General features: G+C 52.5%; 59 protein-coding genes, 3 tRNA genes, 1 pseudogene and 2 riboswitches. Of the genes and pseudogenes, 21 read left to right on the forward strand and 42 right to left on the reverse strand.

The genetic code is table 11. The features are described from left to right. Positions 1-172: 172 nt before the first annotated feature. From KJB30_RS15765 to KJB30_RS15830, 14 genes are all read right to left on the reverse strand, one after another. Entirely contained in the window at positions 173-550 is a 378-nt protein-coding gene (locus tag KJB30_RS15765; RefSeq protein WP_214301109.1) for a VOC family protein, read from the reverse strand. 152 nt (positions 551-702) lie between these two features. Next, positions 703-1,188 carry a cysteine hydrolase family protein gene (locus KJB30_RS15770; protein WP_214301239.1) on the reverse strand — a complete coding sequence of 162 codons (486 nt, stop codon included), beginning with the start codon at positions 1,186-1,188 and terminating at the stop codon, positions 703-705. Further along, a complete protein-coding gene (locus KJB30_RS15775) occupies positions 1,073-1,330 on the reverse strand; it encodes a hypothetical protein (RefSeq protein WP_214301111.1) in 258 nt (85 codons plus the stop codon). Before KJB30_RS15775 ends, KJB30_RS15770 begins: the two co-directional genes overlap by 116 nt. Positions 1,331-1,443: 113 nt before the next feature. After that, entirely contained in the window at positions 1,444-2,277 is an 834-nt protein-coding gene (locus KJB30_RS15780) for an MBL fold metallo-hydrolase (RefSeq protein ID WP_214301113.1), read from the reverse strand. A gap of 492 nt (positions 2,278-2,769) precedes the next feature. After that, the gene (locus tag KJB30_RS15785) at positions 2,770-3,162 is read right to left on the reverse strand and encodes a GxxExxY protein (RefSeq protein ID WP_214301115.1); all 393 of its coding nucleotides are present in this window, start codon (positions 3,160-3,162) and stop codon (positions 2,770-2,772) included. Positions 3,163-3,381: 219 nt separating this feature from the next. Next, positions 3,382-4,614 (reverse strand): LL-diaminopimelate aminotransferase, encoded by a 1,233-nt coding sequence (locus tag KJB30_RS15790; RefSeq protein ID WP_214301117.1) that lies wholly within the window; start codon positions 4,612-4,614, stop codon positions 3,382-3,384. Between the two features lie 40 nt (positions 4,615-4,654). Further along, positions 4,655-5,461 carry a MetQ/NlpA family ABC transporter substrate-binding protein gene (locus KJB30_RS15795; protein ID WP_367619002.1) on the reverse strand — a complete coding sequence of 269 codons (807 nt, stop codon included), beginning with the start codon at positions 5,459-5,461 and terminating at the stop codon, positions 4,655-4,657. A gap of 20 nt (positions 5,462-5,481) precedes the next feature. Then, entirely contained in the window at positions 5,482-6,144 is a 663-nt protein-coding gene (locus KJB30_RS15800) for a methionine ABC transporter permease (protein WP_246545745.1), read from the reverse strand. Then, positions 6,131-7,321, reverse strand: coding sequence for a methionine ABC transporter ATP-binding protein (locus KJB30_RS18300; protein WP_496198538.1), 1,191 nt, complete (start codon positions 7,319-7,321; stop codon positions 6,131-6,133). The genes KJB30_RS15800 and KJB30_RS18300 overlap by 14 nt, the downstream gene beginning before the upstream one ends. 107 nt (positions 7,322-7,428) lie before the next feature. Continuing rightward, a complete protein-coding gene (gene dapB, locus KJB30_RS15810) occupies positions 7,429-8,232 on the reverse strand; it encodes a 4-hydroxy-tetrahydrodipicolinate reductase (RefSeq protein ID WP_214301119.1) in 804 nt (267 codons plus the stop codon). A 169-nt stretch (positions 8,233-8,401) separates the two neighbouring features. Next, complete coding sequence (gene dapA / locus KJB30_RS15815) at positions 8,402-9,274, reverse strand: 4-hydroxy-tetrahydrodipicolinate synthase (protein ID WP_214301121.1); 873 nt, start codon at positions 9,272-9,274, stop codon at positions 8,402-8,404. A 36-nt stretch (positions 9,275-9,310) separates the two neighbouring features. Next, the gene (locus KJB30_RS15820; RefSeq protein ID WP_214301123.1) at positions 9,311-9,754 is read right to left on the reverse strand and encodes a CAP domain-containing protein; all 444 of its coding nucleotides are present in this window, start codon (positions 9,752-9,754) and stop codon (positions 9,311-9,313) included. Next, positions 9,738-10,991 (reverse strand): diaminopimelate decarboxylase, encoded by a 1,254-nt coding sequence (gene lysA, locus KJB30_RS15825; protein WP_214301124.1) that lies wholly within the window; start codon positions 10,989-10,991, stop codon positions 9,738-9,740. The genes KJB30_RS15820 and lysA overlap by 17 nt, the downstream gene beginning before the upstream one ends. Positions 10,992-11,179: 188 nt before the next feature. Continuing rightward, on the reverse strand, positions 11,180-12,208 hold the full coding sequence (locus KJB30_RS15830; RefSeq protein WP_214301126.1) for an LOG family protein: 1,029 nt from the start codon (positions 12,206-12,208) through the stop codon (positions 11,180-11,182). A gap of 211 nt (positions 12,209-12,419) precedes the next feature. Here KJB30_RS15830 and KJB30_RS15835 point away from each other — a divergent pair, with 211 nt between their 5' ends. Both KJB30_RS15835 and KJB30_RS15840 read left to right on the forward strand, forming a co-directional pair. Continuing rightward, entirely contained in the window at positions 12,420-14,006 is a 1,587-nt protein-coding gene (locus KJB30_RS15835) for a peptidylprolyl isomerase (RefSeq protein ID WP_214301127.1), read from the forward strand. A 69-nt stretch (positions 14,007-14,075) separates the two neighbouring features. Further along, the gene (locus KJB30_RS15840) at positions 14,076-14,966 is read left to right on the forward strand and encodes a phosphoribosylaminoimidazolesuccinocarboxamide synthase (RefSeq protein ID WP_214301129.1); all 891 of its coding nucleotides are present in this window, start codon (positions 14,076-14,078) and stop codon (positions 14,964-14,966) included. Positions 14,967-15,163: 197 nt separating this feature from the next. Here the strand turns inward: KJB30_RS15840 and KJB30_RS18115 are convergent, their stop codons facing one another. The 7 genes and pseudogenes from KJB30_RS18115 to KJB30_RS15870 all read right to left on the reverse strand — a co-directional run bounded on the left by KJB30_RS18115 (position 15,164) and on the right by KJB30_RS15870 (position 18,161). Then, positions 15,164-15,595, reverse strand: coding sequence for an SseB family protein (locus tag KJB30_RS18115; protein ID WP_246545749.1), 432 nt, complete (start codon positions 15,593-15,595; stop codon positions 15,164-15,166). A 30-nt stretch (positions 15,596-15,625) separates the two neighbouring features. Continuing rightward, positions 15,626-15,898 (reverse strand): annotated as a pseudogene (locus KJB30_RS18120) (peptidylprolyl isomerase); the annotation flags it as partial. A gap of 172 nt (positions 15,899-16,070) precedes the next feature. Further along, the gene (locus KJB30_RS15850; RefSeq protein WP_214301140.1) at positions 16,071-17,000 is read right to left on the reverse strand and encodes a hypothetical protein; all 930 of its coding nucleotides are present in this window, start codon (positions 16,998-17,000) and stop codon (positions 16,071-16,073) included. Between the two features lie 122 nt (positions 17,001-17,122). Continuing rightward, complete coding sequence (locus KJB30_RS15855; RefSeq protein ID WP_214301141.1) at positions 17,123-17,737, reverse strand: DUF502 domain-containing protein; 615 nt, start codon at positions 17,735-17,737, stop codon at positions 17,123-17,125. Positions 17,738-17,812: 75 nt separating this feature from the next. Next, positions 17,813-17,889 (reverse strand) — tRNA-Glu (locus tag KJB30_RS15860). Between the two features lie 117 nt (positions 17,890-18,006). Further along, positions 18,007-18,084: transfer RNA gene (locus KJB30_RS15865), tRNA-Glu, on the reverse strand. Between the two features lies 1 nt (position 18,085). Further along, positions 18,086-18,161 (reverse strand) — tRNA-Lys (locus KJB30_RS15870). Between the two features lie 229 nt (positions 18,162-18,390). Between KJB30_RS15870 and KJB30_RS15875 the strand changes: the two genes are divergently transcribed. Continuing rightward, a complete protein-coding gene (locus KJB30_RS15875) occupies positions 18,391-19,533 on the forward strand; it encodes a DUF362 domain-containing protein (RefSeq protein WP_214301142.1) in 1,143 nt (380 codons plus the stop codon). On the opposite strand, the gene KJB30_RS15880 is transcribed toward KJB30_RS15875, so the two are convergent. Both KJB30_RS15880 and gltX read right to left on the reverse strand, forming a co-directional pair. After that, a complete protein-coding gene (locus KJB30_RS15880) occupies positions 19,530-19,967 on the reverse strand; it encodes a TraR/DksA family transcriptional regulator (RefSeq protein ID WP_214301146.1) in 438 nt (145 codons plus the stop codon). The genes KJB30_RS15875 and KJB30_RS15880 overlap by 4 nt on opposite strands. 167 nt (positions 19,968-20,134) lie before the next feature. Beyond that, positions 20,135-21,544 (reverse strand): glutamate--tRNA ligase, encoded by a 1,410-nt coding sequence (gene gltX, locus KJB30_RS15885; RefSeq protein WP_214301148.1) that lies wholly within the window; start codon positions 21,542-21,544, stop codon positions 20,135-20,137. Positions 21,545-22,005: 461 nt separating this feature from the next. Between gltX and KJB30_RS15890 the strand changes: the two genes are divergently transcribed. After that, complete coding sequence (locus KJB30_RS15890) at positions 22,006-22,479, forward strand: GGDEF domain-containing protein (protein ID WP_437179742.1); 474 nt, start codon at positions 22,006-22,008, stop codon at positions 22,477-22,479. A gap of 6 nt (positions 22,480-22,485) precedes the next feature. On the opposite strand, the gene mnmL is transcribed toward KJB30_RS15890, so the two are convergent. From mnmL to thiS, 4 genes are all read right to left on the reverse strand, one after another. Further along, positions 22,486-23,436 carry a tRNA modification radical SAM protein MnmL/YtqA gene (mnmL, locus tag KJB30_RS15895; protein ID WP_214301152.1) on the reverse strand — a complete coding sequence of 317 codons (951 nt, stop codon included), beginning with the start codon at positions 23,434-23,436 and terminating at the stop codon, positions 22,486-22,488. Continuing rightward, a complete protein-coding gene (gene thiE / locus KJB30_RS15900; protein WP_214301154.1) occupies positions 23,433-24,062 on the reverse strand; it encodes a thiamine phosphate synthase in 630 nt (209 codons plus the stop codon). Before thiE ends, mnmL begins: the two co-directional genes overlap by 4 nt. A 6-nt stretch (positions 24,063-24,068) precedes the next feature. Beyond that, positions 24,069-24,851: a thiazole synthase gene (locus KJB30_RS15905; RefSeq protein ID WP_214301157.1), complete on the reverse strand. Its 783-nt coding sequence runs from the start codon at positions 24,849-24,851 to the stop codon at positions 24,069-24,071. Positions 24,852-24,921: 70 nt separating this feature from the next. After that, entirely contained in the window at positions 24,922-25,122 is a 201-nt protein-coding gene (gene thiS / locus KJB30_RS15910; RefSeq protein WP_214301159.1) for a sulfur carrier protein ThiS, read from the reverse strand. Positions 25,123-25,165: 43 nt separating this feature from the next. Then, positions 25,166-25,267: riboswitch (TPP riboswitch) on the reverse strand. A gap of 163 nt (positions 25,268-25,430) precedes the next feature. Here thiS and KJB30_RS15915 point away from each other — a divergent pair. From KJB30_RS15915 to KJB30_RS15935, 5 genes are all read left to right on the forward strand, one after another. Beyond that, positions 25,431-25,763 (forward strand): PilZ domain-containing protein, encoded by a 333-nt coding sequence (locus tag KJB30_RS15915; protein ID WP_214301161.1) that lies wholly within the window; start codon positions 25,431-25,433, stop codon positions 25,761-25,763. A 25-nt stretch (positions 25,764-25,788) separates the two neighbouring features. Continuing rightward, entirely contained in the window at positions 25,789-26,880 is a 1,092-nt protein-coding gene (locus KJB30_RS15920; RefSeq protein ID WP_214301163.1) for an AAA family ATPase, read from the forward strand. A 100-nt stretch (positions 26,881-26,980) separates the two neighbouring features. Beyond that, a complete protein-coding gene (locus KJB30_RS18540) occupies positions 26,981-27,298 on the forward strand; it encodes a flagellar FlbD family protein (RefSeq protein WP_214301165.1) in 318 nt (105 codons plus the stop codon). A gap of 3 nt (positions 27,299-27,301) precedes the next feature. Beyond that, a complete protein-coding gene (locus KJB30_RS15930; RefSeq protein WP_214301167.1) occupies positions 27,302-28,051 on the forward strand; it encodes a flagellar motor protein in 750 nt (249 codons plus the stop codon). 7 nt (positions 28,052-28,058) lie between these two features. Then, the gene (locus tag KJB30_RS15935) at positions 28,059-28,844 is read left to right on the forward strand and encodes a flagellar motor protein MotB (protein WP_214301169.1); all 786 of its coding nucleotides are present in this window, start codon (positions 28,059-28,061) and stop codon (positions 28,842-28,844) included. A 308-nt stretch (positions 28,845-29,152) separates the two neighbouring features. On the opposite strand, the gene ttcA is transcribed toward KJB30_RS15935, so the two are convergent. From ttcA to cobM, 5 genes are all read right to left on the reverse strand, one after another. Then, positions 29,153-29,980: a tRNA 2-thiocytidine(32) synthetase TtcA gene (gene ttcA / locus KJB30_RS15940; protein WP_214301171.1), complete on the reverse strand. Its 828-nt coding sequence runs from the start codon at positions 29,978-29,980 to the stop codon at positions 29,153-29,155. Between the two features lie 2 nt (positions 29,981-29,982). Continuing rightward, positions 29,983-31,098 (reverse strand): homoserine O-acetyltransferase MetX, encoded by a 1,116-nt coding sequence (metX, locus tag KJB30_RS15945; RefSeq protein ID WP_214301173.1) that lies wholly within the window; start codon positions 31,096-31,098, stop codon positions 29,983-29,985. 58 nt (positions 31,099-31,156) lie between these two features. Next, a riboswitch (SAM riboswitch) is annotated at positions 31,157-31,256 on the reverse strand. Between the two features lie 94 nt (positions 31,257-31,350). Continuing rightward, complete coding sequence (gene pdxA, locus KJB30_RS15950; RefSeq protein ID WP_214301175.1) at positions 31,351-32,364, reverse strand: 4-hydroxythreonine-4-phosphate dehydrogenase PdxA; 1,014 nt, start codon at positions 32,362-32,364, stop codon at positions 31,351-31,353. After that, a complete protein-coding gene (locus KJB30_RS15955) occupies positions 32,357-33,430 on the reverse strand; it encodes a cobalt-precorrin 5A hydrolase (RefSeq protein ID WP_214301177.1) in 1,074 nt (357 codons plus the stop codon). The genes pdxA and KJB30_RS15955 overlap by 8 nt, the downstream gene beginning before the upstream one ends. Position 33,431: 1 nt before the next feature. Next, complete coding sequence (gene cobM / locus KJB30_RS15960; RefSeq protein WP_214301179.1) at positions 33,432-34,208, reverse strand: precorrin-4 C(11)-methyltransferase; 777 nt, start codon at positions 34,206-34,208, stop codon at positions 33,432-33,434. A 399-nt stretch (positions 34,209-34,607) separates the two neighbouring features. Here cobM and KJB30_RS15965 point away from each other — a divergent pair, with 399 nt between their 5' ends. Genes KJB30_RS15965 through KJB30_RS15990 form a run of 6 tightly spaced genes read left to right on the forward strand, consistent with a single transcriptional unit; the run spans position 34,608 to position 40,262 of the window. Next, the gene (locus tag KJB30_RS15965; protein ID WP_214301181.1) at positions 34,608-35,834 is read left to right on the forward strand and encodes an efflux RND transporter periplasmic adaptor subunit; all 1,227 of its coding nucleotides are present in this window, start codon (positions 34,608-34,610) and stop codon (positions 35,832-35,834) included. A 2-nt stretch (positions 35,835-35,836) separates the two neighbouring features. Beyond that, positions 35,837-36,520, forward strand: coding sequence for an ABC transporter ATP-binding protein (locus KJB30_RS15970; protein ID WP_214301183.1), 684 nt, complete (start codon positions 35,837-35,839; stop codon positions 36,518-36,520). A 57-nt stretch (positions 36,521-36,577) separates the two neighbouring features. Next, a complete protein-coding gene (locus tag KJB30_RS15975; RefSeq protein ID WP_214301246.1) occupies positions 36,578-37,750 on the forward strand; it encodes an ABC transporter permease in 1,173 nt (390 codons plus the stop codon). A 9-nt stretch (positions 37,751-37,759) separates the two neighbouring features. Beyond that, positions 37,760-38,506, forward strand: coding sequence for an acyl-[acyl-carrier-protein] thioesterase (locus KJB30_RS15980; protein ID WP_214301185.1), 747 nt, complete (start codon positions 37,760-37,762; stop codon positions 38,504-38,506). 50 nt (positions 38,507-38,556) lie between these two features. Beyond that, on the forward strand, positions 38,557-38,976 hold the full coding sequence (locus KJB30_RS15985) for an HIT family protein (RefSeq protein WP_214301186.1): 420 nt from the start codon (positions 38,557-38,559) through the stop codon (positions 38,974-38,976). Continuing rightward, complete coding sequence (locus KJB30_RS15990) at positions 38,973-40,262, forward strand: M16 family metallopeptidase (RefSeq protein WP_214301187.1); 1,290 nt, start codon at positions 38,973-38,975, stop codon at positions 40,260-40,262. The genes KJB30_RS15985 and KJB30_RS15990 overlap by 4 nt, the downstream gene beginning before the upstream one ends. A 23-nt stretch (positions 40,263-40,285) precedes the next feature. On the opposite strand, the gene KJB30_RS15995 is transcribed toward KJB30_RS15990, so the two are convergent. From KJB30_RS15995 to htpX, 6 genes are all read right to left on the reverse strand, one after another. Continuing rightward, positions 40,286-41,743, reverse strand: coding sequence for a transglutaminase-like domain-containing protein (locus KJB30_RS15995; RefSeq protein ID WP_246545747.1), 1,458 nt, complete (start codon positions 41,741-41,743; stop codon positions 40,286-40,288). Between the two features lie 118 nt (positions 41,744-41,861). Beyond that, the gene (locus KJB30_RS16000) at positions 41,862-42,065 is read right to left on the reverse strand and encodes a hypothetical protein (RefSeq protein WP_214301189.1); all 204 of its coding nucleotides are present in this window, start codon (positions 42,063-42,065) and stop codon (positions 41,862-41,864) included. 18 nt (positions 42,066-42,083) lie between these two features. Continuing rightward, on the reverse strand, positions 42,084-43,001 hold the full coding sequence (locus tag KJB30_RS16005) for a diguanylate cyclase (protein ID WP_214301190.1): 918 nt from the start codon (positions 42,999-43,001) through the stop codon (positions 42,084-42,086). 65 nt (positions 43,002-43,066) lie between these two features. Next, complete coding sequence (gene rpe / locus KJB30_RS16010) at positions 43,067-43,732, reverse strand: ribulose-phosphate 3-epimerase (RefSeq protein ID WP_214301191.1); 666 nt, start codon at positions 43,730-43,732, stop codon at positions 43,067-43,069. Between the two features lie 20 nt (positions 43,733-43,752). Continuing rightward, complete coding sequence (rsmB, locus tag KJB30_RS16015) at positions 43,753-45,111, reverse strand: 16S rRNA (cytosine(967)-C(5))-methyltransferase RsmB (RefSeq protein ID WP_214301193.1); 1,359 nt, start codon at positions 45,109-45,111, stop codon at positions 43,753-43,755. Next, positions 45,108-45,965 (reverse strand): zinc metalloprotease HtpX, encoded by an 858-nt coding sequence (gene htpX / locus KJB30_RS16020; protein ID WP_214301195.1) that lies wholly within the window; start codon positions 45,963-45,965, stop codon positions 45,108-45,110. The genes rsmB and htpX overlap by 4 nt, the downstream gene beginning before the upstream one ends. A gap of 354 nt (positions 45,966-46,319) precedes the next feature. On the opposite strand from htpX, the gene ndk reads away from it, so the two are divergent. After that, positions 46,320-46,733, forward strand: coding sequence for a nucleoside-diphosphate kinase (ndk, locus tag KJB30_RS16025; RefSeq protein WP_214301197.1), 414 nt, complete (start codon positions 46,320-46,322; stop codon positions 46,731-46,733). Positions 46,734-46,947: 214 nt separating this feature from the next. Beyond that, positions 46,948-48,411, forward strand: a complete 1,464-nt coding sequence (locus KJB30_RS16030; RefSeq protein WP_214301199.1) for a cytochrome c family protein — start codon at positions 46,948-46,950, stop codon at positions 48,409-48,411. Positions 48,412-48,492: 81 nt separating this feature from the next. Here the strand turns inward: KJB30_RS16030 and miaA are convergent, their stop codons facing one another. Further along, positions 48,493-49,407, reverse strand: a complete 915-nt coding sequence (miaA, locus tag KJB30_RS16035; RefSeq protein WP_214301201.1) for a tRNA (adenosine(37)-N6)-dimethylallyltransferase MiaA — start codon at positions 49,405-49,407, stop codon at positions 48,493-48,495. A gap of 129 nt (positions 49,408-49,536) precedes the next feature. On the opposite strand from miaA, the gene KJB30_RS16040 reads away from it, so the two are divergent. The 3 genes from KJB30_RS16040 (at position 49,537) to KJB30_RS16050 (ending at position 52,452) form a co-directional block, all read left to right on the forward strand. Beyond that, positions 49,537-50,475, forward strand: a complete 939-nt coding sequence (locus tag KJB30_RS16040) for an NmrA family NAD(P)-binding protein (RefSeq protein ID WP_214301203.1) — start codon at positions 49,537-49,539, stop codon at positions 50,473-50,475. Continuing rightward, positions 50,472-51,125, forward strand: a complete 654-nt coding sequence (gene elbB / locus KJB30_RS16045; protein WP_214301205.1) for an isoprenoid biosynthesis glyoxalase ElbB — start codon at positions 50,472-50,474, stop codon at positions 51,123-51,125. The genes KJB30_RS16040 and elbB overlap by 4 nt, the downstream gene beginning before the upstream one ends. An 82-nt stretch (positions 51,126-51,207) precedes the next feature. After that, on the forward strand, positions 51,208-52,452 hold the full coding sequence (locus tag KJB30_RS16050; RefSeq protein WP_214301207.1) for a M48 family metallopeptidase: 1,245 nt from the start codon (positions 51,208-51,210) through the stop codon (positions 52,450-52,452). Positions 52,453-52,499: 47 nt separating this feature from the next. Here the strand turns inward: KJB30_RS16050 and KJB30_RS16055 are convergent, their stop codons facing one another. Next, entirely contained in the window at positions 52,500-53,096 is a 597-nt protein-coding gene (locus tag KJB30_RS16055) for a helix-turn-helix domain-containing protein (RefSeq protein WP_214301209.1), read from the reverse strand. Between the two features lie 181 nt (positions 53,097-53,277). Here KJB30_RS16055 and KJB30_RS16060 point away from each other — a divergent pair, with 181 nt between their 5' ends. Beyond that, positions 53,278-55,245 (forward strand): penicillin-binding protein 1A, encoded by a 1,968-nt coding sequence (locus tag KJB30_RS16060; RefSeq protein ID WP_281415707.1) that lies wholly within the window; start codon positions 53,278-53,280, stop codon positions 55,243-55,245. A 57-nt stretch (positions 55,246-55,302) separates the two neighbouring features. On the opposite strand, the gene KJB30_RS16065 is transcribed toward KJB30_RS16060, so the two are convergent. Both KJB30_RS16065 and KJB30_RS16070 read right to left on the reverse strand, forming a co-directional pair. Then, positions 55,303-55,479, reverse strand: coding sequence for a hypothetical protein (locus KJB30_RS16065; protein ID WP_214301211.1), 177 nt, complete (start codon positions 55,477-55,479; stop codon positions 55,303-55,305). A gap of 125 nt (positions 55,480-55,604) precedes the next feature. Beyond that, positions 55,605-55,805, reverse strand: a complete 201-nt coding sequence (locus tag KJB30_RS16070; RefSeq protein WP_214301213.1) for a cold-shock protein — start codon at positions 55,803-55,805, stop codon at positions 55,605-55,607. Between the last annotated feature and the right edge of the window lie 288 nt (positions 55,806-56,093).

Genomic DNA, 56,093 nt, shown 5'->3' on the forward strand with positions numbered 1-56,093 from the left:
AAAAACATGGTGCCGTGGGACCCGAATTTCATGCAACACACATAACACCTCTTGACACCTAACACAGTTGCTCTCCCCAGGGAGAGGGATTGGGTGAGGACCGAAGCGCTACGGCGCACAAGGTGGTTTTCGAGGACGGCGGCGAGATGGCCGTTTTTCAACAACCTGTCAGTCACTGCATCGAATGCAGGCCGATCATGTTCCCTTCCGTGTCGTAGACCAGGGCGATGAAACCATACTGCCCGATGGGAAACTTCTCCTTGAAGATCTGGCCACCGTTGGCCGCGGCCTTGGCTGCCTCGATGCTGCAGTCGGCACAGCTGAAATAGATCAGAGTTCCGCCACCGCCGGAATCTTTCCCCTCCATCTTCACCAGGGCGCCGGTCGCGCCGGGGGCACCCTGCTCCATCGGGAAGGCCCACAGCTCCATACCTGGGATCGGGCTTTCCAGTTGGGTCAGTGTGAGGCCCAGCAACGTCTCGTAAAACTTCTTCGCCCGCGCCATCTCCTGCACGTAAATTTCGAACCAGACAATCGGGTTGTATGTCATGACGAACCTCCTCCTTGTGTGGTGCAATTATACACCCGATAGGCCGGAGGTGTTGTTTTTGAAACAGCAATGGCGGCCAAGCGGCCGCCGGTGAATTAGGTATGGTGTCCCCCAGAATTATATGTGCGCATAGCCGTTGACTGGTTTCGAGGTCACCGCCGGAGCAGCGCGTTCTCGTTCCGGGCCAGCAGCGCCTGCAGGTCGAGTTCAGTAGAGGAGGTGATATCCGCCTTGAGGATCTTGGCCATCTGATCCAGCGCGTGGCGGTTTTCCTCCTCGGTGTTGGAAACCACGCAGTCCGATGGCACCACCACGTTCAGGTCACGCATGTAGGCGTCGTTGGCGCTGAAGAGGATGCAGATGTTCCCGGCGATGCCGGTCAGGATGACCGTGCGGGTGCCGAGGTAGGTAAGCAGTGTATCGAGGGTACTGGCGTAAAAGGCGGAGTGTTTCGGCTTGAGCACGAAGTAATCATCCTCCTCGGGCCGGAGGATCTCGGTCACCACCTTGCCGCGCACGCCGTCATCCAGGCAGTGCCGCACCACCTGGCGAAAGTCCGACTTCCAGCGGCCGAAATTGTCGTTGGCGTAGATGACCGGAAATCCCGCTTCCCTGGCCCGCCCCTTGAGCTGAGCGATCCGCCTTGGCCATCGGCAGCGCCCGTTCCGCCAACGCTTCGCCCCCTTCCCACTCCATGTCGTTGATGACGTCGATCAGTAGCAGCGCTACGGTGCAGGATTCAGGGACATTTCCGTGCAGATCTTCGTTGTTTGCCGGCACTGCGCCTCCCTCGGAAGTGGTCTGTGTAAACCACTCGTCATAATGAAAAGAATACCACAGGCTCTAGGGTGTGACAGGAAGGACCAACACAGCGGTAGACGGGTCAATGAGCGTCACCACCTGATGTGCGACCGGAGCGAACGCGCCACCAGCGGGTTTGCGGCCAGCGGGGGCAGCCCCAGGGTGGTCACCACCTGTCGGCAGAGGGCCAGGGGATCGACATCCGGTGCCGGCGCCGCCATCTGTACTGCCCGATCGACAGCCTGCAGCCATGACCGGCCTTCAGAGATCCGCTCGGAGATTACCGTCGTTCGTGGCGGCTGCCACGCTTCCAGCAGCAGTCCCACACCTTCCATCTGCTGCAGGCGTTCCAGGGTTGCCAGCGAGGTGCTGAAATCATCGTAGATCGGCATGTCTCCCGCGACCGGCACCGCATCCCCCGAGAACAGTGCCCTGTCCGGGGCCAGCAGGTAGGACAGCGACCCGGCCGAGTGCCCCGGGGTTCCGATCACCTTCAATGACAAGCCTCCCCCCAGGTTCAGCCGTTCGCCATCTGCAACGATCTGATCCACCCTGACCGGCCCACCCACCAGGATCTCGAAACCCGGCACCGGCCGCTCGCGGGCCTGGCGATCGGTGTCCTCGATCCAGGTGTGCTCGGCTGCGCCGGCCAGCACGCGACAGCCGGTGATGGCCTGGATGGCGTGGGCCGCGCCGATATGGTCGGGGTGGCTGTGGGTCAGGATCAGGCGGTCGATGCGCTTCCCGCGCCCCAGGCGCTCCAGGTAGGGGAGAATCAGAGTTTCGGAGCCGGCAACCCCGCTGTCGATCAGCGTGGTCTCTTCGCCGCAGATCAGGTAGACGAAGACAAAGCGCTCGATCGGGCCGGCAGGGGTGGGAACGGAAAAAGGAATCTTCAGGGCGTGGATGTGATCGGTGATCTGCATGTGGTGGACCTCCAAAAGGAAAATGACTGCGCCACAAAAACAAAGGCCGCGGGGATAAAACCGCGGCCTGGTGATACTGAAAGAGCGCGGGCTGGTGGCCCGCGCTCCGTTAATGGCAGCGCAGAGCCGTCACATGGTGACGACTACGACTACGAAGAGAGTGATTGTCAGTGGTATCGTGTTCATTGGTAGTTTCTACCGTAAGGGGGTGGGATTGTCAACGGTCGGGGTTATCTATGGCTTGTGCCAATTATCCCCCTTTTGAAGGTATGTTGTCCCTGGGACTCCCGCGCCACTTTTGAATTACATGGTGTAACAGGAATTCTTCTGAAATACGGGAAGTGTCCCTCATTTCTCCCCTCATTTCTCCTTGTGAAAACTTCTTTTAAATATCTCTCGCAAAGGCGCAAAGCACGCAAAGAAAACCAACCTTCAAAGCGCTTGCCAGGGACAGCCCAAGTTCATTCCTGCTTGACGCGAAACTATTTTCAATCAATCCGGCATGCCATTCACGATTCTGGTTATACCATTTTTGATCAGCTCTTCTCCAAAATTTATGAGTAAACCCAACCGCTTTCCTGAAAGTTTCAAATACGTTGTAAGCTGCTTCTTGTGAACGGGAGCAATTTTCTCCAAGGATTTCAGTTCGACAAGAACCGAATCCTCGACGATAAGGTCGGCACGGAACCCTGTATCCAGGCGAACTGACTCATAAACCACCGGCACGGGAACCTGAGCAGCGACGTTAAGCCCCCGCTTCTGGAGTTCATGCATCAGGATTGCCTCGTATGCCGATTCCAGCAGACCGGGGCCAAGAGTTCGATGAATCCGGAAGGAAGCATCGACAACAATCTCTGCCAGTTCGTTTTCCCGTGACCTAGTCATGATTCTCTCCGCAAAACTCACCATCAACTCGCGCAAAGGCGCAAAGGCCGCAAAGGAAGGCCAAACCAACAGCTATCAAAAATGAAACTTTAAAGCCTTCAAGACATAATTTGAGGTTTAAAGCCTTCAAGCTTTTCTTTGCGAACTTTGCGCCTTTGCGCGAGACAGGATTTTGTTCAATAAAAAAGGGCACCCACATGGGCGCCCTTTCAATTCATCCTACTTCAAATTCTTCTTTATCCTCTCCACCGCCTCAATCACATTCTCGCGATGGCCGAAGGCCGATAACCGGAAGTACCCTTCCCCGCTCGGACCGAAGCCGCTGCCGGGGGTACCGACTACGTTGCATTCGTTCAAGAGCTTGTCGAAGAAGTCCCAGCTGGTCATGCCGCCGGGGGTCTTGAGCCAGATGTAAGGGGCGTTGACGCCGCCGTAGCAGGTGACACCGGCCTCTTTAAGCCCTTCACGGATGATGCGGGCATTTTCCATGTAGTAGTCGATGATTTCCTTGTTCTGCTTCCAGCCTTCCTCGCTGTAGACCGCGGCAGCGGCCTTCTGGACCGGGTAGGAGGCGCCGTTGAACTTGGTGGTGGTGCGGCGCAGCCAGAGCTTGTTGAAGCTGAAACGCTCACCGGTGGAGGTGGTGCCGGTTACTTCCTCGGGCACGACCACCAGGCCGCAGCGCACGCCGGTGAAGCCGGCGGTCTTGGAGAAGGAGCGGAACTCGATGGCGCACTTCTTGGCCCCTTCGATCTCATAGATGGAGCGGGGAATGGCGGGATCGGTGATGAAGGCCTCGTAGGCGGCGTCGAAGAAAATCACCGCGTCATTGGCGTTGGCGTAGTCGACCCACTTCTTAAGCTCGGCCTTGCTGGCCACGGTTCCGGTGGGGTTGTTGGGGAAGCAGAGGTAGATGATGTCCACCTTCTCGGTGGGCAACGAGGGGATGAAGCCGTTGGCCTCGTTGCAGGGCATGTAGACGATGCCCTTGTAGTAGCCCTTCTCATCAGCTTCGCCGGTGCGGCCGATCATCACGTTGGTGTCGTTGTAGACCGGGTAGACCGGGTCGCCGATGGCCACCACGTTGTCCAGGGCAAAGATGTCGAGGATGTTGGCGCAGTCGCACTTGGAACCGTCGGAGATGAACATCTCCTCGGTCTTCAGATCAACGCCCAGGGGCTTGTAGGATTTCTCGATGATCGCGTTGATCAGCCAGTCGTAGCCCTGCTCCGGGCCGTAGCCGGCGAAGTGGTCAGTGGTGGCCAGATCGTCCACGGCGTCGTGGAAGGCCTTGATCACGGCAGGAGCCAGTGGACGGGTCACATCGCCGATGCCCAGACGGATTACCTTGGCGCTGGGGTTGGCGGCGCTGAACTCGCGCACGCGGCGGCCGATCTCGGGGAACAGGTAGCCTGCCTTCAGTTTCAGATAGTTGTCATTGATTTTTGCCATGTTGCAGATGCCTCCTTGAAAATTACAGTGTCGACGTATTTTAAAATACGGGGATTACGGAGCCTTTATATTTATCTTCAATGAACTTTTTAACCGCATCGCTCTTCAGAGCTTCAACCAGCGCCTTGATCTCCGGGCGGCTTTCATCGCCTGTCCGCACTGCGATGATGTTGGCAAAGGTGGTTGCCGCCAGGGACTGTTTTTCTTCCTTGGCCAGGGCATTGGCAGTAACGGACAGGTTGGCCAGCAGGGCGTAGTTGCCGTTGATCACCGCAAAATCAACATCGGGCAGTGAGCGGGTAAGCTGTGCTGCCTCAAGCTCTTTTACCTGGATATGCTTCGGGTTTTCGATGATATCGGCTGCCGTGGCCTTGAGGCCAGCTTCGGGCTTGAGCTTGATCAGTTTCAACGTTTCCAGCAGCAGCAGGGCGCGGGCCTCATTGGTGGTGTCGTTGGGCACGGCAATGATGGCGCCATCTTTCATGTCTGCCAGCGCCTTTGTTTTGCCGGCATAGATGCCCAGCGGCTCGTAATGGATCGCAGCTGCCGATGCGAGGCTCGTCTTGTTGTTTTTGTTGAAGTCATCCAGATAGGGCTTGTGCTGGAAGTAGTTGGCATCCAGCTCCTTGTTCTGCAGTGCCAGGTTGGGCTGGACATAATCGGTGAATTCCTTGATCTCCAGCTGATACCCTTTTTCTTTAAGCACATTGGCGACAACGCCGAGAATTTCGGCATGGGGCGCCGGAGAGGCACCGACCACGATCTTCTTGGAGCTTTTCTGTTTGCATCCGGTCACGAATGCGACCGCCATCAATGAAATCAACAACAACGATACGATTTTTTTCACGTTACCTGTCTCCTTGTTTTTTATCTTCTCTTGTCCTGTTTCAGGGAAATCTTCATCCCGATGTCCTGGAAAACCTGTACAACCACGATCAGCAAGACCACGGTTGCGATCATGATGTCATTCTGATAGCGGTAATAGCCGTATCGTATGGCGATGTCACCCAGCCCGCCGCCGCCGACAATACCTGCCATGGCTGAATAACCGAGGATCGTTGTCGTCGCAATGGCGCCGCCGACTATCAGCGATGGCTTTGCCTCGGGTATCATCACCTTGGTAATGATCTCAAAAGGGGTTGCCCCCATGGACAGGCCAGCCTCGATGATCCCCTTATCAACCTCTTTGATGGATGATTCCACCAGCCTGGCAACAAAGGGAGCGGCTGCAATGATCAGCGGAACGATGGTGGCCGTCGAGCCTATGGTCGTTCCTGTTATGAATCTGGTTATGGGCAGCACCGCTATCAGCAGAATCAGGAAGGGAACGGATCTGGTCAGATTGACCACTATGTTCAGGATCTTATTCAAGGCGGGACGGGGCAGGATGCCCCCTTCTGCTGTCACGACCAGTATGATGCCCAGCGGCAGGCCGATGAGATACGCCGCAGATGTTGAAGACACCGTCATGTAGAGCGTCTCCAGCAGGCCTTTGGCGATCATGATGCCAGTAGAGCTATTCAGCATCATCCCCCCATTCCTCTACAAAGAGATTGTGTGTACGGAAATAGCCTACAACCTTGCTGGCCAGGGCCTTGTCCTCGGGCAGTTGCAGGACGAGTTCCCCAAAGGCCACCCCATCGATGTCCTTCATATCGGCGAACATGATGTTAACCGGCGCCTTGCACTCCAGTATCATGCTGGCGACGGTGGGGGCATAGGAGGAGCTTCCATCGAAGACGATGCGGCAACATCTCTTTCCGATGAAGCGTTCCCTCATCTTGGCATCGGGGTAGACAAGCCGTTGCGCAGCCGCGGTCTTGGGGTGGGCAAATATCTCCTGAACCTTGCCGACCTCTACGATCTTGCTCTTATCGATAATGGCCACATGCTGACAGATCTCTTCGATGACGCTCATTTCATGGGTAACCACGACGATGGTTATGCCCAGCCGCCTGTTGATGTCTTTGAGCAGAGCCAGTATGGAGCGGGTCGTTGCGGGGTCAAGGGCGGAAGTGGCCTCGTCGCACAGGATGACCTTGGGATTGACGGCCAGTGCCCTGGCTATGGCCACGCGCTGTTTCTGTCCGCCCGAAAGCTGCGACGGGTAGTTGTCCGCCTTGTCCGACAGCCCCACAAGCTCCAGCAGCTCTTTGGCCCTCGCCTTGGCCTCCTGCTTGCCGACCCCGGCGATCTCAAGGGGAAAGAGGATGTTTTTCTCGGCCGTGCGCTGCATCAACAGATTGAACTGCTGGAATATCATGCAGATGCCGCGTCTGGCTTCTCTCAGCTGCCCTTCCGTGAGCCTTGACAGGTCCTGGCCATCGACGATGATTCTGCCGCTGGTCGGCTTTTCGAGATAATTCATGCAGCGCACCAGCGTGCTTTTGCCTGCGCCGCTCTCACCGATGATGCCGAAGATATCCCCCTGCTCGATCTCGAGGTTGATATCATCCAGCACAGTGATCTTTTCGCCATTCAACGAAAAGGCCTTGTGGAAATGTTCTATTTTAATGATCGGGCTTGTTTCGTTCATGGTCTGCTTGAGAGCTGTTTTCCCGGGCGGAAAGTTCTTAACACCCGAATACTGGCATTTAAGGAAGATGCCGCAAAGCGCGGCATTCATCTGATCATTCAAGGAATGTCGATTTTGCGGCAAGTTCCAGGCGCCAAGGAAGAGCGCGGAGACTTCAACTGTCCGTCGCACAATTTCGCCTGCGAAATTGGACCGCGAAGGCGCCCGAAGGGGCGGCCATCAGGCCGAGTCACAAGCGATGACGCGGGCAACGCCGAAATTGCCCAAAAGCGGCATTCCTATTTCAGACCGAGGACGTCCTGCATGTCGTACAGCCCAGGTTCCTTCCCCACCACCCACTTGGCTGCCCTTACACTACCGCGGGAAAACATGTCGCGGGTCATGGCCCGGTGGGAGATCTCGATGCGCTCACCCATGCCGATGAAGTAGACGGTGTGCTCGCCGATGATATCGCCGCCGCGCACGGTCTGCATGCCGATCTCTTCCTTGGTGCGCTCGCCGCAGATCCCTTCGCGGTGATAGTTGGCCACTTTGTTGTAGTCGCGGCCCAAGGCCTCGGCCACAACTTCTCCCATGCGCACAGCCGTTCCCGAGGGGGAATCCTTTTTCTTGTTGTGGTGCAGTTCCACGATCTCCACGTCAAAGTCGTCGCCCAGGGTCTTGGCCACATCCTTGAGCGCCTTGAGGCAGACATTGACCCCCACCGACATGTTGGGTGCCAGCACTGCCGGTATTTCCCTGGCCAACTCTACCGCCAGTTCGCGTTCCTCGGGAGTGAAGCCGGTGGAGCCGATCACGATCGACTTCTTCTTCAGTGCGCAGGCTTCCAGGTTCTTGAGGGAAACCTTGGGCGCGGTGAAGTCGATCAGCACATCGCAGCCGGCAATCACGGCATTCAGGTCATCGGAGATGTTCACGCCCAGAGCGCCGCACCCGGCAACCAGCCCTACATCCTGACCGGTCATGGGATGGCCCGGCCGCTCCAGCGCGCCCGAAAGCTGAACTCCTTCGGCCTCGATTACCGAGTTGATGATGCGTTGTCCCATACGACCGGCGGCGCCGCAAACTGCTATCTTGATCATATAAACCTCTTAGATTCGTTTTACACAAAGGGCACAAAGAAAACTGGAGGATTGGGCCCCCTCTCTAGCTCTCCCCCGCTGGGGGAGAGGACAGAGTTCCCTCCCCCAGCGGGGGAGGGTTAGGGAGGGGGAAGAAACTTACGCAGCCAGGGCGGAAAAGAACCGCTTCCTAGATAAGCTTGTATTCTTTCATGATCGCCGCGAGCTTGGCCTTATTTCCCTCGCCCATCGGACAGAGCGGCAGCCGAACCTCGTCCGAGCATTTGCCCATCAGCCCCAGAGCGGTCTTGACCGGAATCGGATTGCTCTCGATGAACATGGCGTTGGAGATCTTGAGCGTATCGAGATGCAGCTTGCGGGCCTTGTCCAGATCGCCGGCGAAATAGGCGTCGGTCAGGTCAGCGACAGCTTTGGGCATGATGTTGGCCAGAACCGAGATAACTCCCTTTGCACCGCAAGCCATCATGGGGAAGGTGATGAAATCATCGCCGGACAGCACGTCGATCTTGTCTCCGCACAGTGCCATTATTTCCGAGGCCTGCTGCAGTGACCCGGTAGCTTCTTTGATCGCCACGATGTTCTTGTGCTCGGCCAGACGCGCCACGGTCTCGGGCAGCATGTTGACGCCGGTGCGGCCCGGTACGTTGTACAGAATCTGCGGAATTGCCACGGCATCGGCAACGGCGGTGTAGTGACGATAAAGACCTTCCTGGGTCGGCTTGTTGTAATAAGGGGTTACCAGCAGGCAGCCATCTGCCCCCAGTTCCTTGGCATGCTGCGTCATCTCGATGGCTTCGCGGGTCGAGTTGGAACCGGTACCGGCGATGACCGGCACGCGCTTGTTGACCTGCTGGATGACGATTTCGATCACCCGGTCATGCTCGTCATAATCCAGTGTGGACGACTCGCCGGTGGTGCCGCAGGGCACGATGGCATCGGTGCCGTTTTCGATCTGGAATTCCACGAGCTGGCGCAGTGTTTCCTCATCCACTGTCCCGTTCTTGAATGGTGTCACAATGGCTACGATACTTCCTTTGAACATGGTTCTACCTCCTAGAAAGGTGCTGGTATGAGTAAGTTATTTACAGGCGAAAAAAGTTACGTAGGGGCCGGTCTTGTCGATTCCGGCCTTGGTTATCTGTTTGGAAAGCATGTTCTTGTCGTGACCGGGGGAGCTCTTCCACCCGGTGAACTGGGAAAGAGAAGTCTCATGGTTCCAGCCGACATTTTCTACACAGGCATGCGACCCCGAGCGCTCAAAGCGCTCCTTGAATCCATCGTGGCTCAGGTTGCCGCTCTTTTCCATCTCCCTGCTATGCTTCCTGGCCAGATCTTCCAGAACGTCCGAAGCGGCAAGCGGTTGCAGCTTGTGAGCGGCACGGTAGCTGTTGATCCGGACAAGAAGATCCTGCTCGAACTGTCCGGCGGATGCCGGGGAGGTAAATGTCACTCCTGAAAGGAATACCCCGCACCACACCCATATCAGCAGGGTACGCATGTAGCCGTTACAAAAACGATGCAACTGTTTCGCCGCGCACCAGGTCTTCCACCTTTTCGCGCTCACGGATGACCTCGAATTTTTCACCCTTGACCATTACTTCAGCCACGCGAGGGCGGCTGTTGTAGCTGCTGCTCATGGCAAAGCCGTAGGCGCCGGCAGACATGAACGCCATCAGGTCGCCCTGCTTGAACATGGGCACTTCGCGATCCTTGACCAGAAAATCGCCCGACTCGCAAATGGGGCCGACTATATCGGCTACGATCATGCCGTCCTGATCCTTGACCACCGGCTGCACGCCGTGGAATGAACCGTACAGCGCCGGGCGGGCCAGGTCGTTCATGCCGGCATCGATCATGATGAAGTTCTTGTCGTCGCGCTCCTTGGTGAAGAGCGTGGTGGCGGTCAGGATGCCCGCGTTGCCGACGATATTGCGCCCCGGTTCGAACACCAGGTGCATGCCCAGGTCTTTCGTTGCTGCCACGATTTCCTTGCCGTAATCGGCGGGCAATGGCGGCTCTTCTTCATTATACTGGATACCGAGGCCGCCGCCGCAGTCGAAATATTGCAGGTTGATGCCCAGGTCCTTAAGCTTGCCGATCATGATCTTCAGTTTTTCAATGGAATCCACGAAGGGAGTCACCTTGGTGAGCTGTGAGCCGATGTGCATGTCGATGCCGATCACCTCGATGCCGGGCAAAGTTGCGGCACGCTTGTACTCTTCCATGGCGCGGTCGATGGTGATGCCGAATTTGGCATTTTTCAAACCGGTGGTGATGTACGGGTGGGTGCCGGGATCCACATCGGGATTGACGCGGATGGCAATGCCCGCCTTCTTGCCCATGCGCGAGGCGATCTCGCTGATGCGGGTCAGTTCCTGCTCGGACTCCACATTAAACATGAGGATGCCGGTATTGAGGGCGTACTCGATCTCGTCATTTTTTTTGCCGACACCGGAATACACCACCTTGTGGGGATCAACGCCAGCCTTGAGTGCGCGGTACAGCTCGCCGCCGGAGACGATATCCACGCCACCGCCGAGGTTGATGAAGGTTTTCAGCACGGATTGGGTGGAGTTGGCTTTGACAGAATAGCAGATGGTATGTGCAACACCGTTGAAGGCATTGTCGAAAGCCTTGAAATGGCGTTCAAGCGTGGCGTGGGAGTAAATGTAGACCGGGGAGCCCACTTTGGCAACGATATCCTTTACGGCCACATTTTCGGCAAAAAGTTCTGTGCCTTTGTACTGAAAATGGTTCATGTAGTCCTCCCCGTTTTTATATGGAAGATGGCGTAAACTTTGTTGGAAAAAAGTGGGTACTTATAGCATAAGCGAAAATGGAAAGTCAAAAGACGAATGAGCAGACTGAGACTGAAATTAAGGTTAAGGTTAAGGTTGAGCACCTCTCAACCTCAGCCTTGACCTCGACCTCAGTCTTGACCTGTATTTCAGAAGGTATTGATCCGATGGATGAAGGCCAGCAGCAGCCCGTAGTGATGGTGGTCAAAAAGCATGGTGATGCGCGGCAGGGCAGCCAGGTCAGGCTCATCCGCTTCCTCAGGAAACGGACTGCAACAAGTGATCTTGTCCCCTTCCCTGACAAGCTCGGGAAACTCTTCTCCCAGAGTGGCAACCTGTTCCGGCAACAGCTCTTTGTTCAGGCGGATTACCAACCGGTGGTCGATAAAACGCATGGAGTGATAATTGTGGTAAAAGTTCTGGATTACCTCAGCCGCTTCGTTCTCATCCTTAGTGATGGTGAAAATCGAGAAATCTTCGCCCGAGATGAAACCTTTCACTAATAGGCTTTGTTTCACGAAATTGAAAAAACGCTCCCAATAGCCTTCTTCGTCATCAATCAGAATCAGCGGTTTAGGAGATGTTTTGCCTGTCTGTACCAGGGTGAAGACCTCCATGGCCTCGTCCAGCGTCCCGAAACCTCCTGGAAAGACAGCAACAGCATCAGCCTCCTTGACGAAGGCAACCTTGCGATTGAAGAAGTACTTGTAGGTAATCAGCCGGGGGTTGCGCAGCATGACCGAGTTGGGCGCCTGCTCAAAGGGGAGGCGGATATTGACTGCAAAGGAATTCTCGCTGCCTGCACCCTCATTCCCTGCCTGCATGATACCCGGACCACCGCCGGTAATGATCATGTATCCCTTTGAAACAAGCAGGCGGCTGAAGCGGACGCACTTCCCGTACATCTCCTCGTCCGGTGCCGTGCGGGCGGAACCGAAGACCGTTACTTTTTTCTTGTGACGGTAGGGACCGAAAACCTTGGCAGTGTAGCGCATCTCGCGCAAGGTGCGATTGATCAGCTTGAGATCGGCGAGATAATCGATCTCCTGGCCGATTTTCAGGGCGGAAAGCACCATTTCGCGAATGACGGTGGGATGATGGATGTCACCGGACGCCGCAAACACTTGATCGATCAGCTTGTCTATTTCTTCATTAGTCCGGGAAAAACTGAGTTCCATCAGCAAAACCTCGCCTTGGTGGGGATTGACGTGTGTCAGGCAGCACGGTAGCACAGGTCATAATGCAATGTAAACGGATGGATACGCGGCCGAAGCTAACAAACAACAGCTTGCAATCACTTGGGACGTATAGTAATATTCCGCATTTCGCGCCGGCACGAGCGGCGTTTTGACTGCACAATTCTAATTCCGTTCAAGGAGTATCCTGCCTATGCTGGAGATCATTCGCCAGAGGAAACAATCCATCGTCATCAAAATCGTTTTTATCATCATTGTTCTTTCATTTATTGGGACCATGTTCCTGGTGTGGGGCAAGGGCAGTGACGGTTCAGGCGGTTCCCGCGGCTATGCCGCCAAGGTGAACGGCACCAAAATCAGCGTAGAAGAATATCAATCCGCTTATCAACGCATAAGAAACATGTATCAGCAGATCTATGGTCAGTCGATCCCGGCTGAGATGGAAAAGATGCTCAATCTTAAAAAAGTGGCTTTGGATAGCTTGATTGACAACATGCTGGTCATGAAAGAAGCAAAGAAAATGGGCATCAAGGTCAGCAAGGATGAGGTTGCCAAGGAAATCGCTGGAATGTCCACATTCCAGAAGGATGGCGCTTTCAATTTCGATCTTTATCAGCAACTGCTCAGAAGCAACCGCATGACTCCAAAGGAGTTCGAGGAGAGCCAGAAAAACGAGCTGATGATCAAAAAAGCTCGCCAGTCTGTAAAAGACAAGGCAACAGTCACCGATGACGAGGCCTTGGCTCAATACAAAAAAGAGAATGACAAACTCGATCTGGAATTCGTAGCCTTTGCCCCTTCGGACGTAATTGACCAGATCAAGCCGACTGAAGCCGAGTTGAAGGATTATCTGCAAAAGAACCAGAATGAGTTCAAAACACCTGTAAAAGTTGCTCTCTCCTATGTCCTTATTGATCCAGCGAGCATGGCAGCCAAGCTGTCGGTCAGCGATGAAGAGATCCAAACTTTCTACCAGAAGAACATCGACCGCTGGCAGGGCAAGGATGGCATTCTCCCTTTCAACGAAGTGAAGGACAAGGTCCGGGCCGAGGCGCTCAAGCAGAAGGCGGCAAAGCAGGCTTATGAACTCGCTTCTGACACTCTTTACAAGAATGCAAAATCAGGCGACCTGAGCCTGATCGCACGTCAATTAGACCTGAAGGTCCAGGACACATCGCTCTTTTCTGTCGCCACTCCCCCCTCTGCGCTGAATGGCGAGGCAGCTGTCATCAAAAAAGCGCTGGAACTGAAACAGGGTGAATTGGGTGGCCCGGTTGAAACCGCCAAAGGCATCTATATCCTTAAGGCTAAAGAACGCAAAGAAGCGGTGGTTCCTCCCCTGGCAGAGATAAAGTCGGAGGTTGAGCAGAAGACGCGGACCGCCAAATCTGTCGATCTTGCCAAACAAAAAGCTGAAGAGGCAGCAAAACAGCTTGCAGCCAAAGCACCGGCCAAAACTCAATCCACCGGTAGTTTCGGGTACTCGGTCAAGGGTGATATACCGGTCATCGGTAATTCACCGGAATTGATGGAAGCTGCATTCAAACTGACTTCCGCTGCACCTGCAGCTCCTGCTCCCTTAAAAGTCGGTAACCGCTGGTATGCAATTCGCCTGAAAGCACGCACAGAAGCTCCCCGTTCCGAATTCGACAAGAACAAGGAGCAACTTAAGAAGACCATGCTGCCCAAAAAGCAGGAAGAGGCGCTGGCGGCATGGGTGAAGGATCTCAAGGCAAAAGCCACCATTGAAGTGAATCCGGCGCTTGTCGCTGAAAAATAGACTGCTGGGCAGCCCATTGCTGCCTGCACGCATTCAAACTCAAACGGCAGTCAGATAAGGAGACCTACCATGTCACAACTTGTTATGCAGACCGATTTTCCAAATTTGAAACTTATGGCCCGCGGCAAGGTACGGGACATTTACGACCTGGGTGAGACCCTTCTGCTGGTGACCTCAGACCGCATTTCGGCCTTCGACGTGATCATGAACCAGCCGATCCCTGACAAGGGCGTTGTGCTGACCCAGATTTCGGCCTTCTGGTTTCGCCAGATGGAAGACATTGTCAAAAACCACATCATTTCAATCGATGTGGCTGATTTCCCCGCTGAATGCCAGCCTTACGCAGATGTGCTCAAAGGGCGCTCGATGCTGGTGAAAAAGGCTCAACCCCTGCCGGCTGAGTGCATCGTGCGCGGGTATGTTTCCGGTTCCGGCTGGAAAGACTACAAGGCAACCGGCGCCATCTGCGGTATCCAGCTCCCTGCCGGCCTGAAGGAATCAGACCGCCTGCCGGAGCCGATCTTCACTCCGTCCACCAAGGCTGAACTGGGCACCCACGATGAGAACATCTCTTTCGAAAAAATGGCTGAAATCTGTGGGAAAGACCTTGCGGAGCAGGCGCGCGACTATACCCTCAAAATTTATACCCGTGCCCGGGAGCTGGCTGACCAGAAAGGGATCATCATTGCTGATACGAAATTTGAGTTCGGCGTGTACGATGGCGAACTGATCATCATCGATGAATGCATGACTCCCGACTCCAGTCGCTTCTGGCCCAAAGACCTCTATGTACCTGGCGGACCTCAACCCAGCTTTGACAAGCAATTCCTGCGGGATTATCTTGAGACACTGGACTGGGGCAAAACAGCTCCGGCACCGCCGCTGCCGATGGAAATTGTCGACAAGACTGCTGAAAAATACCGTGAAGCTCTTTATCGCATAGCCGACATTAGTATCTAAATTTTGAATGCCAAACATTCACGAAATAAGGCAGACCCATGCAACATGGCTGCCTTATTCCAGACTGTTGATAAACCCCGTCTTTTTAGGCGGGGTTTTTTATTTATAGGTTGGTGAGCCTGGATGTCGCGAAGTTGCTCAGCAGTTTGAGGCGGCCAATCGGCCGCCTTTTGCTTTTTCATGCTCTCTTCCAATTTCTATATAGTCGGCTGCTCCTGAGCTGTTGCTGCCTCGTTGCAGCGCTCCACAACCTCCCGTAGCCAGGCGATTTCATCGGGAACAAACTGTTTGGAGTATTCGGTGCCGACGTTCAGTGCCAGGTGGAGCGGCGGCATGGTGGTGGCGGCGAGTACATGTCCCGGCACTCCCACCCATTTGACCTCATTTTTTGTCCAGTTCTTCAAACGCTCTTCCGTGTCAAAAATCATCAGGTAGTCATTCCCTTCCGATTCGATAATCAGGGGCAGAACCTGCCCTTCTTCAGCTGCCGATTCTTCAGGAAGCTCTTGCGGATCAACGGTCGGGACGTAAAAGCTTGTATTAAGAAACAGGTCGTAATACTTCGACTGACGTTTGGCGTCGGCCGCATCCACTCGCAGTTCCTGCAGTGCCTGATCAAGTTCGGTCATTCCTTGAGGCCTTTCTGTTGTCTCACCCGATCGGCTGGTGACCTCTATTAGATGGTAGCCGAACTGGGTCTGGACCGGACCGAGCACCTTGTGCAATTCATCGCCAAAGACTACTTTGTCGAACTCCTTCACCATCTGGCCTGGGCCGAAAGAACCGAGGTCGCCCCCTTGGGCGCGCGACGGGCAGGAGGAATTGTTTTTGGCAACTTCTGCGAAATCGGCACCAGCTTCAATCTGGGCCTTGAGTTGCAGGCAGTGGGCTTCGGATTTCACCAGGATATGACGGGCGGTAGCAGTAGGCATTGGGGCTCCTTGGGGTGTGTGAAAAAATGTTCCGGCATAGTAGCTGAAAGGGCGGGGCAGGGCAATCATCAGATGGTTTTCCCGGTCAGCACTTGCAAGAATTATTGGCTGGGGTCCGTTCTAAGTGCCGCTTGGCAGATAGAGAGAACCGGTAAGTAGGGTTTGTTAGTACTCACTGTGGGACAGGGCTGGCTAGCTGTTGGAGAGTTAGCTGATTCTGTTGCTCTTTTGTTTTGAAGGAGAGGTAATCTTCTTTGTTGAGATCGTAGAGCTGCTTTTTGTAATGGCTTGTCATGTCGTACCAATCGTTGATTCTCCTGCTGAAACGGCTGTGCTCGGGGTGACTCATCGAGCTCATGAAAGCGTCGATCGCATAATAGTACCGCACCGCATTGCGCTCAATAGACCCTCGAGGACCGCCAATGTATATTGGTTTACCCTTTGGGTCCGTTCCGGTCACAGTGAAACCAACCTTGCTTCGAGCGAGGGTTGCAAAGTAAGCCTTAGCCGCGAGACGAAGGGCAGCACTGTCGCTGTATGCATAGCTGACGTGGACAAAGGTTCTACCTCCATCCAGGCGCAAGGCCTCGAACCTCATCTTGTGGTTCTTGGTGCCGAACGGTCCCATATCGGTAGTGAGAATGATATCAAGATAGCCTTGTTGTAGATCAGCTATCCGATAATTGTAGATGACTGGGCGGGTGTCTTCTGGGGGTTGATATTCTTTGCGACCAACGTAAAAGGTCAACTGTTCAAATTTCGGTATCTCTTTGTACGTGCAGGCCTTGACGTTGGGGTGAAGGGATACAATATCGCACCAGTTTCTAGGGACCTTAAGCACGCTGACAACGCTGCTGAAGGGATAGTTGAAGATTCCGTAGACATCGACATTTACGCTGTTATCACTCTCGAAAGACTCCAGAAAGAGAGGAAGACCGAAGCTGTTTTTTTCCAGTTTGGCCGAATTCCTGCGATAGATCTCCTGCAGGCTCTTTTCGCCCTGCGGAGACTTTTCGGCAGCGGCTGCGTGACCGGCGAAAAAGAGAATTACAACTGCAGTGAGGATGAAGAAAATTCTGGAAACACTCTTGGAAATGAGCATGCAAAAGCTTGGGATGCACATTACATATGTGCTTGAAATGCGCGGCCAGAACGGCGGCCTTGATTGGCTATGCTTTCCCGGTAACAGCATTATTATATTATAATTGCGTGCCTGGCTAAAGTCTATCCATCGCTTGGAGCGTACTGCCCTGGAATAACCATTCCGCCTGATACTACGTATTTCACCGCCTCTTCCACTGTCATCCCGCTTTCATATACCTCGCTCTCCAGGAACCAGAGTGCGAACCCGGCCATGGGATTGGGCATGGTCGGTACATACACCACTACGTAGCGGATTCCTTCTCGTTCCGCTTCACCGGTTACGAATCCAATGGCGCGGACGCCAGTACGGGGCCACTCGACGAAGACCGCCCGCCGATAGGCCGATCCCCCTTCCCGGAATACTTTAGTCACCTGCTTGCTTGAGGAGTAGATGGATTTTACAAGCGGTATGCGGGTCAGCAGTTTGTCGCCCAGTTTCAGCAGTCGTTTGCCCAGTACATTGGTAGCTACCAGGCCTGTCAGGTAAATCACAATCGCGCCGGTGATCATGCCCATGCCGGGAATGTGCCCTTCGCTGTGGCCGTAGAGCACCACCAATCTATCCAGGTGGCTGCCGAGGATGCCGTCGGCAAAATTGAAGAGAAACTTAAGGATGAAGATGGTGATTCCGAAGGGGATGATGATGAACATTCCGGCAAAAAATGTCCCTTTAAGGTGGTTGGTCACGGATTTCATGCGCTGGTCCTCCTGTTCTGATTCACTTGAGAACAAAAAAAGGCCACTTCCCATAAGAAAGTGACCTTCTGAAATTGGCGTCCCCTACCGGATTTGAACCGGTGTCGCCGCCGTGAAAGGGCGGTGTCCTGACCGGGCTAGACGAAGGGGACGCATGATCTGTCACATTTGTTCCGCCGAAGCGGTTTCTGGCCCATGGCAAATGTGACAGTTGTAAATTTTGAGAGATCCAAAAAAGCCCTTCCGCAATGCGGAAGGGCTATCATTTTTGGCGTCCCCTACCGGATTTGAACCGGTGTCGCCGCCGTGAAAGGGCGGTGTCCTGGGCCGGGCTAGACGAAGGGGACATGGTGAGCCGCGTTGGGGTCGAACCAACGACCACCTGATTAAAAGTCAGGTGCTCTACCGACTGAGCTAGCGGCTCGAAGAAGTTGTTTATACATTCTACTCTTGCTCGAGTCAATATTTTTTTTCTCAACGGCTGATTTTTTTTACCAGTAACATGGTCGGGGAGGCTATCCAAAAGCAGTAAGTTATTATACATAATTGAAATATGGTGGAGTGTGGGTTATGAATAAAAACGAGAATCCGTGTGGGTAAACTCGAGAAGAAATCGTACTTTATCGGAAAACCCGGCATTAGGAGAGGTGAAAATGTCTGAGCGAGTCAGCATAGGGTATTGTGATACCTATGACTATAAATTGCTGCGACAGGCAGTTGAATCGCTGCTCAAACCGTTGGGGGGTATAGAGGCATTTGTAAGGCCGGGAGAGCGTATTTTGCTCAAACCCAATCTGCTTGCCGCCAAGATCCCTGAAAAGGCTGTGACCACCCATCCATCCATGGTCAGGGTCGTAGCCGATCTGGTCGGTGAGGCGGGGGGGATTGTGCTGGTGGGGGATAGTCCCGGTATAGGTGGTTACCAGCGTGTTGCAGAGCGAACGGGCATAGCACAGTCTGTTCGAGACAGCGGAGCGACCCTGATCCCTTTTGATGAAACAATCGAACTTTCCGGAAATGGGACTTTCCGTCGATTGACAGTGGCACGGGCTTATTGGGAGGCTGACAAAATCATCAATCTGCCCAAATTGAAAACACACGAAATGATGACCATGACCTGTGCTGTTAAAAATTTATTTGGTGCGGTAGTGGGGACCGAAAAGGCGGGCTGGCATCTCAAGGCAGGTGCATCACGCCAGAATTTTGCCCGCCTGCTCCTTGAAATATATTTGCTCAAAAAGCCTGTGCTTAACATTGTGGATGGTGTGCTTGCCATGGAAGGAGATGGGCCGGGTAGTGGTGATCCAATTTCCTTGAATGCATTGATCGCTGGCGTCAATCCGGTGGCCGTGGATTTTGTTGCCGGTCGATTGGCAGGAATACCTTCAGCGCTCTTGCATGTGGAACGAGAGGCAGAAATATTGGGGTTGGCGGGAGCACGCCACGAGGAAGTAGAGGTTGTTGGGGATGGTTTGGATCGGTTCTCAAAAAGACCGTTCAAGCTCCCTGCTGGGGTTGATGTGCAGTTTGGTCTGCCCAATTTCCTGAAGAGTAGCCTGCGGCATCATCTCACTGCCCGACCTGTTCCGGACAGGCAGCGTTGTGTACTGTGCGGCATTTGTCGGGATGCCTGTCCACCGGGCATTATTTCAATAAAAAACAGCGTCCTGTCGATTGAAACAGGACGCTGTATTCGGTGCTGGTGTTGTCGGGAACTTTGTCCCCATGATGCAATGACGGTTCAGCGGGGACTCGTGCTGAAGCTGGTGTCCGCACTGAGGCGAGGGAAGGCTTAGCCTTCTTCTTCCTCGGCACCCAAAGGTATCTCGCGGTAAGCCCGATCTTCTTCAAAACGTTTTGTCTGTGCCTGCAGTTTTTCCAGGTCTGACTTGCATTTTACGCAGTGACGCGCAAAGGGCATGGCTTTCAAGCGGCCCAGAGGGATTTCTTCTTCGCACTCTTCGCAGATTCCATACTCGTCCTCTGCAATGCGCAGAAGCGCTTCATCGATGCTATGCAATTTTTCCCGCTCGCGGTCGCCCAGCAGCAGTCCCAGTTCGCGGTCGCGTTCTGACGATGCCTGGTCATAAATATCGCCGCTCGGTTCGCCGATCACAAGCGTCTCGGTACCGTTTTTAAGTGTCTTGTTTATTTCCTTGAGGGTGTCCGCCTTAATCTGCTGAAGGATCTCACTTATCTCACCCCATTTTTTTACAGGTTTTGTTGCCATGGTTACTCCATTTGGTATTCAGTGGTCGCCTTAAAGGCGCAAAATAATACAGATTAATTTTTGCATGTCAAGCGTAAAGGCTTTACTTGGTAAGCCGGCTTAAATGTAAGAACAAATGTATCATAAAATTTGATCCTATCAGCAAAAGAGCAAATTTAATCCTAAACCTAAGATCGACCTGCAACAAACCGACGGGCATCCTCCATTCGTTGAAGAGTCTCTTCCCTGCCTAACGTTGCGATTATTTCACCTATGCCCGGAGCCTGGGTGCTTCCGGAAAGGGCGATGCGCACCGGTTGGCCGACCTGGGGCATTTTCCAGCTCTGCTCCGTGCAGATTTCCTTGAAAAGCAGATCGTATTCTGCGGCGGTTGCTGCTGTGGATGTTGCCAGTTTTGTGATCACTGCCGAATAGACTGCCAGTAAATGTTCCTGCCCGAATTTAGCCATGCCGGCTTCATCATAGGTTACAGGTGCAATGTAATAAAACAAGGCAGCATCAGCCATTTCTATCATTGTCCGGGCGCGCTCCTGCAATGTGGTGATGGCTGAGGCCAGAGCAGGGCCACCAGCAGCAGGATCAACTCCCCGCTCCTTTAGAAATGGTGTCAGCAGTTCGGCCAGACGTTGTGGATCACCTGTTTTGATGTAATGCGCATTGAGCCAGAGCAGTTTGTCCGGGCTGAACACGCTGGCTGAGCGGCCTACGTTGGCAATATCAAACTTTGCTACCATCTCCTCGCGGCTGAAGATCTCGTCGTCGCCATGACTCCAGCCGAGGCGAACCAGATAATTGGTCAGCGCTTCGGGGAGAAAACCCATATCGCGGTAGGCGATGACGCTTGTGGCTCCATGACGTTTTGAGAGGCGAGCCTTGTCGCTTCCCAGGATCATCGGCACGTGGGCAAACTGCGGAACTGGAAATCCCAGAGCTTCGTAGAGTTGAACCTGGCGTGGTGTGTTGTTGACGTGATCGTCCCCTCGAATAACGGTTGTGATTTTCATAATGGCATCGTCAATAACCACGCAGAAATTGTAGGTAGGGGTGCCATCACTGCGCTGGATGATCAGATCATCAAGTTCTTCATTAGGAAAGCTGATTACACCCTTGATCTGGTCGTCAAAGGAGGTCGCTCCTTCATGGGGTGCCCGGAAACGGACTACAAAGGGGCGATCAACGGGCGCAGTGTCACGATCCCGGCAGGTACCGTCATACTTGGGTTTGCGCCCTTCCTTCATGGCCTGTTCGCGTTTGGCATCAAGCTCTTCAACAGTGCAATAGCAGCGATACGCTTTACCGTCATCCAGCAGTTGCTGGACATATTGTTTGTACAATGGGAAGTTGCTGGACTGGAAGAAAGGGCCTTCGTCCCAGTCAAGGCCCAGCCATTCCATTCCCTGCAAAATGGCATCTACAGATTCCTGGGTAGAGCGCTCCACATCGGTGTCTTCAATACGCAGGATGAATGTGCCGCCTGTTTTTCTGGCCAGAAGCCAGTTGAACAAGGCTGTACGGGCACCTCCCACATGGAGGTAGCCGGTGGGGCTGGGCGCGAAACGAACGCGAATTGCTGACATGTGATTGCTCCTTAAAGATGGTCTCTGCGGGCCGGGCTGAAATACGGGGCAGTTACTATAGCATTGCAGGAGGATTCGCAAAAAGGAAATTGTGTGGGAAATGATGCTTTAGGCTTTGACAATAATTTGTAATCCTTTAATAGTGTGTTTTTGTTGGCTGGAGAGGAACATTCTTTGTAGTTATCGTGGCGGTGACAATTATTCTGGAGGCGGTGGATTGCATGATGAATGAACCCAAAACAGAAAATATGGCTGCAGAGGACGAAGCTAGGTTGCTTGCTGATATTGTTGCCAGTCGCCTGGATAACAGTAACCCGCTCTTGCCTCAATTCAAACGGCTGTTCGGGATGTACAAGAATATTGAACAACGTTCAGCCAGACTTGCCGCGGAACATGAACAATTGAAATCGGAACTGGTTAACTTGGTCCGCTCACTTGATCTGACTGGCAGGGTTGACGGCATGACCGGCCTGGTGAATCGCCGCGATATGATGGAACGGATTGAACGTGAAGCAAGTCGCGCAAATCGGCACCAGAGGATTTTTTGCGCATTGCTGCTGAATATTGATAACTTCAGGCATATTAACGATGTACATGGCTATAATATCGGCGATGACGTGCTGGTAGAACTTGCCAGGGTGTTGAGAGGAGGTGTGCGCAGTGAGGATGTCTGCGCCCGTTGGGGCGGGGATGAATTCCTGATTCTATTGCCGGAAACACGCAGGGAAGGTGCAGAGGCTGTTGCCCGTAAGGTACTTGAATCAATAACCATGACCGAATTCAAGGCGCAGAAGCCGGGGATCTGGGTTACGGTCAGCATTGGAGTTCGGGGGTACGATCCCTCCCAGAATATCCATGAATGCGTTTTCAGTGCTGATAAGGCGCTTCAGCAGGCCAAACGGGACGGCAAGAACCGTTATGTCATTGCGGAGTAAAACAAGTTACTCACACCTGTCGGTACGGCATCCTTGCCACGAGCCACGCCGTTCCAATTCGTTGATCACGGCATACCACATCTGATTATTCTTCAAACCCCATCTGGGGGCAACACTGATGTTCAGTGGTGCAGAGCCATACAGGCGTTGCACTGCGACCCTCGCCGGCAGTAGTTCCAAAAAATCCGCAGCTGTGCTCACATAGTCCTGCAGTGTCAATGGGACGAATTGCCCGCGTCGAAACATTTCCGCCAACTGAGTCCCCTCCACCGCATGCAGTTGATGAAGCTTGATCGAGTTGATTGGCAGGGAAGCGATCAGATCGGCGGTCTTCAAAAAATCTTCCGCCTTCTCCCCCGGAAAGCCATAGATCAGATGGCTGCAGATATCCATGTTCCGGTCAGCTATTCTATTGACTGTATTAATGAAATCCTGAAGCGTATGTCCCCGGTTGATGCGGGAGAGGATGGCGTCATCCATGGATTGCAGCCCCAGTTCCAGGCAGACATAGTGCGTGCGAGCAATGTCTGTCAGCAGCTCCAGGGCTTCATCCGTCAGTGAGTCGGGACGGGTGCCTACGGAGATGCCGATTACATCAGGGTGTGACAGGGCGCGGTGGTACAGATCGGCCAAAAGGTCAACCGAGGCATAGGTATTGGTGTATTTCTGAAAATAGACGATGAACTTGTCCGAGCTGAGGCGCTGTCGATGGTAGGCCATGCCGTGAGCCATCTGTTCTTCCATGGGAATAACGGCTTTGGTGTCCTTGGGGGAAAACGAGACATTGTTGCAATAGATGCAGCCACCGACACCTTTGCTGCCGTCCCGATTGGGACAGGTGAAGCCGGCATCAACGTTGACCTTGCTGATCCTGCAGCCAAAACGGCGACGCAGGTAGTTGCCGTAGGAGTTAATACGGAGGTGGGGGTGTAGATTATCAGGAAAGGCTTGGTTCATGATGCTCTATTCAGGATGGTGATGATGCTGCTGGCGGCATCCTCGGGTTTTTCTGCTGAAATGATGGCGCTTATAACTGCGACGCCATGGCAGCCAGTTGTCATGGTTGCCGCGATAGAAGGTTGCTTGATCCCCCCCAAGGCAAAGACCGGAATTGTCAGGGAGTGTGCAGCATCGGCCAGTTTTGCCAGTCCAAGTGGCTTGCCGTAACAGGCTTTGGAGGGGGTAGGGTAGACCGGGCCAAAAGTAACAAAGCTGGCGCCCTCCTTTTCTGCCTGTAGTGCTTCGGCCACTGAATGTGCAGAATACCCGATCAGTGCTTCCGGCCCCAACAGCCTGCGGGCATCGATCACAGGTATACTGCCTGCTCCGATATGAACTCCGTCTGCCCCTGACGCCAGCGCAATGTCAATCCGGTCATTGATCAGCAACCGGCTGCAATGTGTTCTGGTCAGATGTCGCAGGGTGAGAGCCAGGTCGAGCAGTTGCCGTGAAGAAAGATCCTTCTCCCGCAGTTGTACTGCACGCACCCCCCCGGCCAGGGCATCTGCAACAACGGCAGGAAGGTCCCTTCCTGCCGTTGTTGCAGATCGATCGGTAATCAGATACAGAGTGAAGTCAAGCATCAGTCATCAGGAAATCATTCCATCCAAGGGGCTGGATGCATTAGCATAGAGTTTACGAGGAATCCGGCCGGCAAGATAGGAAAGCCGACCAGCTGTTACAGCAAGTTTCATGGCCTCTGCCATGGCGACTGGATTCTGCGCTCCGGCAATAGCCGTATTCATCAGCACGCCGGCACAACCAAGTTCCATGGCGATGGCAGCATCCGAGGCAGCCCCTACACCGGCATCAACGATTACCGGGACGCTAACGTTTTCAAGGATGATTCGGATGTTATAGGGGTTGCGAATTCCCAATCCGCTGCCGATTGGAGCGCCCAGTGGCATGACCGCCGCGCAACCGATATCTTCCAGTTTCTTGCAGAGGATTACATCGTCACTGCAATAGGGGAGTACGGTGAAACCTTCATTTACAAGGATTTTTGCCGCTTTGAGCAGCTCTTCATTGTCCGGGAAAAGCGTTTTTTCATCCCCCAGTACTTCCAGTTTGACAAAGTCCGACAAACCCGCTTCGCGTGCCAGTCGACAGGTGCGTATCGCATCATCGGCAGTGTAACATCCGGCGGTATTAGGCAGCAGGGTGTATTTCTTCGGATCAATATAATCCAGTAATGATTCTTTATTGCGATCACTGATGTTGACGCGTCGTACGGCAACAGTGATAATCTCTGCTCCCGATATTTCCAAAGCCTGAACCATCTGCTCGAAGCTTGTATATTTACCCGTTCCCACCATTAATCGGGAGCTGAACTCGCGGCCGGCTATCTTCAAAGTATCACTGGAAACTGGCATTACTCTCTCCTTTTTTCTGACTAATGGTGCTCTGCTGCATTCGATGGCATTGGATTAAGCAGCACCTGATCTATCCACCGCCGACAAAATGGACAATTTCCACTTGGTTCCCATTGGTCAGGACGTATGTGTCGTAGACAGCCTTGGGGACTATATCCATGTTCACTTCTACCGCCACCCGTTCGCGGCCAATTTGCAGCAGTTCCAGAAGATCGGCAACAGTGCTGCCGTCTTGTATCTCTTTTTGATCACCGTTGATTACGATCTGCATTGTTTGGTCTCCAAAATAAAAAAGCCGCGGAAGCGGCTTGAACATGGTACCCATTGCGCTTCCCTACGCCGGCATTACCCGGATCAGGTACTAAGGGTCACAGCCATCATGGCTGTTCTCAGTCGGAACTCCCCCAGCGTTTCTTCAGTTAAACTAGATGATTGAGGGTAACCTGTCAATGGTTTTGTCAGCGTTTCTGCGGCTGCCGGGACACTGCGTTTGGCCTTTGACAAATTTTCTACCCCTCTATCCGATTTATGATATAGTCCCTGCAATTTCACTTGCTTGTGGACGGTAAGGAGTTTTTGGTGGCTGATAAAAGAGATATAAAAAGGCACAAAAAACGATTGTCGATTCATTTTGGTATTGGAGAGGCTTCTCGAGTAGCCTTTACAGAGGATATTTCCATGGGCGGTATGTTCATCAAGACCCCCAATGTAGCTCCCCCCAATGCCGTGATCAGGATCCAGTTTTCAGTCGGAGACGTTCCGGTGGTGCTGGATGCACGGGTTATGTGGGCAAAAAAAGTACCCCAGAACATGTTCCATCTCGTAAAAAAAAGCGGCATGGGAGTTCGCTTTCTTCGTTTTCATTCCGGTGAAGAGCAATATCTGGAACTTTGCAAAGAGATGCATGGGTAACATAAGACTTTGACGGGAGGCCTGTATGTGCAAGAAAATTTTTATTGGAGCTACCGGACAGCACTGCGGCAAGACGACCATCAGTCTTTCATTGATGCACCTTGCGAGGAAGCAGTATGAGCGTGTTGGTTTCATCAAACCTTTAGGTCCCAAATGTATTCAGTATCGTGGACTGACAATGGACATGGATGCTGCCATGATCTCCGGAGTGTATGGTTTACATGAAGATGCTCATCTCATGTCTCCCATGACGTTGACCTCCGGATCCACCCGCCGTTTTCTTGACGGCGAAATCGCATCAGAATATCCCCGTGAAGTGATACTTAAAGCTGTCCGAGAGCTTGAGAAAAAAAATGATTTTTTGATTATAGAAGGGGCTGGTCACGGAGGGGTCGGGTCGGTTGTCGGTATGAACAATGCCTGCATTGCCTCCCTGGTCGAGGCGCCGGTGCTGATGGTAGCTGTTGGCGGTATTGGAAGCGTCATCGACGCTGTTGAGCTTAATCTTGCTCTATACCGGGAATCAAAAGCCGATGTCCGTTTCATAATGGTGAACAAACTGGTGGCGGAGAAAAAAGAACGTTCACTTACCTATTTGCGGAAATCTTTTGCTAACAAGGGACTGATTGTAACCAGTGCTTTTGACTATTCTCCAGTTTTGGCTCATCCCACCCTCAATCATGTAGCCGATGTGCTGGGGCTTCCCTTAATGGGCACACCTGAGGAAGGCACACGTATCTGCCATACAATCCAGTTGGGGGCTGCTTCATCACAGAGAGTTATTGATCACCTGGAAGATTCCACCCTCCTGATTGTCACAAGTTCACGTGATGAACTGATTGTGACTGCATCATCTCTGCACCAGATTCCGGCTTTCAAACAGAAACTTGCAGGTTTGATCATCAGTGGTCATGCCCCGATGTCCCGAATTACACAGCAGATATTGGAAGATAGTGGGATTCCCTATATTCGTATTATGGAAACCTCTTCTGAAGTCTTTCATCTGCTACGGGAGCATGTTTCAAAAATAGGTCCTGAGGATAAGGAGAAGATTGACCTGATTAATTCAATCGCTGAACGCTATATCGATTTTGAAACAATAGATGCCATTCTTTAATGCGTCTAATTAATTAATTTTAAATGGTAAAAAGTTCTTGACCCACAGCTGTTTTTGCTATTTATAGTTCAGGTAATCACTGCCTTCATAGGTAAAAAATATGATTTTTTTGACACGTTTGGATAAACAGCAGACCTATCTCAATCCTGACCACATTGTAAGCATTGAGGAAACTCCTGATACTGTGATCACTCTGTTTAACGGTCATCACTTTATCGTTCGAGAATCCGCTAAGGTGATTATCAGTAAGATTATAGCGTTTCGAGCGCAGGTCTCACGTCGTTCCCAGCCACCCGTCAAAAAGCACTTCGCCCGGCATAGGAAAAAACAGTTTCGCAGCAGAACATTAAATAAAGATCTCTGTCCTCTCGATCGGGACACGCCGCTCTCTTCGCCATTTCACAGTCAGGATCACTAGAGTATGGATTTAGCAACCGTTATAGGCTTGCTCATGGGGTTTGGCGCCGTTTTTGGCGGCGCCTTCCTTGAAGGCTTGCATCTCTCCGCCCTTATTCAGCCCACTGCTGCCCTGATTGTTCTGGGTGGTACATTTGGCGCTACCTTTATATGTTTTCCGCTTCCTGCAATTATTCAGGCTTTCAAGGATGTGAAAATAGCTTTTCTGCCTCCAAAGGTTGATCATGAAGCGGTGGTAAAGGACATTATTAACTATGCTACAAAAGCACGCAGGAACGGCCTGATCTCTTTGGAACAGGAAGCACAGTCTGCCAAGGACGGCTTCATAAAAAAGGGAATTTCTCTGGTGGTCGACGGCATCGATCCTCAGAAATTGCGTGAAACTCTGGAAGCTGACATCATGGCCTATGAGGATCACAGCAAGCATAGCATCGAGTTTTACGAAGCCGCTGGTGGATTTTCACCCACCATCGGTATAATCGGTGCCGTTCTTGGACTGATTCACGTCATGAGTAACCTTTCCGATACTTCCAAACTCGGTGCCGGTATCGCCGTAGCCTTTGTTGCCACCATCTACGGTCTGATGGTCGCCAATATCATCTGCCTGCCCATTGGTACCAAGCTGAAGATTCGCATGAAAGAGGAGATGCTCCGTCGAGTCATGATCCTGGAGGGTTTGATTGCCATCCAGAACGGCGAGAACCCGCATTTCATCGAACAGAAGCTGAAGGCCTACGTGGGGGGTGGCCACTGATCCTGCCATGGCACTGAAAAAACAACCTGAAAAGCATGTCAACCACGAGCGCTGGCTCGTTTCCTACGCAGACTTCATTACACTCCTGTTTGCCGTCTTTGTGACCTTGTATGCGATGTCCCAGAGCGACAAGAAAAAAACGGAAGAAGTGATGCAGTCCATTCAACAATCTTTCGGCATGATTCAATCCAGTGCCCCAGCGCCGAAAATTAATGTTATTCCCTCCCAGCAAATGTCTGTCATTCCTGCCATCAAGCCGCAGATATCTATTGTAGCCGGTTCTCGAGCTGCTCGAGGACAAACAAGGACTCGTGCTGAAGAAAAAGATTTCCGCCAGATCAAATCAACCATAGAAGCATACCTGGTTAAGCAAGGCGCTCAGCATAAAGTCAGCCTCACCATTACCCGCCGAGGTCTGATTGTCAGTCTGAAGGAAGCAGGTTTTTTTAATTCAGGTCAGGCGAATATCCGTCCCGATGCCTATGAACTGATTAATACGATCTCAGAGGTAGTAACCCAATACAACAACCCTTTACGGCTTGAGGGGCATACCGACAATATGCCAATCAGTACAGGGCAATTCCCTTCAAACTGGGAACTTTCTACTGCCCGAGCCACCAACGGACTTAAATATCTGCTTAAGCACTTCGATGTAGATCCTGAAACCATATCAGCCACTGGCTATGCTGAATTCCGTCCCCTCGCTAGCAACGACACTTCAGAAGGACGTGCCAGGAACAGGCGCGTTGATTTGGTCATGCTTTCAAGTGAAGGCGAACGTGGGGAACCGTAGAGATTCTCTCTTTTCCAGTTTTGAAGTGATATGATTTCTCTGCAGTACTACACCATTTCATCCTGTCACATTCCTTCCCGTTTACCTGATTTACTTCTTTTTAATCAAGAACCTCCATATTCGTAAACCAGATATAATTTCTCCTTTGCGTTTGTTTATTGATGTGGCTTGCGACATATCCTGTCAAACCTCTGTGCTACCTTTTAGAAAAAGGAATGGAGGTTGGTATGGAACCAATTGTTTTGCTGGGGCTGGTGGTTGTTGTCTATGGAGGGTATGTTGCGGCGATGGAGCTGCTGGAAGATATTTCAGTCCTGTTTCCGCGGCGTGCCAGAAGCATCAGAACAGGTCGTAGTCGGGAACTCGGCCGCAAGCCGTGTATCAAGAAGATGGCGGGGATGCACATTTGAGAGTGCCTTCAGCATGCTGTTCTTGATGTGTGGAATTTCCTTCTCCAGCTCTTTCAGCAGATTTTTCATCCGTTTGCGTTGTATGTCCGCCTTTCCGCAGACAGGGCAGCAGCAGCAGACCACAGGTAATCTGTTTTCATGCGAGAACCGGATGATATCAGCTTCGGTCGCATAGACCAGTGGGCGTATTACAGTTGTCTCTCCATTGTCGGCCAGCATGCGGGCTGACATGGCTTTTAGTGAGCCAACGAAAAACTGGTTCAGCAGCAGAGTCTCTATGAAGTCATCGCTGTGATGCCCCAGAGCCAGTTTGTTGCAGCCGAGCTGCGAGGTCAGTCCATAGAGCACACCCCTTTTGAGGCGCGCACAGATCGAGCAGTAGGATGAGCCGGGGCGGCGTTTTTCGGAAATAATGTCAAAATGAGTCGTCTTTTCCAGATGATGCTCGATCCCCTGCTCGCTAACAAATTTTTCGATGATGTCGGTGCGGAACCCGCGGTAGCCAGAATCTATGGTGACTGCAACGATATCAAACTTGATCGGCGCACGCCGCCGCAGTTCCTCCAGCAGTAGCAGCATCGTATAGGAATCCTTCCCTCCTGAGACAGCCACTGCTACCCGATCCCCCTCCTCTATCAGGCCAAAGTCAGCCACAGCTTTGCCCACATTGTGCCGCAGCTTCCGGAACAGTTCGTTTTTCTGTAGTTCATTACGCAGTTCTGACATTTTCAGTTTCCTTCTTTGTCGGCAACGCCGGCCAGGAAGGCCCTGACCATGGGAGCAAATGTCTCGTGCTCCAGCAGAAAGGCATCGTGTCCATAGGCAGAAGTGATCAAGTGATATTCCACAGGTTTGCCGAGTTCCTCCAGGCAGGTGACCATCTGTTCGGTCTGATAAGGGGGATAGAGCCAATCAGAGGTAAAGGCGAAGAACTGTAGCGGAGCTTTTACCTGGCTGAAAGCATCTGCCATTGATTCGTAGCCCCAGGTAACATCGTACAGGTCCAAGGCTTTGGCAAGATAGAGGAAGGAGTTCGCATCGAAACGGTCCACAAAGTTGTAGCCGTTATAGTTCAAATAGCGCTCGATCTCGAACTGTCCGAAAAAGTCAAATTGGCCATCCCGGGCGGAGAAGCGCCGTCCGAACTTGGCGTTCATCGACTCATCCGAGAGGAAGGTGATGTGCCCGATACCGCGCGCAAGGGCAAGTCCATCCTTGGGGTTGTGCTTGTATTCCCCCTTGCGCCAGGTGGGATCATTGAAGATGGCCCAGCGAGCCACGGCATTCAAGGCTATGGCCTGTGGAGAAGGTTGTGGAGTTGATGCCAGTATGATAGCCGAACCGATAGCATCGGGATATTGGGTTGCCCACTCAAGGGCCTGCATGCCCCCCATGCTGCCCCCCATGACGCATAGCAGTCTGTCGATGCCAAGGGTTTCTACCAGCATTTTCTGGGCACGCACCATGTCGCGAGCGGTTATAACCGGAAAAGAGAGGTTATAGCGTTTTCCGGTCTTGGGATTTATTGAAGCCGGGCCGGTGGAACCGAAGCAGGAACCGATTACGTTGGAACAGATGATGAAGTATTTGTCGGTATCCAGCAGGCGTCCCGGGCCGACGATGGCATCCCACCAGCCCGGCTTCGAATCTTCGGCATTGAGCTTTCCGGCAAGGTGGGCACTTCCGGTCCAGGCATGTCCGACGAGGATGGCATTGGAGGCAGCAGGGTTGAGGGTTCCATAGGTTTCATAGGCAAGGGTGATGGGAGCGAGTATCCTGCCACTGTCAAGCTTGATGCCCTGATCAAAGGTTACGGTCTGTTCCTTGACAATGCCGACTGACATGAAAAAGCCCCTTCACATAGTATGAGAAGGGGCTGAAACGACTTGGTTACAGCGCACCCTCTCATCTTTGCCTTACGGCAGGAATTAGCACCTGACGTCCCCGTGGACCGGTTGCTGTGGTTTCGCAGGGCCTTTCCCTCCACCACTCTAGATAAGCAGGTTTGTGTCGCAGACAATACGAAAGAACAGTTTTTTTGTCAACAACTAGATGAGGTTGTGCTGCCTCTCTGTGCTGGGATGGATATCCGCAATTCAGGCTGGGTTTCCGGCCATTCCTACGGCCATGCTGATGGCCGCCAAAAGGCTTTGTTCCGATGCCCGTCCAGTTCCCGCAAGATCGTAGGCCGTTCCATGATCAACCGAGGTTCGGACGATCGGCAAGCCGAGGGTAATGTTGACGCCGTCATCAAAGTGCAGCATTTTGAGAGGAATCAGTCCCTGATCGTGATACATGGCCACCACTCCATCATAGGTGCCCTGTTGGGCAAAGTGAAAGAGAGTGTCCGCCGAAAGAGGGCCAAGGGCATTAATTCCTTCTTTGCGGGCTGCCTCGATGGCCGGAGTAATCACATCCCGCTCATGACTACCGAACATGCCCCCTTCGCCGCAGTGCGGGTTGAGCGCTAGCACGGCAAGAACCGGATCGGCCTTGGCCGTAAGCCTCCGTACTCCGTCCCTTGTTACACGAATGGTCTTCAGTACCTTCTCAAATGTCACCAGTGCGGGGACATCAGCAAGTGCTTCATGAATGGTGACCAGGCTGACACGCAGTACCGTGCCGGCCAGCATCATCACGAAATCATCGGTTCTACACAGTTCAGCCAGAAGTTCGGTATGCCCTGGATAATCGTGACCGGCACGATTTAAGGACTCCTTATTAATGGGTGCGGTAACCATGGCTGCCACCTTTTGCTCCAGGCACAAGCGGGCAGCTGCGCGGATGTAGCCATAAACCGCCTCTCCGGCAGCGGTTGTAGGAGAGCCATATTGTAAGTCTTCTTGCGCGAGTTGTGATAGCGGCAGAAGTGCAATGCTTCCGGCTGGAACTCGGCCGGCATCCTCGGAAGCCTTGATTTCATGCAGCATGAGAGCTGAGCCGCACACTTTGATAGCTCGCTCCATGGCACCTCTATCACCAATTACAAAAGGGATACAGCTCTCAAACGTCGTAGGCTGCTGCAGTGCCTTGACGATTATCTCCGGGCCGACTCCGCAGGGGTCACCCATGGTAATGGCAATCAATGGCTTGGCAGGTATATCAGACATGAATTCCCTCACTGAGTTCTGCCACCGCCAGTGTGACATTGGTGGACTTGATTTTTTTCAAGAGCAGCGGTCCTTCACCAGAGGCGAGCATTGCTGCCGGTTCGGCAACGCCGTAGGCTCCAATGGCGGACATGACATGGGCTGAGGGTGGGGTGGGGGCTACAACCTGATTAAGTTGCTCACTGGAGTAAAAAAGGAGAGGGACCCCGAGCAGGGCGGCATAAGCAACCAGTCCCGGCTCATCACGCTTGGCCTCAGCCGTGGCGACACAGCAGATGCTTTTGGGTGAAAGCAGGATGCGCTTCAGGTTGGTAGCCACACAGGCTTCGATCTCTTCAGCAGGTGTATTGCGGTTGCAGCCGATGCCGAGCACAAGGTTCCTGGGGCGCAGGATCAGCAGGCTCTCGGTCATGGTCTGGGGTGGGATATAGCGATTGGTAACGAAAAGTATCCCTTGGGCCGCACTGCTCAAGGCTTTTGCAAAAGTTTCGTGGAAGGTGAGCTTGCCTCGGCCATGGAACCAGCTGCGGGTCGTCCCGCTTGGGTCAACTACAGCGATTTCCTCCCCATCCAGCAGCAGGCGGTTGAGAGTCTTGACACGGGATATATCATCGATCACCCAACCCTGGTCTTTGGCCAGCATGTCAAAGGAGGGCAGGTCATTGGCATCCGTGGCGGTGGTTATGACCGGCCGGGCTCCGCTGAGGAAGGCGCAGCGCTCAGCCAGTTCATTAGCGCCTCCCAGGTGCCCTGAAAGCAGGGAAATTGAAAAATGAGCAGCATCATCCATGACTACAATGGCAGGGTCGCACTCTTTTGACTTCAGGTGTGGTGCGATCATGCGCACCACGATGCCGCTGGCCATTATGAAGATCAGGCCATCCATCCGCTGCCATAAGCTGGTGACCAGCTGTTTCAGGTCGCCGGGCTCGAACAGGAAACGACGGTTACCGGAGTGGCCGGCGTAGCGTTTCGCGATATGCAGTTCGATTTCTGGCAGCCCTTCCTGCAGCTTTCGACCCAGTTTGGCGCCATTACGGGTTATGGCGATCACGGCCAGGCGCATGTCAGGTAACTATGCCTCTGAAACCATGGGCAAAGCTTCCATCGTACAGCATCGATTTTGCTTTGAGCCCTTCTCGTCTGGCTGCCAACACATCACCGACAATGATCAGCGCTTGTCGGTCGATGCCCGCCTCGTGCACCTTGTGCACGATGTCTGCCAGGCAGCCCCGGAGGATCTGTTCATCTTCCCATGACGCCTTGCTGACAATGGCAGCAGCGGTTTCAGGTGTATAGGCGCCTCGCAAAAGCTGTTCAACCACGTCTTCGATCATGCTGACGGAAAGGTAAATTACGAGGGTGGCTCCCAGAGCGGCAATCTTGTGGAGCTGTTCTGCCTCCGGCACAGGTGTGCGTCCCTCCATGCGGGTGAAAATGACGGTCTGGGAAACTTCAGGAAGAGTCAATTCCTGCTTGAGAGCTGCAGCAGCGGCAAAGGCGCTTGTGACGCCGGGGACAACAGCATATTCGACTCCCAGCTCGTCAAGCGCTTCCATCTGCTCCTGGATAGCGCCATATATGGAGGGATCGCCGGTATGGAGGCGGACGACACTCTTGCCTGAGGCAACGGCATCCATGATGACTTCGATGACCTCACCGAGTGTCATTCCGGCAGAATCGTATATAAGGGCAGTTGAGGCGTGGCATTCCACCAGCTTGCGGTCGACCAGGCTGCCGGCAAATATGACAATGTCCGCATTTCGCAGGAGGTGCCGCCCACGGAGAGTTATGAGATCAGCCGCTCCCGGGCCGGCTCCAACAAAATGTACCTGTGCTGACATGTGCGGCTCCATCGTAAGTGAAATTATTAAGAAAAATGACAGTTTTAAACCCTGCTTTTGTAGTCCGAAACCAGCGGCATGTCAAGCCGCGGCAGAGCTTGGGCCGGAAGGATGGAGTGAAAATTTCAATTGACAATCGTTTGAATTGCTTTAAGATAAAAATTGTCCTGTTGAAGCTGGAAATCCAACGAAAGGAGACCCTGATTATGTGGACAGAAAGATTTAGAATTCGTCCGGTTTCCCACTGTAAAGAGGGTTGCCCTAGTTGGCCCGCCGCATAGCGGCGGCGGGCACACCACGAAAAAGCCCCAGTCTGCGGACTAGGGCTTTTTTTTTGGGAGCAGTTCCGGTATCATTTGTGACTGATTTCACTATATTCCCATCTCTTAAGAGAGTTTCATGAAAAAGAAAATTCTGCTTATTTCAGCAGCGGTATTGGTCGTGGCCGGCATAGCCGCTGTAGTCTACTGGAAACGCACCCCCGAGATAACCTACAAGACCGCCAGAATTGAGCGTGGGACCATTGTCTCCACTGTTTCAGCTACCGGTAATCTGAGCGCGGTGAAAACTGTACAGGTGGGTACTCAGGTTTCGGGTACTATCCAGAAGCTGTATGTCGACTACAACTCCCGGGTGAAAAAAGGGCAGGCGATTGCCGAAATAGATCCTTCTCTGTTTAATGCCTCGGTCGAGCAGTCGCAGGGAAATTACTTGAGCGCGCAGGCCAACCAGCAGAAGGCAAAGGTAACTCTGGCCGACGCTGAACGTACACTGGCACGTAACAAGAAGCTTCTTGCAGAAGGCATCATTTCCCAGGGTGATTTTGATGTGGCTGAAACGGCATACCAGGCTGCGCAGGCCGGATTGAGGGCTGCCGAGGGGAGTGTTGCTCAAACACGGGGATCTCTGATGCAGTCCCGCACCAATCTGCGGTTCTCGGTAATCAGGTCTCCAGTGGACGGAGTTGTTATTTCCCGCGCCGTTGATGTGGGACAGACCGTGGCTGCCTCGTTCCAGACTCCCACCTTGTTTACCATTGCCCAGGATCTCACCAAGATGCAGATCGAAGTCAGTGTCGATGAAGCTGATATCAGCCGCATCAAGCTTGATCAGAAAGCCACATTCACCGTGGATGCCTATCCGGAGCAGACATTCCAGGGCAGAGTGGTGCAAATCCGCAGCGCACCGGTTGTAACCCAGAATGTCGTTACCTACGTTGTCGTGGTTAATGTGGATAATACGGACCTCAAGCTGTTACCCGGCATGACTGCCAATGTTTCAATCCAGGTTGCTGTAAAGGAGGATGTTCTCAAGCTGCCGCCTGTGGCACTGCGTTTCAAGCCTAAAACAAAAGAGGCTGCGCAGCCCGAAGTGAAGCGCCAGGGAGCGCCGGCATCTGAACAGGCTAAAGGAATGCGCAGGGGCAAAGGTCAGCAGGTGTATATTCTCAAAGACAACAAACCGGTAGCGGTGCCGATCAAGACAGGTATCTCCAACAATACCGGCATCGAACTTGCCGAAGGGGCGCTCAAGGAAGGGGATGAAGTGGTCGTTGAACAGCAGGGAGGAGGAGACGGCAAGAAGAAGCAGGGCGGTGGCGGATCACCTATGGGACGCCCCTTCTAGTCATGTCGACCGTTATTTCTCTCAGCGATATCCGTCGCGTTTTCATCATGGGCGACCAGCAGTTTGAGGCTCTCAAAGGGGTCTCATTTTCGATCGAATCGGGGGAATTTGTCGCTATCATGGGTGCTTCCGGCAGCGGCAAGTCCACTTGCATGAACATCCTCGGCTGCCTGGACCGTCCCACCTCAGGTGACTATCTGCTGGACGGTCTTGGGGTGGCAAATATGAATCAGGATCAGCTTGCCGAAATCCGCAACAGGAAGCTCGGTTTTGTCTTTCAGGGATTCAATCTGCTGGCCCGCACCCCGGCTGTAGAAAACGTGGAGTTACCGCTGGTGTACGCGGGACGCTCCTCCAGGGAACGGCGGGCCAGGGCGATGGCGGCCCTGGAGCAGGTCGGCCTGCAAGGAAAAGAGTACAATCATACCAGTCAGCTTTCAGGGGGCCAGCAGCAGCGGGTGGCAATTGCCCGGGCCTTGGTCAATGATCCGGCTGTCATTCTGGCTGATGAGCCCACCGGCAACCTGGACAGCACTACCAGTGACGAAATAATGAACCTGTTTACCAGTCTCAACCGTCAGGGGATCACCATAATCATGGTGACCCACGAGGCGGATGTGGCAGCTTATGCCGGTCGCAGGATTACCTTCCGAGACGGCCGGATTATTGACGACACCAGAGGGTGACGGTTGGATTTTCTTCAGACTTTTAAAATTGCTCTCCGGGCGCTGCGCACCAATAAAATGCGCTCATTTTTGACCATGCTCGGCATCATCATCGGCATTGCGGCAGTGATTGCCATGATGGCGGTCGGCTCGGGTGCCAGCTATGTGATCTCTCAACAGATCGCCAGTATCGGCAGTAACATCATTCTGGTTATTCCCGGTTCCACCACCAGTGGTGGGCTCCGCATGGGCAGCGGCGGTAGTCAGACCCTGACCTCGGACGATGTCCGTGCTGTCATGGCAGAATGCCCTTCGGTACTACGTGCATCAGGTACCACTCGTTCTACCTCCCAGGTGGTTTACGGCAATATGAACTGGTCAACCATTGTCATGGGTGCCGCACCGGAGTTGTTTGATATCCGCGAATGGCCGGTGGTCAGCGGCCGCAGCATCGGCCAGCAGGATATGGAGGGTGGTGCCAAGGTGTGTCTGTTGGGCCAGACCGTGGCGGAGAACCTGTTCGGCGGTGATGATCCTGTCGGCAAGATGGTGCGGATTAAAAAAATTCCTTTCACGGTTATCGGTGTGCTTGAACGCAAGGGGCAATCGCCCCAGGGAACCGACCAGGATGACACGGTTTTTGTACCGTTGCGCACGGCTCAGGTTAAACTGTCACGCTCCTCATTTCCCAATTCGATCGGAGCAATGATCGTACAGGCCAGAAGCGAACAACTTTTGGACAAGGCTGAGGAGGAAATAAAAAATCTGCTCAATCAGCGTCATCGCATCACGGCAGGTAAGGAGCCTGATTTCAGTACCAGGAACCTTTCTGAAATCCTGGCTGTCGCAGAACAATCCTCCAAAGCCATGTCACTGCTTCTGGGGGCCGTAGCCTCCATCTCGCTGATAGTGGGGGGCATCGGCATTATGAACATCATGCTGGTTTCAGTTACGGAGCGCACACGGGAGATAGGCATCCGCATGGCCATTGGCGCCCGCCGCAATGACATCCTGCTGCAGTTCATGACTGAAGCGGTGCTGCTGACCCTGATCGGTGGCCTGATCGGCATTTGCCTGGGAGCAGGTGGCGCCCTGATCGTGTCTCATATTCTCGAATGGCCAACCCTCATTTCGATAGAGTCTATTACCATTGCTTTCTTTTTTTCCGGTGCAGTGGGGATTTTCTTCGGCTTCTACCCGGCCCGGAAAGCTGCCGGTCTTAATCCGATAGATGCCCTGCGCTACGAATAAGGTGATCCAGTGACAGTCAGTTTTGAGCACAGTTTCCAGGTTCATTATCACGAGCTTGATTATAACGGGAATGTAAGGCCGGTTACCTTGCTTAACTATCTGCAGGATGCAGCCGGAATGCATGCCCGGCAATTGGGCGTTTCCGTTGTCGACCTGCGAGAGAAGGGGTTGACATGGGTGCTTTCCCGCATACACATAATCTTCGAACGGTATCCCCGTGCCGACGAGAGCGTGCTGGTGCGAACCTGGCCGTCAACTCGCGAGGGTTTCTTCAGCTGCCGGGAGTTTGAACTGCTGGACAGGCAAGGATGCTGCACGGCTCGTGCAACTACCTCGTGGGCGGCTCTTAACGTTGCCACACGGCGGCCGGTGCTGCTCGATAAATACCTGCCAAGCTATCCTCTGCTGGCGAGACGAGCAGTGGAAGATGATTTTGCCTCGCTGCCTCTTCTACCTCCGGAGGCCGAGACCGTAGAACTTTCCTTTCGCGTGCAACGCAGTGACCTTGATATCAATCAGCATGTCAACAACACGATTTACGCCGGCTGGGCTCTTGAGACCGTGCTGGAAGATCTTGCCCGAGGTACGCTGGCAGAACTGGAAATATCTTTTCGGGCAGAGGCGCTGTACGGCCAATCTGTTCTGTCGCGATGTGCAGTAATCAAGGGGACGGACATGCCTTGCTGTCTGCACCAGATTGTAGAAAAAAAGAATGGTCATGAACTGGCTAGATTGAGGACAAAATGGCGTCTGTGATGTGCATTTGTCGAAAATCAATGAAGTTGTTCCGCTGAGGAGAAATGCCAATGCCATTGCCCCAATGTCCCATGTGCAGCCGCTGGGAAGATGACAGTGATCTTGCAATCATTGAACTGCGCCATTCCCGGGTTGTACTTAACAGGGATCAATTTTTTCCCGGCTACTGTCTGCTGTTTACCAAAGAGCATGTGACAGAACTGTTCCACTTGACGTCCGGGGTGCGAGGCGAATTGATCGAGGAGGTCAGTCGTGTGGCCCAGGCGCTTTCCAAGGTGTTCAAGGCGGATAAAATTAATTACGAGTTGTTGGGCAACATGGTTCCGCACATGCACTGGCATATTGTGCCGAGGTTCAAGGGAGATCCGCTCTGGCCGCGCCCCATTTGGGCAGAATCCCACGATGAAGTATTTCTGGCGCCGGAAGAAAATAGTAGCTGCATTGATCTGATACGAAAGGCGCTTTCATGATACGACCCTTTACCCATACTCTTTCCAACGGCCTGCGTGTAGTCTGTGTCGAAATGCCTCATCTGCATGCAGTTGAGTTGGCCATTTATCTCAAAGTTGGAGGGCGTAACGACCCTTCGGGCAAAGAAGGACTCTCTCATTTTCTTGAGCACATCCTCTTTCGCGGGACAGAAGATTTTCCCGGATCTTTGGAAATAGAGAATGCTTTCGAGGCAATCGGTGGTGCACCAAATGCCGCGACTGACGCCGAATCAACCTGCTACTACTCGCGTATCCATCCTGATCATGTCCGCCGGGGAATGGAAATATTCGCTTCCATGCTGCTGCGTCCCAAGCTGGCCGGGATTGAGATCGAGAAACGCATCATTGCAGAGGAAGCTCGGGAAGACTTGAATGAGCGCGGCGAAGAAATCAATACTGATACCATAGCAAGCCGGCTGCTCTGGCCGCGTCACCCGCTCGGCATGCCGACCATTGGCACACTGGAAAGTATTGCTGCGACGTCCCGTGAAGATCTTGCTGAACACATGCGGCGCTTTTATGTGCCTAAAAGTGCTGTGGTTGTTGTGGCAGGCCCGGTACGCAGTCATGAAGTTTTCACGGCTGCCATGGAAGTTTATGGTGATTGGCAGGGTCAGGAACAGCCTACTGTGGTTCCGGTCACCAAGCGGCATCTTGCTCCGCAGATGCGTTTTGTACGGGATTCGGACAGCCAGATTAACTTGCAACTGGCATTTCTGGGGATCTCTCGAGTCGATCGGCACTTCATGAGTCAGCGTCTGTTGCGACGGCTGCTGGCTGGCGGGGGAAGCTCCCGTCTGCATCTGCGGTTGCGGGAACAGCTTGGCATAGTCTATTCAGTAGAGGGGTCCATCGGTGCATATGACGAGACAGGATGCCTGGCCTTTGATCTGTCCACCGCTCCCGAAACTCTGGTCCAGGCTGTTGAAGTCGTCCTGGAGGAGATGATTCGGATCACCAGTGTACCGGTCCCTGCAGCCGAGTTGGATCGCGTGCGGCAGTCGTATATATATGATCTGGAATACAGCCGGGATTCTGCCTATGAGATGGGTGGGCGCTATGGCTGGGGCGAACTGATGCAGGTGGTACGTAATATTGAGGAGGACCAGCAGGAGGCGAATGGTGTCACGGCGGACGATCTGCTGGAGACCGCCCGCCTGGTATGTGCACCGGAAAATCTACGATTGGTAGCTGTGGGGCCCTGGAAGAATGGGATGAAGAAACAGGTGCGCGAGGTGGTGGAACGCTATTCAGGGTCCTTCTGATCAGCAGATACCGTCGGCAGGTATCAGTATTTCGTATCCAGAACTTTTATGCTGATTCTTCCGATGATGGCGATAATTGGTGCCATATCTTCCTGGGTATGCCCTTCAAAAAACTTCAAATGAGTAGGATCTGCCGGCAACTGGTTAGACGTAGGATCTACAGCTGTCCAGCGCCCACTAAGCATGCTTTCTGCCCAGCTGTGATACAGGAAGCCTTTTCCCTCAAGGTACACCAGACCGGAAACAAATCGTGTGGGGATGCCAGCGGCTCGTGCCAACGCAGTATAGAGTCTGGCGTGGGTCTGGCAATTTCCATGACGGGATTTAAGGCTGTTTAAAGCACCACCACTATCATCCACTGTATCTTTAAGCCATTCTGAAGTCCATGTTGCCAGTGCCCTGGCTGTCTCTTCCGGACTCTTGGTGTCCGCAGCTATTTCCTTTGCCTTGCCAACAATCTCCGGAGCATCTGATTCGATTTTTTCTGCAGGCTGCAGGTAATTACTCTTTACCTCTTTCTGGCCAGGTTTCCTCTCCTCTGATTTCGTCGGCAGCAGCGACCCGGTCTTCATGGAGATGCGGCCATTCCCTGATTTCTCCATCACCTGGCCCCCTTCCTGCAGAAGGGGCAAGCTGTCATTCCAACCGCTGATTTCAACCTCAAGGCCTTTCAGCTTATGGGACTCCTTTATGGGCGGCTCGGCCCGGATCAGACTGAAATCATAGATCAAATCTTTGCCCGAGAGCGCGACATCGCTGACAAAGCCCGCTAACTGCCTTGGCTCTTCTGCCCTGGTGACCACCAATCCTTCGCGAACCGACTCCAGGAGGGTATTCCCCTGGCTATCCACCCAGATATCATTGGAGACGAATGGATAAAGGTTATTGCGCAGCTTTAAAGCGGGCTGGCCATCAGGCGTTTTGTCCTCACCCACTACGCTGATCTTTACTTCCTTGATCTTGATCTCCTCCGGGTCAAAAGTCAGCACTTTGTAAGTCTTGCCGGCCAACGCTTCCTTTAGCAACGGGTACAGATTAAGTGCCGGTCCAGGATAAATGTCTCCTCTGAACTTCAAGGTCTTTTCCTGGGCTTTGCCGTTGCTCTCGTTTTTGATGCGTAAAGAAGAATCATGGACCTTGCCGGTGATGCGGGAAATGGTGCCATTTAATTTCTGTTCCACCTCAAGGGAGCGCAGGGCGAGATTCTTTCCGGTCAGATAGACCTCCCGGGTTGTAGCCTCTTTGGAATATCCCATTACTTTCATGCGAACGCTGCCGTCCCCTTCCAGCAAATAGCCTTGGGGCACTTCGGAAATTGTTTGTCGATAGAAACCGACACGCTCTTTGTCCACATAGATTCCGAACCAGCGTTCGGACAGAGGTGGCTTTTCCAGCTTTTTTGGCGGGGTTGCAGCGGCAAAACTCTCGCCTGAAAGGAATATGCTCAGCATTACGAAGAAGAGGCATTTCATGGTGGTCATAAACATTCTCCCGGAAAATGCGGTTACAAAAAACGCCACCCTGGCACTTCGAAACGATTTCGAGGTGCTGGTCGTGGCGCAAAATGATCACGAACCAGATCTGAGGTTGCGTAACAGGTTACTCTGTAAAAATTGAAGTCTTTTCTGCCTCGGGTCGTGTTTCCTGCGGCTTGAGGGGGCACTGGTTAGTTGAGCCATCATGCTCTTTTTCACCAGTTCTGTGGTTTAATGCTGTGGCAGCAGCCAACAGTTCTTCTTTGGCCGATGAACTCATTTTTCTAAATTCAACAATCAGTCTTTGTTCGTCAAGGTTTAAATCCATAAGTCCTCTTTTTTCAGATCAGATGGCACATTCCACCCGGTTGCGACCACTGGTCTTGGCCCGGTAGAGAGCGTCATCCGCAAGTTTGATGAAATCGTCAACAGTAGAGCAGCAGGGTACTGCAAAGGTCGCCACACCAAGGCTTGCCGTGATGCTCAAGGCAGATAAAGGTTCTCTGAAGGTGAGTGACTGGATCGCGATGCGAATCCGCTCTGCAACAAAAATAGCTTCTTCAAGAGAGGCGTCAGGAAGCACGGCTAAGAATTCTTCACCCCCATAGCGGGCTGCGGTATCATAGCTGCGCAGTTCTTTCTGCAATTGGACGGCCACCTTTTGGAGCACGATATCTCCCTGCAGATGGCCATATGTATCGTTGACCTGCTTGAAATGATCTATATCAAGGATGATCAGTGAAAGATTTCCACCTTTGCGGATGGTACGCTGAACTTCCTTGTCCAGTGATTCCATCAGGTAACGACGGTTGTACATGCCGGTAAGATGGTCGGTATTGGACAGCTCAAGCAACAGTTCGTTGGAACGTTTCAGATCATCCTGCAGATGCTTTATCTTCAGATGCACCTTGACCCGTGCCACCAGTTCTTCGGGGTCAAACGGCTTGGTGATGTAGTCACTGGCACCCTGTTCAAGGCCTTTGACCTTCAGATCCCGATCATTCATGCCGGTCAGGATAATCACCGGCACATCCTGGAAATCGGGACGTGATTTCAACATGCCAAGAAATTTGAAGCCATCCATGCGGGGCATCTCAAGATCGCAGAGGATGATGTCAACGGGAGAGGCGAGAAGTTTCTTGAACCCTTCGAGCCCGTCCTCAGCCTCATAATAGCGCTCGAACAGGTTAAATGCCTCAAGAGACCTGATTATCCGCTCCCGAATGGCGATGGAATCATCTATGACCAGAACAGTATTGAGCATGGTTTCGAATACTACATTAGATTAAAGGTAAAAACAATTTTCTAATTGATCGGTATGAAACAATGTTACAGCAGCGGCTCATGGGCAAGATTCTTTAAATCAGCAATTGTTGCAGCATAATCTGTGCTGCCGAAAACAGCGCTGCCTGCAACGAATACATCGGCACCGGCATGGGAGATACGGGCGATATTGGAAGTTTTTACACCACCATCCACCTCCAGTTCCGCTTCACATCCACGTTTGTCCAGCATGGCCCTCAGTGCCTGGATCTTTGGCAGGCAGGCATCGATAAAGCTTTGGCCGCCAAAGCCGGGATTTACCGTCATAAGCAGTACGAGATCCAGATCGTTAAGAACATACTCAAGCACATTGAGCGGAGTTGCCGGATTGAGTGAAACCCCAGCGCGCTTGCCGAGGGATTTGATCAGCTGCACGGTGCGGTGCAGGTGATGGACGGCTTCGGCATGAACTACAATAATATCCGCTCCGGCGGCGGCAAAGTCGGGGATATAAAGATCAGGATTTTCGATCATCAAATGCACATCCAGCGGCAGCGTTGTAACACGCCTGGCGGCCTCGACGATCAATGGTCCGATGGTTATGTTGGGGACAAAGTGCCCGTCCATTACATCAATGTGGACATAGTCGGCACCCGCGGCCTCGATTGCGTGAATTTCATCGCCAAGTCGTGAAAAATCTGCGGAGAGAATGGAAGGGGCAATTTTCTTCATGGAAACCTCTGTTGGTGTAATCATCTTTTTTTCAGCCGTGCTGCAAAAAAGCCGTCCATGCCGTGGCGGTGGGGCCAGGTTCGCAACATGCCTTCACTGGTGAACAGATCATGCCAATGGGGGAAAATGGTGTTCAGGTCTTCTAGCACACAATCATTCTGGCGAGAAACGAAATCCCGCACAACGGTTTCATTTTCCTCAAGGGTCGTAGAACAGGTGGAGTAGACCAGTGTGCCGCCAGGCTTAAGCAATCTGAAGGCATTCTTCAGCATGGCCCTTTGGGTTGTGGCAAGCCGGGTAAAGTCTGCAGGAGTAAGCCTCCATTTGGCTTCCGGATTGCGACGGATAACCCCCAGTCCCGAGCAGGGGGCATCCAGCAGGACACGATCAAAGGCATGTGCGGGCATGGCAGCGGATTGCAGCAGATCGGCGGAACGGGTGCTGATGATCCTTATGCCGAGCCTTTGAGCTGACTCCTGGATCAGGGGAAGCTTGTTGCGCGAGATATCCATGGCCAACAATTCGCCACGGTTATCCATGAGCTGCGCCAGATGGGTGGCTTTGCCCCCCGGGGCTGCGCAACTGTCCAGGACCCGCTCCCCCGGCTGTACGCCCAGCAGCAAAGCTGCCACCTGTGAGGCTTCATCCTGGACTGCGAACAGGCCTTCACGAAAACCTGGCAGTCCTGGGATATGATGGCGCCCCTCGACCACTATTCCTTGGGGTGAATAATGGCATGGGACGGCGGAGATGCCATTATCGGTAAAACGCTGCAGAAGTTCCTCGCGGGATGTCAGCAAGGTATTGGTTCGCAATGTCAGGGGAGGTTGAAGAGAAGACGCCTCGGCCAGTTGCTCTGTTTCCGCCAGTCCAAGCTGATCGAGCCACTGGTTGACCAGCCACAACGGCTGAGAGTGGCGGGCAGCAATGGAAGCGACCGGAGAGGTAAGCGGGTCGGGAAACGTGATGTTGTTCTTGCGGCGCAGGTAATTCCGCAACACTGCATTGACCAGTCCACTGGCGCGGGGAACAGATTGCTTTGCCAAATTAACCGTCTCATTGACGGCTGCAGACTCAGGAATGCGGTCCAGATATACCAGCTGATACAGGCCCAACCGCAAGAGGACCAGCACAATTGGTTCCAGCTTGCCAAGCGACTGGTTCAGTAGTTGGGCGATTATGTGGTCAAGAGTACCCTGGCGACGCAATACTCCGAACACCAACTCTGCAAACAGACCCCGGTCAGGACCGGAAAGACGGCCCTCGGACAGCTCCCGGTCCATTAATTGATCAGCGTAACATCCTTCTTTCTGAATACTGCGAAGCACGACACAAGCAGCTTGGCGTGGATTGGATAAGGTCGGGTTTTGTGTGCTCAATAGCTGTGTGTCCTTGATATTTCCCGCAGGCGCTCAATGCGTTCGGCCATTGGGGGATGAGTAGAAAACAGTGACATCAGGCTGCCGCCGGTCAAGGGGTTGACGATAAACATGTGGGCTGTAGCGGCATTGGCCTGCATGGGAATCTGATGATTGGCCATTTCAAGCTTCTGAAGGGCATTTGCCAGAGAGAGCGGGTTTCCGCTGATGCTTGCTCCGCCGGCATCAGCTCCGTATTCCCGGGATCGTGAAATCGCCATTTGCACCAGCATGGCTGCGATGGGCGCCAGGATCGCCATCAACAGCGTACTCCAGATGCTGCCGCCCCCCTCGTTATCGTCACTCCGTCCACCGCCGAACATTGCGGCCCACTGTGCCATATGGGCAAGGTATGTGATCGCGCCGGCAAATGTGGCTGCAATGGAGGAAATGAGAATGTCACGATGTTTGACGTGTGCCAGTTCATGGGCCATGACACCTGCAAGTTCATCATCAGTGAGGATGCGCAAAATGCCGGTGGTTGCAGCAACTGCAGCGTGCTCCGGATTCCTGCCGGTGGCGAATGCATTCGGAGTGTCAGAGTCGATAACATAAACCCTGGGCATTGGCAAGTTTGCCCGCTGGGCAAGACGGCGTACCAACCCGAAAAAACGGGCATCTTCCCGTTCGGTTATTTCCCGTGCCCCGTACATTGACAGAACTACCTTGTCTGAGAACCAGTATGCGAAAAAGTTCATCCCTGCTGCCATGACAAAAGCCATGGTCATGCCCCCGCGGCCTCCCATCATCCCGCCCAGAATGACCAGCAGGACAGTCAGCAGCGTCATCAAGAATGTGGTTTTGAGCATGTTCATTGTGAACCTCGCAGGCCAGGAGTCTGTCGGGCTTAAATTAACTCGGCTGCAAATCCGCCTGTACGGTCCATATTTCGCCGTTTTCTTGGTCAATAGAACAACTATTGTCCTGCGAAATCGACAAAATCTTGCCTCGTCCAGTCGAATTTTCACTACGACTTATTAAGCCCGACAAAACTCCTAGAAGTTAATGTTTTCCTTATTTGTTTCTTTTATTATCATAACGATTGCCATGTAAAAGAGCAAGGGGGGCAGGGAGGATTGAGGCAGCCGGAATGGTTAAAAATCTTGACAATTCCTAAAGCCAAATGGTATCTGCTCTATTCTTAAACATTAGTCAAATTGGAGGAATACATGGAACGTACATTTGCAATCATTAAGCCCGATGCAGTTGAACGCAAACTGGCCGGTAAGATTCTTGACCGGATTGAAGCAAACGGATTCAACATTGTCGGCATGAAAAAAATAAAGCTGACCAAGGCGCAGGCTGAGGGTTTCTACTATGTGCACAAAGAGCGTCCCTTTTTCAACGATCTGTGCGCTTTCATGTCACGCAGCCCTGTGATTGTGCTGTGCCTTGAGAAGGAAAATGCAATTGCCGACTGGCGCACCCTGATGGGAGCCACTAATCCGGCTAATGCAGAACCAGGTACAATTCGTAAGGATTTTGCTGTCAATATTGAAGAAAACTCTTCCCACGGTTCCGATGCTCCGGAAACAGCTGCTTTCGAAATTCCTTACTTCTTCAGCGCGCTGGAACTGGTTTAATAACGTCCTTTATATTCTGATTTGTAAAGCCCTTCTCCTGAAGGGCTTTACTGTTTCTGCCCCGCCTCATTTCGCTCCAATCTCCCTACACGCTGTTTTTTACAACCTTATTAGCCTTGACATGTATGCCTATCCGCGATATCAAATTAACGCTATTTCATTATGGTGTGCTTGCTTTTTGCAAGAAAAAACATATCAAGGAGGAAGCTAAGTTATGATTCGTAACATCTTTTCAGCAGCAGTGGTGGCCTTCAGCCTTGTCTCATGTATCGCCTACGCATTTGCAGCGGAAGATAAGGTTTTCAAGGTGGACAAGGAATTCTACCCTTACTACCCGTCACTCATGAAATGGGACAAAACCTCTGCTCCTTTTACTCCTCCTGAAACCTGTGGAGAGTGCCATGAACAGCAATACAAGGAATGGAAAGGCTCGGTCCACCAGCTTGCTTTTCAGGATCCTGTCTATCAGGGAGAGCTGAACAAGGCGGTCAAGGCGGTCGGGCATGAGATAGCCCGTCAGTGCGAAGGGTGTCATTCACCTGTTGGTGTTGTTACCGGCGAAGTCAAAAAACCTGGCATTTCCGGACTCTCCTCTATAGCTCTTAATGGTGTGTCCTGTGATGTATGCCACTCGATTAGCGGTGTAACCCATACCCAAACCCCAGCCAAGGTACCGGAAAACGGATCCTTCATCCTTAAACCTGGTGTAGATGGAAAGGATGGCCCGGTTTTGATCAAACGTGGTCCGCTACAGCCTAGCCAAGAGTGCGGTGGCGGATTCCATTCCTGTGAACAATCAACTCTTCACAAACAGGCGGATCTGTGCGCATCCTGCCATCAGGTCTATCATTACGATACCCACTTTCCTCTGGAAGCCACCTACAACGAATGGAAGCAGGGGCCATACGCTCAGAAGGACATTCATTGCCAGGATTGTCACATGGTTGATTCAGCCACCTTCAGACGTTCTGCCGATGATTTCAAAAAACCGGCCAGAGGAGAGTACCGCCATTATTTCAATGGGGCTAACTATCTTCTGTACTACCTGGCCTCCGCAGCGGCCCAGAAAGCTGGCGACAAGCAGTTGGCAGACACCTTGACTGAAAAGTACAAGATGGCAGTTGATCGCCTGCAAGCAGCTGCAGACATGGAAATTGCCCCGGTGTACCGCAACGGGTCTCTGGCAGAGCTAAAGATCCGCGTCAAAAATGTCCGTGCCGGCCACAACCTGCCCACATCTCTTACCAACGTGCGGCAAATGTGGCTTGAAGTTACCGCTCGTGACGATAAAGGGGAGGTCCTGTTTACCAGTGGAACAGTCAAGTCTGATGGCGCGCTCCCTGAAGATGCCAGGGTTTTCAATTCGGATGGCATGGGCAACGACTTTCACTTTGCCATTGATCCCTGGGTAGTAACGGCCTTTTCACGTCACGAGACTATCCCTCCCCGGGGTTACAAGGATGTTTTTTACGGACTTGCTCCCAAGAAAGGACAGAAGGTCAGCATTGAAGCCAAGCTGCGGTACCGTCAGGCTGACCAGGCGGTGGCAGAGGCTCTCTTGAGTGCCGTACCCAAGGACATCGACCTCAAAGCGATTTATGGTCTTGAGAGGGTCCCGACTCTGCCGATAGTGGATATGGTCGTGCGGAAAGCCGAACTGACCGTGGCAGGCAAATAAAAACGTTCGAAAAGCAGTTTGAGAAAATGGCCCGCCGGAGTAATTCCGGCGGGCCATTTTTATGCTTTATCAAAAAAGTTACTACGAGACCTGTCTCATAATCTCCAGTGTTTCTGCAAGTGGATCAGCATCACCATTCACCCAATGTATTTTTACCCCATGTTTCTCCATCCTGCGGAACCAGGTTTCCTGGCGTTTGGCAAAGTCATGGATAGCGCTGTTCAATTTCTGGAAAAGGTCGTTGCGACTCAGTTCACCCCGCAGGTGTGCACCGATAAATCTATATTCCAGCCCGTAGTAGTCCAGTCGCTCCCATGAGACGCCTGCCTGATGCAGGCGCTCGACTTCCAGAATCATACCCTCCTCCAGGCGCTGTTGCAGTCGTTCCGTTATCCGGCGACGCAATTCGCTGCGTTCCCAACGGATACCGATAACCAACGGCCTAATGTCTGGGAAAGGTTCGCTTTCATGGCCATGCTCCCGTTCGTATTGCGCAATTTCAATCGCCCGGATTGTGCGTTGCCGGTCCAGTAGATCCGTGCTGTTGTGCAGTTCCGGCCTCAGGTTACGCAGCAGCTCAGCCAGCTCTTCCATTCCTCGCTGCTCAAGTTCAGCCCGCAGTTCATGGTTTTCCGGCACGGCCACCATGCGATAGCCGCGCAAGGCTGCATCCAGGTACATGCCGGTGCCACCGCACAGAATCGGCAGGCGCTTCCGGCAGCGGATTTCTTCGAAGGCGGCAAGAAACAGGCGCTGAAAGGCAAAAACATTGAATTCTTCGCCGGCATCAAGGATATTGATCAGATGATAAGGGATGGTGCCATATTCGTGCAGATCCTTGCCGGTTCCGATGTCCATGCCACGAAAAACCTGGCGGGAGTCAGCTGAGATAACCTCACCGTCAAGAAGGCGGGCCAGAGCCACAGCCAAGCGGGTCTTGCCCGAAGCGGTCGGGCCGAGAACAGTTAACAGATTATGTGGAGGCAGATTGCTCATTGATGTCCTGTCGCGTGGCTGTTATTCCGGCCGGAGTTTTCAAACGGACACAAGGTAGCACATGTGCCAAGGTGTTTGCCATAAGGTACATCTTGCCTTCTGATGAAGATATGGCACAATAGCGAAATTATGGATATTAATGGTAAAAAGGTGCTGATTACCGGAGCTACCGGCTTTATCGGTAAACGGCTGACACGTGTGCTGCTGGAACGCGGCTGCAGGGTGCGTTGCATGGTACGCCGTGATAACGCCGGGAAACCTGAAGGCGCCGAAGTAATTCGGGCTGACATGCTTGATCGCAACTCACTCCTGCCGGTCATGGCGGGAGTAGATACCGCCTTTTACCTGGTGCATTCCATGGGAGGGGGGCGCAGTGGTTTCGAGCGCCGCGACCGAGAGGCTGCAGCCAATTTCGTCTGTGCTGCCGAAGCAAATGGTGTGCGGCGGGTGATCTATCTCGGTGGATTGGGGGAGACAGGGAGCCGCCTTTCCGGGCACCTTGCCAGCCGGATGGAAGTTGCTGACATTCTTCGTGCCGGATCCTTTGCCACCACCTTTTTGCGAGCAGCTGTGATCGTCGGTGCGGGGGGGGCATCCTTTGAGCTGGTGCGGGGATTGGTGGAACGTCTGCCGGTCATGATCACTCCGCGCTGGGTCTCAACCAGGTGTCAGCCGATTGCGGTGGATGATGTCATCTCTTATCTGGCCGGATGCCTGGAGGATGAGCGCACTGCCGGAAGGACTTTTGACATAGGCGGACCTGAAATTCTGACCTACCGTGAGATGATGGAGCATTTCGCCCGTGTTGAAGGAAAGCCCTTGATGATTGTGCCGGTGCCGGTTTTGACTCCCCGGCTTTCCTCATACTGGGTCGCTTTGTTCAGTCCGGTCCCACCCTCTGTTTCGATGCCGTTGATAGAAGGATTGAGCAGTGAGGTCATCTGCAGGGAACACTCAATTCGGGACCTGATACCGCTGCGGCTGTCGTCCTATGACGAAGCTGTACGGCGGGCGCTGGCCGAAGAAGTCGTGATCAAGGATCAACATGAAAAAGGAGGGGTACAATGAAGAAGATCGGGGTTGTTCTTTCGGGTTGTGGAGTGCGTGACGGCAGTGAAATCCACGAGGCGGTGCTTACCCTTCTGGCTATTGATCAATGCGGTGCAGAAGCGCTCTGCATGGCGCCCGACACCGAGTTTACGGAAACTAACCATCTGACCATGGAGGAGACCGGTGCACGTCGCAATGTCCTCGTGGAATCGGCTCGCATCGCCCGCGGCAACATTCGCAACATCAAGGATATCAAGGCGACCGACCTTGACGGCATCATCTTGCCCGGAGGGTTCGGGGCTGCCAAGAACCTGTGCGACTTTGCTGTCAAGGGTGCTGCCGCCACGGTACAGCCTGAGGTGTCCCGGCTGTTGCGGGAGATGGCAACTGCCAGTAAACCGATCGGTGCAATCTGCATCGCTCCGGTGGTGACTGCTGCCGTGCTGGGCAAAGATCTGGCACCTACCGTTACCATTGGTACCGACGCCGGTACATCTGCTGAAATCGAGAAGTGCGGGGCAAAACATCAGGATTGTCCTGTAACTGAATTTGTAGTGGACAAGAAGAATAAACTGGTCTCGACACCCGCCTATATGCTGGCTAACAGCATTTCCGAGGTGTATGAAGGTATTGGCAAATGTGTCAGAGAAGTTGTGGCATTAAGCTGAAAAGTGTCGTGGCATGAAACTCGACGGGGGCGAGGCGGGTGCTTCGCCCCCGCTTCTTATTTGAGAGAAAGGTTTTCAAGCAATGAAGTTGTTCCTGTTTGTACTCTTTACAGCTATTACGCTTTTTACTTACTGGTTGCGTTTTATCAACCTGCGGCACCTGAAAACCCACGGCGATACAGTGCCTTTGGGTTTTGAGGGAGCCGTTGATCAGGAAAAACTGCGAGCCAGTTCCGCGTACACCTGCGAGTCCAGCCGTCTGGGATTGTGGGAATCATTGTTTGACAACCTGCTGCTGATCGTATTTCTGTTTGGTGGCCTGCTGGCGCTCTATGACAACTTCATTTCCCATCTGGGAGGGACTTTCATCGTCAGCGGAATTTTCTTTTTTTTGTTGCTGACCTGGTGTCAAACCTTGCTGGGCATACCTTTCAGTCTTCACGGCACCTTTGTTATCGAAGCGCGCTACGGCTTCAATACCATGACGCCCAAAATGTGGCTGCTGGATTTTTTGAAATCCCAGGCTATCGGCGCAGTGCTGATGGTGCTGTTGATGGGGGCGGTCCTTTGGCTGATTGAGTGGAGCCCCCTGCGCTGGTGGTTGTGGGTGTGGGGATTTCTGGCTCTGTTCAGTCTGTTTATGATGTTCATTTCACCCTATGTCATCGAGCCACTTTTCAACAAATTCGAACCGGTCACCGAGCCGGGGCTGGAGGATGACATCCGCCTCATGATGGAAAAGGCCGGCCTGAAGGTTGGACGGGTGATGCAGATGGATGCCTCCCGTCGCAGTCGACATTCCAATGCCTACTTTACAGGCATCGGCAAGGTAAAGCGGATAGTGTTGTATGATACCTTGATCAAGCAGATGACCCATGGCGAAATTGTGGCGGTGCTTGCTCACGAGATCGGGCATTGGAAGAAAGGGCATATCTGGAAAAGACTCGTGGTGGCGGAAATTATAGCTCTGGCTGGTTCGTGGCTTACCTTCAGGTTGTTGCAGTGGGAGGGATTGCCAGGTGTGCTGGGGCTGCCCCCGGATCTGTCCTTGCCCGGCAAGCTGATAGTAATAGGCTTTATCGCTTCTCTGGTGCTGTTTCCGCTTACCCCGTATTCCGCGTGGCGTTCCCGATGTCACGAGCGGGAGGCGGACCGTTTTGCAACCGACCTGACCGGCCGACCTGAAGACCTGGCTTCGGCATTGGTCAAGCTGTCCGTGGAAAACCTGTCAAACCTCTTCCCCCATCCATTCTATGCCATGTTTCATTACTCTCATCCGCCGGTCGTGGATAGAGTGCGGACGCTTAAGGATTGGGCAGGACGGTAATTCTGAAACTTTTCATGCCACTGTTGGATAGTTGTGCAATTCAGGCGTTATTCCCGCGAGTAAAGCACGGCCACAGCCCTGGCTCGGCCTTCGCCTACTGCAACCCAGCCATGGAGTTGGCTGGAGTCGTAGTAGATGCTGTCACCGCTATGCAGGCTGATGATTTCATTGTTGTAGTGAAATTCCAGCTCACCCTCTGTTACGTACAGAAACTCCTCATCTCCTTCATGCTTAAAAAGAAGTTTGTCATCCCATTCACGTTTTTCGAACTCCACCAGAAAAGGTTCCATATGTTTATGGCGCAGGCCTGGTGCCAGTGAGTGGTAAATATAAGGCCGGGCTGCATCATCGGATGTCTGTCGGAAAATTCTTTCAGGGGCCTCATCACTTCTGGTGAGAACATATTTCTGACGATTGCCTTCGTCCTCAAAGAAAAAGTGAATGTCCACCTTGAGCCCCTTGGCGATTTTAAGTAGTGTGGCAAGAGGTGGGATTACCTGCTGATTCTCTATCTGGGAGAGAAGCGGCTTGGACAATGTTGTCAGATCCGAAAGTTCCTGCAGGGTCAAGCGTTTCTGCTGGCGGAGGGCACGAATTTTTTCGCCGATCCGGAATTCTCTTATCTCTGCCTTGATGTCGGTCATCGTGATCTCTTTTCTGGGGGAATCAGCTGCACGGGACTATGTTTGCACAACAAACCAACAGGTTCAATGTTTTATGTGTTACATTAAAGACAAATTCTTCTGAAGGAGTATCAAAAACTTGAATTCTTCGGTCTATTTTTTTTGTAAAAAAAGGTTCTTCGCAACACTGTTGGGAGCCTTCTTGGTTTTGAACCTTTTCCATGTAGCGGCTGCACAGGAATCGTTTTCCACTCACCCTCCGCTGCCATCCGGATATTCTTCCATACGTGTTTTTGATAACCAGGGGAAGTTTGTCGGCCGAATCATGCCGGAACGCAGGTATTGGGTACCAATCAGCCGTATTCCTACATTTTTGCAGAAAGCTGTGGTAGCCGTAGAAGATTCGCGTTTTTATGAGCATAGCGGGATTGATTTGCGTGGGATTGCCAGGGCATTGGTGAAAGACGTGGTCAAAAGGAGAATGGCTGAAGGGGGATCGACAATAACCCAGCAATTGATCAAAAACAAGTTCCTTTCAGGTGAAAAAAGCCTTGACCGTAAGGTCCAGGAAGGTCTGATGGCAATCGAGTTTGAGAAGAAGTATACCAAGCAGCAGATTCTTGAAATGTATTTTAACGAAATCTATTACGGGAATGGAGCTTGGGGCATCGCTCAGGCAGCACGTGTTTATTTTGATAAGAATCCGGAAGACCTGACTGATGCCGAATGTGCCATGTTGGCAGGCATACCGAAATCTCCGGGGCGCTATAATCCACTGGGCAAAACGGCCAATGTCACGGGGCGCAGGGATGTTGTTCTCAAGCGTATGGTTGATCTAAACATGATCACTCCGCGGCAGAGGCAGGCTCTGCGATCCAATCCGGTTTCAGTTACCAAGCCTGGACAGGTTCCGCAGTATCTTGCACATATCCGAAATAAACTGATTGAACGGTATGGAGTCGGAATTATCGAGCAGGGCGGACTGGATGTAATCGCGGCCCTGAATCTTAACTTGCAGAAACAGGCGGAACAGGCGTTGCGGGAGGGGGTTAAGAAGATATCCCCTGATCTTCAGGGAGCACTGGTGTGTCTTGATGCTGCCACGGGGGATCTTTTGGCAGCCGTTGGTGGAGTTAATGTTACCCAGGATTCCTATAACCGGGCCTTTGCAGCCAGACGTCAGCCCGGTTCGGCTATTAAACCGTTGATTTATGCGGCTGCTCTTGAAAATGGATATACTGCTGGCAGCATGTTTAATGATGCACCAGTGGCTTATGATCGAGGAAACAACCAGGTCTGGAAGCCTTTGAACTATGGTCGCAAAACCTATGGTGATTTGAGTCTGAGACAAGCCTTGGCTTATTCAAGTAATGTGGTTGCAGTAAAGCTGCTGGATGCCATTCAGGTGCCTTACTTCGTGGAATATGCGGGGAAAATGGGGTTGTCCCTGCGGGCTCAGAATGGACTCGCTCTGGCCCTAGGAACTGAAGAAGTCACTTTGAATGAACTAGTGCAGGCATACACTCCACTGGCTGCCGGAGGTTCGCGGATTGAAGCCAGAAGTATTATTCGGGTGTATGATCGCAGATCCCATGCCTGGACTGAAAATCCCCCCAAAGTCACTCCCGTCATTTCTCCAGCAGCTGCATTTGTTACCACCCAGATGCTGAAGGATGTAATGACCTATGGAACTGCAAAGAATCTCACTAAGTTCAGTAGCATGTACCCATCAGCCGGAAAAACCGGCACAACTGATGATTATCGGGATGCCTGGTTTGTCGGTTACACCCCCCAAATAGTAACCGGCGTCTGGGTGGGATATGACAAGCCACGACCAGGAGGGAAAAACTTTACCGGAGGAGTGATTGCCGCTCCAGTCTGGGAAAAGTTCATGCGCAAGGTAGTGGCATCGAAGCAGGCTGTTGAGTTTACAAAGCCAGAGACAGTTGTTTCCGTTTCTATAGATCCCGCGACTGGCTACTTGTCCACTCCTGGATGTCCTGACAAACGGGATGAATTCTATATCGCAGGAACTGAGCCGATTGAGTATTGCCCGAAGCATGGAGATACTGGCGTGCTGTCGCCCGCCACACCGCCAATGGATACTGAAGGAAAACAGATTGGTGTGGGTACGGAGTTGACAGAAAAGGGTGGGCTGGAAAAAGAATAGGGATGAAGAGAAGGTACGGGCTAAAATGCTTTCTGGTGAAGCAATCTAGATACTGAGTTATTCAGGTTGAGCCACTGTAATTTCATTCGGTGTCTCTTCTTCAACTGATTCCTCAGAGCTGGTTTCCGGTTCTGAATTATTTTTGGCCAGTTTTCGCTGAAGCTTTTCATCATTCTTCTTCTTCCGTTCCAATTCTTTTTGTCGTTTCTGAAATTGAAAATTTGGTTTTGCCATAAGTCGCTCCTGTGTGAATGAAAATCGTTTTGATCTTTAGGATCAGGTAAGAGTGCCTTTTAAGGGGCGATAAAAAAAGACCCCGAGTGGTCCCGGGGTCTTTGGGGGCTGCTGAAAAGAGTGAATTAAATTTTTGTTACGTTTGCTGCCTGAAGACCTTTTGGCCCTTTGGTTACTTCAAACGTCACCCTGTCGCCTTCTGCAAGCGATTTGAATCCGTCACCTGCGATAGCTGAAAAATGGCAAAAAACATCCTCTCCACTTTCCTGCTCAAGAAATCCAAAACCCTTGCTGTCGTTAAACCATTTTACTGTTCCGTTTACCATGTGTGTTCTTTCTCCTGAAGCTTATTGTTTTTGTTCGAAATCGAACTATTGAGACAATAACAGCTTTGTTCTATTTGAGTCAAGATGTTTAAAGTAAGGGACATTTGCAAAACCTGGAATGCGTATCTGGTAATAAAAAAGGAACGCATTTTTTATTTAAATAGTCATCCAATTTAATAATCAAGTTCTTGAATAGATAGGGAATAAGAGCAAGATACCGTGTCTTATCCATTCAGAATTCAGTTCATTTACAGTATATCTGATACATAAAAGCATATATTCTTTTGC

Source organism: Pelotalea chapellei (assembly GCF_018531195.1).
Taxonomy (GTDB): Bacteria; Desulfobacterota; Desulfuromonadia; order Geobacterales; family Pseudopelobacteraceae; genus Pelotalea; species Pelotalea chapellei.

Bases quoted from the DNA above. Each gene is read 5' to 3' on its own strand.
- thiE (WP_214301154.1), bottom strand. From the start codon at position 24,062: ATGCTTGACTTCACTCTGTATCTGATTACCGATCGATCTGCAACAACG.
- KJB30_RS15965 (WP_214301181.1), top strand. From the start codon at position 34,608: ATGAAAAAGAAAATTCTGCTTATTTCAGCAGCGGTATTGGTCGTGGCC.
- KJB30_RS18115 (WP_246545749.1), bottom strand. From the start codon at position 15,595: ATGACCGAACTTGATCAGGCACTGCAGGAACTGCGAGTGGATGCGGCC.
- KJB30_RS16055 (WP_214301209.1), bottom strand. From the start codon at position 53,096: ATGACCGACATCAAGGCAGAGATAAGAGAATTCCGGATCGGCGAAAAA.
- lysA (WP_214301124.1), bottom strand. From the start codon at position 10,991: ATGAACCATTTTCAGTACAAAGGCACAGAACTTTTTGCCGAAAATGTG.
- elbB (WP_214301205.1), top strand. From the start codon at position 50,472: ATGAAGAAGATCGGGGTTGTTCTTTCGGGTTGTGGAGTGCGTGACGGC.
- KJB30_RS15930 (WP_214301167.1), top strand. From the start codon at position 27,302: ATGGATTTAGCAACCGTTATAGGCTTGCTCATGGGGTTTGGCGCCGTT.
- KJB30_RS15995 (WP_246545747.1), bottom strand. From the start codon at position 41,743: ATGACCACCATGAAATGCCTCTTCTTCGTAATGCTGAGCATATTCCTT.
- KJB30_RS15905 (WP_214301157.1), bottom strand. From the start codon at position 24,851: ATGCCAGTTTCCAGTGATACTTTGAAGATAGCCGGCCGCGAGTTCAGC.
- thiS (WP_214301159.1), bottom strand. From the start codon at position 25,122: ATGCAGATCGTAATCAACGGTGATCAAAAAGAGATACAAGACGGCAGC.
- KJB30_RS15785 (WP_214301115.1), bottom strand. From the start codon at position 3,162: ATGACTAGGTCACGGGAAAACGAACTGGCAGAGATTGTTGTCGATGCT.
- KJB30_RS15975 (WP_214301246.1), top strand. From the start codon at position 36,578: ATGCGCTCATTTTTGACCATGCTCGGCATCATCATCGGCATTGCGGCA.
- KJB30_RS15835 (WP_214301127.1), top strand. From the start codon at position 12,420: ATGCTGGAGATCATTCGCCAGAGGAAACAATCCATCGTCATCAAAATC.
- KJB30_RS15970 (WP_214301183.1), top strand. From the start codon at position 35,837: ATGTCGACCGTTATTTCTCTCAGCGATATCCGTCGCGTTTTCATCATG.
- metX (WP_214301173.1), bottom strand. From the start codon at position 31,098: ATGTCAGTCGGCATTGTCAAGGAACAGACCGTAACCTTTGATCAGGGC.
- KJB30_RS16070 (WP_214301213.1), bottom strand. From the start codon at position 55,805: ATGGTAAACGGAACAGTAAAATGGTTTAACGACAGCAAGGGTTTTGGA.
- KJB30_RS16000 (WP_214301189.1), bottom strand. From the start codon at position 42,065: ATGGATTTAAACCTTGACGAACAAAGACTGATTGTTGAATTTAGAAAA.
- KJB30_RS15855 (WP_214301141.1), bottom strand. From the start codon at position 17,737: ATGAAATCCGTGACCAACCACCTTAAAGGGACATTTTTTGCCGGAATG.
- KJB30_RS16065 (WP_214301211.1), bottom strand. From the start codon at position 55,479: ATGGCAAAACCAAATTTTCAATTTCAGAAACGACAAAAAGAATTGGAA.
- KJB30_RS18540 (WP_214301165.1), top strand. From the start codon at position 26,981: ATGATTTTTTTGACACGTTTGGATAAACAGCAGACCTATCTCAATCCT.
- KJB30_RS16050 (WP_214301207.1), top strand. From the start codon at position 51,208: ATGAAGTTGTTCCTGTTTGTACTCTTTACAGCTATTACGCTTTTTACT.
- KJB30_RS15875 (WP_214301142.1), top strand. From the start codon at position 18,391: ATGTCTGAGCGAGTCAGCATAGGGTATTGTGATACCTATGACTATAAA.
- KJB30_RS15800 (WP_246545745.1), bottom strand. From the start codon at position 6,144: ATGATGCTGAATAGCTCTACTGGCATCATGATCGCCAAAGGCCTGCTG.
- dapA (WP_214301121.1), bottom strand. From the start codon at position 9,274: ATGTTCAAAGGAAGTATCGTAGCCATTGTGACACCATTCAAGAACGGG.
- KJB30_RS15935 (WP_214301169.1), top strand. From the start codon at position 28,059: ATGGCACTGAAAAAACAACCTGAAAAGCATGTCAACCACGAGCGCTGG.
- dapB (WP_214301119.1), bottom strand. From the start codon at position 8,232: ATGATCAAGATAGCAGTTTGCGGCGCCGCCGGTCGTATGGGACAACGC.
- KJB30_RS15920 (WP_214301163.1), top strand. From the start codon at position 25,789: ATGTGCAAGAAAATTTTTATTGGAGCTACCGGACAGCACTGCGGCAAG.
- KJB30_RS15790 (WP_214301117.1), bottom strand. From the start codon at position 4,614: ATGGCAAAAATCAATGACAACTATCTGAAACTGAAGGCAGGCTACCTG.
- KJB30_RS15880 (WP_214301146.1), bottom strand. From the start codon at position 19,967: ATGGCAACAAAACCTGTAAAAAAATGGGGTGAGATAAGTGAGATCCTT.
- KJB30_RS15780 (WP_214301113.1), bottom strand. From the start codon at position 2,277: ATGCAGATCACCGATCACATCCACGCCCTGAAGATTCCTTTTTCCGTT.
- htpX (WP_214301195.1), bottom strand. From the start codon at position 45,965: ATGAACATGCTCAAAACCACATTCTTGATGACGCTGCTGACTGTCCTG.
- KJB30_RS15765 (WP_214301109.1), bottom strand. From the start codon at position 550: ATGACATACAACCCGATTGTCTGGTTCGAAATTTACGTGCAGGAGATG.
- miaA (WP_214301201.1), bottom strand. From the start codon at position 49,407: ATGAGCAATCTGCCTCCACATAATCTGTTAACTGTTCTCGGCCCGACC.
- KJB30_RS15840 (WP_214301129.1), top strand. From the start codon at position 14,076: ATGTCACAACTTGTTATGCAGACCGATTTTCCAAATTTGAAACTTATG.
- KJB30_RS15955 (WP_214301177.1), bottom strand. From the start codon at position 33,430: ATGCGCCTGGCCGTGATCGCCATAACCCGTAATGGCGCCAAACTGGGT.
- gltX (WP_214301148.1), bottom strand. From the start codon at position 21,544: ATGTCAGCAATTCGCGTTCGTTTCGCGCCCAGCCCCACCGGCTACCTC.
- ndk (WP_214301197.1), top strand. From the start codon at position 46,320: ATGGAACGTACATTTGCAATCATTAAGCCCGATGCAGTTGAACGCAAA.
- mnmL (WP_214301152.1), bottom strand. From the start codon at position 23,436: ATGAACCAAGCCTTTCCTGATAATCTACACCCCCACCTCCGTATTAAC.
- pdxA (WP_214301175.1), bottom strand. From the start codon at position 32,364: ATGTCTGATATACCTGCCAAGCCATTGATTGCCATTACCATGGGTGAC.
- KJB30_RS15990 (WP_214301187.1), top strand. From the start codon at position 38,973: ATGATACGACCCTTTACCCATACTCTTTCCAACGGCCTGCGTGTAGTC.
- ttcA (WP_214301171.1), bottom strand. From the start codon at position 29,980: ATGTCAGAACTGCGTAATGAACTACAGAAAAACGAACTGTTCCGGAAG.
- KJB30_RS16040 (WP_214301203.1), top strand. From the start codon at position 49,537: ATGGATATTAATGGTAAAAAGGTGCTGATTACCGGAGCTACCGGCTTT.
- rpe (WP_214301191.1), bottom strand. From the start codon at position 43,732: ATGAAGAAAATTGCCCCTTCCATTCTCTCCGCAGATTTTTCACGACTT.
- cobM (WP_214301179.1), bottom strand. From the start codon at position 34,208: ATGTCAGCACAGGTACATTTTGTTGGAGCCGGCCCGGGAGCGGCTGAT.
- KJB30_RS15850 (WP_214301140.1), bottom strand. From the start codon at position 17,000: ATGCTCATTTCCAAGAGTGTTTCCAGAATTTTCTTCATCCTCACTGCA.
- KJB30_RS16030 (WP_214301199.1), top strand. From the start codon at position 46,948: ATGATTCGTAACATCTTTTCAGCAGCAGTGGTGGCCTTCAGCCTTGTC.
- KJB30_RS15890 (WP_437179742.1), top strand. From the start codon at position 22,006: ATGACCGGCCTGGTGAATCGCCGCGATATGATGGAACGGATTGAACGT.
- KJB30_RS16005 (WP_214301190.1), bottom strand. From the start codon at position 43,001: ATGCTCAATACTGTTCTGGTCATAGATGATTCCATCGCCATTCGGGAG.
- KJB30_RS15985 (WP_214301186.1), top strand. From the start codon at position 38,557: ATGCCATTGCCCCAATGTCCCATGTGCAGCCGCTGGGAAGATGACAGT.
- KJB30_RS15830 (WP_214301126.1), bottom strand. From the start codon at position 12,208: ATGGAACTCAGTTTTTCCCGGACTAATGAAGAAATAGACAAGCTGATC.